The sequence below is a fragment of the Terriglobus roseus genome (genome assembly GCF_900102185.1).
Classification (GTDB): Bacteria; Acidobacteriota; Terriglobia; order Terriglobales; family Acidobacteriaceae; genus Terriglobus; species Terriglobus roseus_A.
Genome location: NZ_LT629690.1, coordinates 3,510,532 through 3,568,202 on the forward strand (window position 1 = coordinate 3,510,532; position 57,671 = coordinate 3,568,202).

Genomic DNA, 57,671 nt, shown 5'->3' on the forward strand with positions numbered 1-57,671 from the left:
GCAGATGCAACACGCAGCCCCGCCACCACAGGCACCTCACGGAGGCGGCGGAGGCGGCGATCATCGCCACTAAGCTGTCGTACTAAAGAAGGAAACTTATGAGGCCGCGCTGAAAGGTGCGGCCTCTTCTTATGCGGTGAACATCTGCCAGAGCAGCACGCAGTTCAGCCCGATGATGAGCATCGCCACCGTCCATCCCGCAACCGCTGTCGCACGGTTATTGCAGAACTCGCCCATCACACTCTTCTTGCCCGTCAGCATCAACAGCGGCACCAGCGCAAACGGAATGCCGAAGGACAACACCGCCTGCGATAGCAGCAACACCTTCAATTCATCCAACCCCATCGCAATCACCACAAGCGCAGGAATGATCGTAATCAGGCGACGCAGATAGATAGGAAACTTAACATGCAGGAATCCCTCAATCACCACCTGCCCCGCCAACACACCGATGGTGGACGAGGACAAACCACTGCACAGCAGCGCCACCGCAAATGCGACCTGCGCCATCGGCCCCAGCAGCGGTCCAAGCGTCTGGTGCGCGCCTTCCAGCTTGCTGATAGCGCCTTCGCCCACACCACCCAACGCCGCAGCCGCCATGATCAACATCGCTGAATTGATCAGCCACGCACCATTCATCGCAAAAATGATGTCGATGCGTTCAAAGCGCAGATAACGCCGACGGAAGTCTCGCAAACGACCTGCTGCCTGCGCACGATTGGCACCACCGCTAACGCCATGCTCCACAAATGTCGTCAGGCGCGGCTGCATCAGTGACGAATGCAGATAGATCACATGCGGCATCACCGTCGCTCCCAGCATGGCCACGGCAATGTACAACGTCTCGTGATTCAGGTGCGGCACAAGCGTTCCACGCACCGCCTGCGACCAATCCGGATGCACCAGGAAGATCTCAATCGCGTAGCAGAAACCAATCGCACTGACCAACGCAATGATCACGCCCTCAAAATGCCGAAAGCCACGCTGTTTCAGAGCGAGCAACAGAAACACAAACACCGTGGTCGCCAACGCAGCAAGAAACATCACTGTGGTGCGGCTCATGCCATGCGCCAGGAAGTAAGGCCCCACCAACAGATAAAAACCAAGCGCCGCGCCAAGGAACTCGGCCAGATCCGTAGCAATCGCGCTGATCTCCGCGCCAACCCACAACAGCCACACCACAGGCTTTGAGAAATGTTCGCGGCAACACTCCGGCAGCGTATGCCCCGTCGCAATACCCAGCTTTGCCGACAGGTATTGCACCAGCATGGCCATCGCATTCGACCACAGCAAAACCCACAGCAGCGTGTAGCCATACTTGGCTCCGCCTACGATGTTCGAAGCAAAATTGCCGGGATCGATATAAGCCACAGATGCCACAAACGCCGGACCAAAGAAGGTCCAAAGCTCGCGCAGTGTGATGCGCGGCTCGGCTTTCTCTTCCGGAATGGCGATCTTTAGGCTCACCTAAATAAAGCATAGCAGTTTCTCCACCCACCTTCCACGCAAATCCCGCGAGATACTAGAGACCATGAAGGTTCTGGTGATTGGCGCAGGCGGCCGTGAACATGCCATCTGCTGGGCGCTGCGGAAGTCCGCGCGTGTAAACGAACTGGTGTGCGCACCGGGCAACGCAGGCATTGAAACCATTGCAAAATGCCTACCCGTAAAGCAGGACGATGTGGCCGATATGCTCCGCGTCACCGACGCTGTGCAACCCGATGTAGTCGTGATCGGCCCGGAAGTCCCCCTCGCCGCAGGTATTGTGGACGCGCTCCATGAACGCGGCATCCGCGTCTTCGGACCCACGCAGGCCGCCGCACAGCTAGAAAGCAGCAAGGCCTTTACGAAGGACTTTCTCCAGCGCCACAACATCCCTACTGCCCGTTACGTCACAGTCCATACCTTGGAAGAAGCGCAGACGGCCCTGCCAGAGTTCTCGCTCCCCGTGGTCCTGAAGGCCGACGGCCTAGCCGCAGGCAAGGGCGTCATCATCGCCACCACTTCCGCCGAAGCCGACGCCGCCGTCCAGGAACTGCTCCCCATGAACGGCTCGCTCGTCATCGAGGAATTCCTCACCGGCGACGAACTGAGCGTCTTCGCCCTCTGCGACGGCACACACGCCACCATCATTGCCGCCGCGCAGGATCACAAACGCATCGGCGAAGGCGACACCGGCCCCAACACCGGCGGCATGGGTGCCTACTCCACAGACCTGCTGCTGCCCGACGACCTCAAAACCTGGGTGCTGGAAAACGTCGCTCAGCCCACCGTCGACGGCATGAAGTTAGAGGGATACCCCTTCCGCGGTATCCTCTTCATTGGCCTCATGATGACGCCGAACGGCCCTAAAGTCCTTGAATTCAACACCCGCTGGGGCGATCCGGAGACAGAAGCCATCCTCCTGCGCCTTGAAACTGACTTCCTCGACCTCGTCGATGCTTCCATTGACGGAACGGCGGACAAGCTGGACATCCGCCTAAAGCCGGGCGCAGCCATCAGCGTTATCCTCGCCAGCGCAGGCTACCCCGCAAGTGCAGAAAAGGGCGTGGTCATTCACGGGCTGGACGTCCCCCCGCCAGCTAGTGTGGAAGTCTTCCACGCCGGCACCGCCCGCAATGAAGCAGGGGAAGTTGTCACTGCAGGCGGCCGTGTTCTGGCCATCGCAGCTGAGGCCGAAAACCTACGCCGCGCCGCCGGAAAGGCCTATGACGCCGTCTCCGCCATCTCTTTTAAGGGTATGCAAATGCGCCGCGACATCGGCTGGCGCGCCCTCAACAGGGAATAACTGACGATCTTAAAGAGCTGTTCATAAACGGAGTGAGGGAGAGCCGAAATATCAGCTCTCCCTCCCTCCGTTTCGTATCACGCACGTTCGTTAACCCTCTGGCCGTTTCTGGCGCTTGCCCTCGCGAGCTTGATTTCATTGACCCACACCCTTTTCGAGTCCTATACTTAAAGCAAGCTCTGGCGCTTTGGGGATTTGCGCGGGCTACCTTGGACAATTCGCTCTTGCGGTTTCAACCAGCGGCGCCCGCGCGCCGTCTGCTAACACATCGAAACACGTTTCAGCGCACTGCCGGTAGTGGCCCCCTTTTGAATCCTTAAGGCACTGCGGAGCGTCAATAGCTGGGTGGCTGCCCGATGCCATCCCCCGCTAAATTCTGAAACTGAGAGCAAACCTCTGAGCACCGAACTGGAAACCATGCCGACCGAAACCACCACTCCTGACAACCAGCACGAAGCCCCCGAAACCGTAGGCGCAAACCACCTGGTTACGCCCGCACCGGAAACCACCACCGCTGACGACGACATCGATTACGATGCAGCCGATTTTGCTGCTGCGCTCGAAAGCTTTGACCGTGAGCAGGCCGAAGAGAAGGCCGCTGCCTCTTCCGCCATGGAAGAGGACAAGGTCATCACCGGCACCGTGGTGAAGATCACCGACAAGCACGTTGTTGTCGACATCGGACTCAAGTCCGAGGGTCTGATTCCGAAGGAGCAGGTTCTGGATCACACCGGCGAGCCGAAGCTGGCCGTGGGCGATGCAGTGGAAGTTGTGGTTGAGCGTGAAGAGTCAGAGGGCGGATACCTCGTCTCCTACGAGAAGGCTCAGCGTCACCGCCTGTGGGATCAGCTCGAGAAGGCTGCTGCAGACAAGACCCCTGTGACCGGTACGGTTCTGTCCCGCGTTAAGGGTGGCCTCACCGTTGACATCGGCGTGAAGGCATTCCTCCCCGGTTCGCAGGTGGAGATTCGCCCCGTTCGCAACCTGGACACCTACCTGGGCCAGCAGCTCGACGTTCGCGTCATCAAGCTGAACAAGAAGCGCGGCAACGTAGTTATCTCCCGAAAGGAAATCCTTGAGGAAGAGCAGAACGCCAAGAAGTCCGTCACGCTGGAGACCCTCGAAGAGGGAACCGTGCTGACCGGCGTTGTGAAGAACCTGACCGACTACGGCGCATTCGTTGAGCTGGGCGGCCTTGACGGCCTGCTCCACATCACCGACATGAGCTGGGGTCGCCTCACCCACCCGCGCGATCTCGTGCAGGTTGGCGACGAGATCCAGGTGAAGGTCCTCAAGTTCGACAAGGATAAGCACCGCGTTTCGCTCGGATTCAAGCAGCTCACGCCTGATCCGTGGCTCGACGCAACCGAGCGTTACCCCATCGGTGCACAGGTAAAGGGCCGCGTTCTGTCCGTGACCGACTACGGCGCATTCGTTGAGCTGGAGCAGGGCATCGAAGGCCTGGTCCACGTCTCGGAGATGACCTGGTCCAAGCGCATGAAGCACCCCTCGAAGATGGTTAAGCCCGGCGATGAAGTCGACACCATCATCCTCCAGGTAAACCCGAACGATCGCCGCATCTCGCTTGGCATGAAGCAGCTGCAGGACAATCCGTGGGAGCAGTTGGAGAACAAGTACCCCACCGGTGCAACGGTTGAAGGTCGCGTCCGCAACCTGACCGACTTCGGTGCATTCATCGAGATCGAAGACGGCATCGACGGCCTGGTTCACGTTTCGAACCTCAGCTGGACGAAGCGCATCAAGCATCCTTCGGAAGTTCTGAAGAAGGGCGAGAAGGTTAAGGCAGTTGTTCTCGGTGTTGAGCCGGAGAACCGTCGCCTCAGCCTCGGCGTGAAGCAGCTCGAGCCCGATGTATGGGATACCTTCTTCGCTCAGCACCGTGTTGGCGATGTGGTCAAGGGCAAGGTTCTTCGCACCGCACAGTTCGGCGCATTCGTTGAGATCGCCGAGGGTGTTGAAGGTCTGTGCCACGTCTCCGAAGCAGTTGACGAGACCGGCAAGCAGGCGGAACTTCAGGTTGGTTCTGAGCACGAGTTCAAGATCGTGAAGATGAGCCCCGAAGAGAAGAAGGTTGGCCTCAGCCTCCGTGGTATCGGCGAAGAAGCCAGCCGCGAAGAGGTGGAGAGCTACAAGACTCCTTCCTCCAGCTCCTCCAGCAGCTCGTCCTCCAGCACCACGCTGGGCGACCTCATCAACTGGAAGCGCTCCGAGCGCGAGTAACTCTCGCCTCACGCAACATCAGAAGGGCCACCCGCAAGGGTGGCCCTTCTGCTTTACGATCAAGCGCAATCAACGAACAGAAAGCGAGCAATGAATAGGAAGCGCTTGCTTCTACTTCCCTTTTTCTTTCTCGTCGGAAGTGTCGGGAGTGTTCATCTTCTCAGAGGCGCGATGGAAGATCTCAATCTCTGCCGCGGCAAAGGCATCCGGCGGCACTCCGCCAATCGCGACAAAGCCCGGCTCTGCTCCAAACTGCTCCGCAATACGATTCCAAGCATGGAACGGCGACGTAGTAGCAAGAAGCACAAACTTACGCTTTGGCTCAGGCCGGCTGAAATACCAGATCCAGATCAGTTGAGCGATCCAACCCACCAGGATTTGCACGATGGCATAGGGCCGATACAGATAACGCTGCTTGAACAGCGATGGCGCCTGAATGGTTGTAACCAGCGAAGTGATCACCAGTCCAAAGCTCACACCGAACACACGGCTCTTTAAGGACAGGCCCATGGGACGGATCGCCAGGCAGACAAAGATCACCAGGCTCACGGTGAGGGTACCGCTGATGCGCTGCAGCTCCGTCACCAGCCCCACGATCACCTGGCCGCCTACGACGGAAGTTGCATGTGCAGCATCCAGGGCAAGGAAAGAGGAGATCGCGAAGATCCACCAATACACAATATTCCCAAGCTGCTGCAGGCCTTTCAGGGGCCGCATCGCTTCGCGCAACACGAAATACGTCATCAGCACAGCGAATATCGCTTGCAGTGCGAAGCAGGAATAGAAGGTATAGAAGTAAATGATGTAGGCCATCTTGGCGGTGATGGCGTGTTCCCTGCCATGCGCTCGAAGCCACTCCAGGGTAAAGAAAGGGATTGTCTGCCAGTTGCTGACAATCAGCATGGGCCAGTAGCTCTTCAGTTCACCCGCTCGAATCAGGAACATCAAAGCAACAACGCTCAGCGCAATCTCTATTGCGCTGAGCGTGTTGTAGAGCGGGAACGTGGACACCAGAATTCTCCTTGAGCAAGAGCATACCAAGGAGCAGCGTCTCAGCTGACCCGATAAAACTTAGTCGTAGATACCGCAGCCATTCGGATCTCCCGGGGGGCACGACGGCGGGGGGATAGACGCAGCAGTAGCAGTCGTCTTCTTCGTGGTTTTGGTCTGTGCGTTTGCAGATCCGGTTGAAGCAGCGCCCAGCATCAGCAGGAGCGACATCACGGCAGAGGTAACAACGGTCTTCTTCATTTAGGGTAGTCCTCCAAGACTCTTCCGGAATTTCCTCCCGGGCAAGACTTACCCTAAGTGACCGAAGACGGCGCGTCCATTCATTACGAAAACGTAGTAAGGCCTATAACAAACGCAGTTACTGAAGTCATTCAACGACAGGTCAAAAACCCATCAGAACGGAGAAATACCTGAAATTCGGAGAATCCCTGTGCACATAGAACTACCTCGTGGTGACCGGTGCACATCCGGCGGCACTCGCTGCGCTCTTTGTTTGGCGGGAGGCTACTGCTCTAATCGGCAGTCTCGTGCAAGTCTTGAAGTTAAGACAGGGAGATATTAAGAAGAACTTATCAAAAAGAACAGCGCTCCTCCACAAAAAGAGCGCTGTTTGGTATCAGATTTGAGAACTTCTTATGCTTCAAAGTACAAATACTTTCGCCACGCTGCATCTCCAGACCCCAACATTCGCATAATGTGTCGGGAAGTATGCAAAGAGAACGGCCTTGGCTCACGCATCAGCTTCATATCCTGCAGCTCATGTAATAGCTGGTTTCCTTTGCGACGGTTGCAATCATGGCAACACGCCACCAGGTTTTCCCATGTGGACGTGCCCCCACGCGAGCGCGGCAGAACATGGTCCAACGTCAGTTCGCTGGCAGTCAGAATGCAGCCGCAGTACTGACACGTGTTCCGATCGCGAAGAAGAATGTTCTTGCGCGATAGCGCGCGTGTCTGGTGCGGAATGCGACGATACTCCAGCAGACGAATCACAGACGGCATAGGCATGCGGATGCAGGCGGCATGCAGCGTGTGACCATGCTCCTCTTCCGTGCGTGCCACACCTTTCAGCACCAGCACCAGCGCACGACGCGCACCACAGATGTTGATGGGTTCATAGGAAGCGTTCAATACCAGCACCGGTGTCTGCAGCGTGGTTCCCCCACGACGCGGACGCGGATCCTCACCGGGTGGAGTAAGGGTGTGGCACTTAGCGAGCGACTTCTGCTTACGGGCTTTGGCGGAATGCATCTCGAGCACTGCTCCTTGCGAAGGGTGATATCGATCTGTTCGTGCGTGCCTGTCGTTCTTACGTCTCTCTTTGCACCGGCAACTAACTACTGAACCGGATGCGGGTAAATCGGGTTTCCAAAATGCTTGTGCGACGAATACTCCGTGCCATGCGCCGGTGCGGTCCACAACACAGGGATCTGACTACCAGCACGAGCCAGCGTGACCACTCGCACACTCTCAGCTCCTGCGGCCAACAACACTTCCGTGCATTCCGTTACAGTGGCGCCGGTGGTATATACGTCATCCACCAGCAGGACTTGGCGTCCGCGAACGGAGCCTCGCACCTGAAACGCGCCGCGCACATTCTCGCGACGCTCTTCGGGTGACAAACGGTATTGCGACTCTTTGTGATGAACGCGCCTCAACCGGTGCGGGGCCAGCTCCATCTTCCAGAGCGGGCGTCGACGCTGCACAACACGCATTGCAGCATCCGCAAGCAGGAGACTTTGGTTGTATAAACGGCGGCGCCGGAACAACGGCACGGGAATCACCAGTAGCGATTCCGGCATACCCTCTGCCTGCTCCAGGATGGCTTCTGCCAGCAGGCCTCCCATGGGCAGAGCAAGCGAACGTACGTTTCCAAACTTGAACAGCCGAAGCGCATGTCGCATCAACTCGTAAGAACCAAAAGCTGTCGCGCGTGCGAAAGGCGGCGGGGTTTCGCTGCAATCAGCACAAAGAACGTCGTCGCTGAACTCCTGGTACGACGGCTCATATCCCAACGGCTCCGCACAGCGATAGCAGCGGCCACCCAGGCGGCCACTCGCAACGGATGCCATACACGCGTCGCACAGCGGAACCAGCCGTCCATCCGCCAGCGAACGAGCGCGGCAAAGACGGCATCGCCCAGGGGCGAGAAACGCGGCGGCAGAGTGGAGAGCGGAGCGGATCAGCGAGCGGGGCGAGACGAAATTCGTGGCGCAGGAAGTACTATCTGCTGCCATTGTCACTTCGAATTCAGGACCTGCGTACAACGTCTCGGAGAAGACGCACCTCGCTGGTATTGTCCCCTGCGAAGCCCTGGAATTGCCTGTAATTTCCGGCCCAGGACGGCATGGGGATGTATTTGATGGCAGTATATGCCGCTTCGCGCCTCCCGCGAAAGAGGCACGCCAACGAGAATCCGAAAAGATTCCACCGCCATCTACGGATCATGCCGCCGAAAACTTTTTTGTGGCGCACGCTCCATGAGAAGGAAGAACATAGTGCGTCAAATCTGCATCCAATCCACCTGCGACATCATCTTCCTCTCTACCCAGTCCGCGCACCCACTCAATCCCTTGCCTGAGGTCCCAAGCGAATGGCCACCACTGTTGTTTCAAAGGTCGTAAGTCCCGTGCAAGCCACGTTGCTACAACGCTTTCTGGCCGCACGCCAGGCGACGGAAGACGCCTGCCGCACGCTGACCGCCGAGGATCAGATGGTGCAATCCTGCTCGGAAGCCAGCCCAACGAAGTGGCATCAGGCGCACACAAGCTGGTTCTTTGAGACCTTTGTGCTCACGCCATTCCTCCGCGGCTACCAGCCATTCCATCCCGATTTCCATTGGCTCTTCAACAGCTACTACCGCAGCCTGGGCAATGAAATTCCAGAAAAAAAACTTCGCGCATCGTTCTCGCGCCCGTCTCTGGAAACCATCGTCGGCTTCCGTGCGCATGTAAATCGCCACGTCGAAGAACTGCTGCAGCAAGACAACGTACCCGACGACGCATTGCGCCGCATCGTCCTCGGCATCCAGCACGAACAGCAACATCTCGAACTGCTATTGACTGACATCAAGCACGCCTTCTTCACCAATCCCCTGCACCCCATCTATCGCGAAGCCCAGCAAACAGCAGACGCAGAAGCCACACCTTCACGCTGGGTCGAGTTTGAAGGCGGCATACAGCAGATCGGATATCCCCTCAACACGGCAGATCCGCTCGACTTCTGCTTTGACAATGAAACCCCGCAGCACCGCGTCTACCTGCAGCCTTACGCATTAGAAAACCGTCTCGTCACCTGCGGCGAATATCTCGCCTTCATGAACGACAACGCCTACACGCGCGCCGAACTCTGGCTCAGCGAAGGCCTCGACACCATTGAAAGTGAAGGCTGGGAGTCTCCCCTTTACTGGCAACGATGTACGGATGACAGCACAGGCTGGCGCATCTTCACCCTCGGCGGATGGCGTGGCCTGTCCACCATGCTGGCCACGCCGGTATGCCACGTAAGCCTGTTTGAAGCCGATGCCTACGCTCGCTGGCGTGGTTGTCGACTCCCAACCGAAGCGGAATGGGAATACGCAGCAAACGAAGCCGCCATGGAAACCACCGGTCTCTTGGAACAGGGCGGACTCCATCCCGTCGCCGCCACCTCTGACGGCCTCACGCAAATGCTGGGCTACACATGGGAGTGGACCGCCTCCGCATACACCGGCTATCCCGGTTACGCCCCACTTCCCGGCGCGCTCGGTGAATACAACGGCAAGTTCATGTCCAGCCAGATGGTGCTTCGCGGAGGCTCCGTCGCAACCCCTGCAAGCCACATCCGCACCGCCTATCGCAACTTCTTCACGCCGGGAACACGCTGGCAGTTTTCCGGCATCCGCCTGGCACGGGCTTTCTCACACAACGAATAGGATCATCGGTGAGCACAACTCTTTCCACTCCTGAGCTTTTCACGCCGCCCCTCGCCAACCCCGTGCAGGAAGCCGTTGCTACGGCAGTGCTTGAAGGCTTGTCCTCCACTCCAAAGTGGCTGCCCGCCTGGTTGTTCTACGACGCAGAAGGCTCGCGTCTGTTTGAACGCATCACCACGCTGCCGGAGTACTACCCCACACGCACCGAACGCGCCATCTTCGCAGGCTATGCGGATGGCATCATCGACACCGCCATCCGCACATGGCAAAAGACGCATCCCGGTCGCACCGGTCGCCTCCGCATTATCGAACTCGGCGCAGGAACCGCAACCAAAACAGGCATCCTGCTTGACGCCGCAGTGCGTCGCCAAGGCCAGACGGAATATCTACCCATCGACGTATCCGAGTCGGCGATGGCAGAAGCATGCGCTTCCATGGAACGCGTTCAAAGCGGAGTTACCGTATCGCCACAGGTAGCCAACTACGTCACGGATGCGCTGGAAATCCCGCAGCATAACGGCCCAACCATGGCGCTCTACATCGGCAGCAGCATCGGCAACTTCGATCCGGAGGAAGCAGCAACCATCCTCTGCAATCTGCGCAGACAGTTGCAACCGGGCGATACGCTGTTGCTCGGCACAGATATGGTCAAGGATCGTCGCAAGCTTGAAGCGGCATACAACGATCACGATGGCGTGACAGAAGCCTTCAACCTGAATCTGCTGCGCCGCATTAATCGCGACCTTCGCTCCAACTTTGACCTCGCGCGCTATCGCCACGTGGCTCTGTGGAACGAAGATCAGTCACGCATTGAAATGCACCTGCAATCGCTACGCGAACAGACGGTTCGTATTCCTGCGCTGAATGCATCCTTCCACTTCGCAAAGGGCGAAACCATCCACACCGAGAACAGCTATAAGTTCACCAGCAAATCCATCGCATCGCTGCTGCGCAGTGCAAGCTACGAACCCGTTGAGCAGTGGACAGACGAACAACATTGGTTCGCCGTCACACTGGCGACAACGGAATAAGAATGGGCTGCCTCGAAAGGCAGCCCAAAACATTTGCAGCAAACATCTCTTAGTTCACTAAAGCTGTCACCAAATCCATCACGTCTGCAATGATGCGCGTGGTTGGGTTATAGGCGACCATGTAGCCGTCATAGTAGCCATACTGATACCCCGGAGGCGGTGGTGGCATCCCTCTCCAGTACGAAGACGGCACCGGACGAATCGAGTAGTTGCGCGGGATCGTGTATCCCGGCACAAACGGCGGACGCTTGCGATTGCGATAACGCATAGCATCCGAGCGATAGTGCTGCGCCATTTGATTGCGATAGTGCTGATCAAACTGGAAGTTAGGCCGTCCCGGACCACCTTGCGGAGGACGCTGCGGCGGGCGTTGATTGTTCTGCGGTGGACGCTGCGGTCCCGGCTGCGGTGGTCGCTGATTATTTTGAGGAGGACGCTGGTTATTCTGCGGTGGCCGTTGTCCGTTTTGCGGTGGACGCTGATTTCCTTGCTGTGGCGGCCGTTGTCCATTCTGCGGCGGCCGTTGTCCATTCTGCGGCGGACGCTGGTCTCCATTCTGCGGAGGACGTTGGCCGTTCTGCGGTGGACGCTGCTGACCATTCCCCGGTCCCTGCTGTCCCGGCGGAGGACCACCCTGTCCCGGCTGCGCGTTCACGTAGCCCGGACTCACAACAACTGCGGCTGCAAGCGCAACTGCAGGCAGAAAACGCTTTCGATCAAATGGCATGATTCGCTCCCGATCTCTGGTTGGATGCCATGAAACGGTAAACAGTGCCTGACGATTCTATCTGCCCATCGCACGGGTTTACTCTGAAGCGGCATGCGTTTCTCATCTCTTCACACACTCGTCGCGTGCAGCCTGCTTCTATTGGCTGCGGCCCACGCACAGCAATCGCCCGTTGCTGCAGTCGATCCCTTCATCGGCACCGGCCCTGAGGGTCACACCTTCCCCGGAGCAGCAGTGCCCTTCGGCATGGTGCAGCTCTCACCCGACACACAAATCCGCCCCTTCAAACAAAGCTACAAATGGGCCGCCGGATATCGCTATGAAGACACCACCATCCTCGGCTTCTCGCACACACATTTCTCCGGCGCGGGCCACTCTGACTTGGGCGACGTTCTTCTGCAACCCATCAGCGGCGATGTAAACCTCGAACCCGGCGATGCAGACCACCCCGGCTATCGCTCAAAGTTCAATCACGCGTCTGAAAAAGCATCGCCCGGCTACTACGGTGTAACGCTGGAAGACTACGGCATCAAAGCCGAACTCACCGCGACCACGCGCGTCGGCGTACATCGTTATAGCTACCCCGCCAACAAGTCCGAGCACATTCTCCTCGACCTGCGCTCCAGCATCTATAACTACCCCGGCAAAGTTCTGTGGTCGCGCCTGCGCGTTCGCAACGACGGCACCATCACCGGCATGCGCGAAACCCGCGGTTGGGCACCCGGACGCCAGCTTTACTTCGCAATCCGTTTCTCACAGCCGCTCACCGCGCATCATCTCTACAACCGCGAATCGCAGCCCATTCTCTACAACGGCTTCAAAACACCCGGTAACACACCGGAAGACACGCAAAGCATGGAAGGCCGTGGACTCATCGGCGTCTTTGACTTTGCCTCCTCTCCCAAGCCTTTAGTTGTGAAGGTAGCCATCTCGCCCACCAGCGAAGACGAAGCCATCGCCAACATGGACGCGGAAGTCCCCGCATTCGATTTCGACGCAGCCCGTAAAGCAGCCACCGCACAGTGGGAAAAGGCACTCAGCGCAGTCGAAATCACTGCGAACGCCGACACACGCAAGAGCCTCTACACCGCGCTGTATCACACACTGCTCTCGCCCTCTGTCAGTATGGACGTCGACGGCAGCTATCGCGGCCCCGACAATCAGGTCCACAAAGCAAACGGCTTTAACTTCGTAAGCAGCCTCTCGCTGTGGGACACCTATCGCGCAGAACAACCGCTGATGACGCTCCTGCAACCCGCATCGCGCACTGCCGATCTCGCGCAGTCCATGCTCGCCTCGCAAAAGGAAAGCCCCTTCGGCATCCTTCCCGTCTGGCAGTTCCAGGGTATTGAAACATGGTGCATGATCGGCTATCACGCAGTGCCCGTCCTCGCCGACGCCATCGCCAAAGACATCCCCGGCTTCGACAAGAACGCCGCACTCGACGCCATGATTGCATCCGCAAAGTACGCGCCCTACGGCAACCTCGGCGCATACATGAAGCTCGGCTACGTCCCCGTCGACAACGATCAGGAAGCCGCATCGAAGACCGTCGAATACGCCTTCGACGACTGGACCATCGCAAAGACCGCAGAAAAACTGGGCCGCAAAGACATCGCCACCGAGTTCTACAAACGCGCACAATACTGGCGCAATAACTTCAATACCAAAGACGGCTTCGTAGAACCGCGCCTCGCCAACGGCAACTACCGCACGCCCTTCGACCCCACCAAGGCGGGCGCAAACAGCGGCTTCACTGAAGGCAATGCATGGCAATACTCTTGGTATCAGCCGCAGGATGAACTCGGCCTCATCAAGTTACTCGGCGGCCCCGATAAGTTAGTCGCAAAACTCGACGAAATGTTCGATCAGAAAGTCGATCCTGCCAAGTACGCTGACGTGGAAGACATCTCCGGCATGATCGGCCAGTACATCCACGGCAATGAACCAAGCCACCACCTGCCCTATCTCTACATGTACGCCGGTCAACCGTGGCGCACACAGGCACGCCTCAAACAGATCGTCGATTCGCAATACAAACCCGCACCCGACGGCCTCGTAGGCAACGACGACCTCGGTCAAATGTCCGCATGGCTATTCTTCACATCACTCGGCTTCTATCCCGTCGCGCCCACCAGCAATGAATACGTCATCGGCAAACCCTTCGTCGATCACGCAGCCATGCACCTTCCCAACGGCAAAACCTTCACCATCACCGCTGAAAACCTAAGCGATACAAACGCCTTCGTGCAAAACGTCACACTCAACGGCAAACCACTCGATCGCAGCTTCCTCACCCACGACGAGCTGATGAACGGCGGCGAACTTCACTTCGTCATGAGCACCAAAGAAAAAGCAGCATGGTCCATGAAGAACCACACCGCACCTTACTCCATGACAAAGTAAGAAACGACAAAACAAAAAGGCCGCGATGAAAACTCATCGCGGCCTTTGCGCATTTAGCGCGTTTATGACTTATTGCACTTAGAACATTGCCTTCAGTGCGAACTGGATCACGCGCGGCGTAAACGTGCTGGTGATAATGCCACCAGCGTTCGGCGCTGCGCCCTGTGTACCAGTCGGGCTCGAAGGCAGGTACAGGTTGGTGTGATTGAACACGTTGTACAACTCCGACCGGAACTCAACCTTCAGGCTCTCAATCGGCGTGACGAACTTCTTGCTCACGCTCATGTCCGTCTGATACAGCGCAGGCGAACGACCCGCATTACGCGACAGGTTGCCAAACGGCGACTGCAGCGTACCAGCCGCATTCGTGATCGAAGGCAACACAAGCGCGTTGTAGTTGATGTACTGGATATAGCCCGTTGTGGGCTGCTTCACACTGCGACCCTGCGTCAGAGGCACACCCGCCACACGGTTCGGACGATACAGGTTCACACCACGATAGCTTGCCGTGATCTGCGTTGAAGCAAGCTGTGCGGAGTTCGGCGAATACGTGATGTTGAATGGCGTACCACCCTGCGCCGTATTCACGCCGCTGATCTGCCAGTCGCCAAGAATGAAGTTCTCGACCGAGTTCATGTTGCCGCCGAACTTACGGCCACGACCAAACGGCAGCTCATACACCAGGCTGGTCACGTTAATCACAGGCGTGTTGTAGTCGCTCTGCGCATACTCGCGTGACAGGTTGCTCGCATCCTGCGGCGAAGGCGTGTTGCCTTCCAGCGATGCGCTCGCATTATCCAGTGAACGCGACCACGTAAAGCTGTTCAGCAACGTAAGACCGGCAACCATACGCTGCTCGTAACGAACCTGCAGCGCGTTGTAGTTGCTCATCGACTGGTTCAACGCTTCCGTAATGTCTGAGCTCCAGTTGCTGAACGGACGCGAATACAGCGGCGCAGCTGTCGTGCCACCCAGCACCGTACGCTGGTTGCCATTCAGAATGCCTTCCAACTTCACGCCGTGGTTGCCCACATACGCAACGTCCACAAGGGCGTTCTTAAACAGCTGACGCTGAATCGCCAGGTACCAGCTCTGCACGTAGCTATCGCGCGTGTTCTTCGGTCGCCACGTAATGTTGTCCGTCGCGGGATTGAAGTTCGTCGTCAATCCTGTCGGGAATCCCTGCTCCATCGTCGCGTAGCAAGTAGGCGTCGTTGCACCAATCGGCACCATGTTTGGTGGCAGCGGCGTCGTGCAGTGGTTCGTAGCGCTAGGGTTAATCTGCGTCACTGAAGCAAACTGCGCCTGCGGCGCGTTGATGGCGATGATGTCGCCCGAACCCGCACGCGTGTAGTGCACATAGCCAATGCCGAAGCCACCACGAATCGCCGTGTTCGGAGTTGCTGCATAAGCAAATCCAACGCGCGGTGCAAAGTCATTCAGATCAGGATTCACCAGCGTCTTGCCATACGTTCCGCCCAGGTTGCTCACCGGCGTAATGCCGTTGCCCGCAACCGCTCCCGGAGACAGCGTCAACACTGTCTGCGAAGTCGGATCCCAATTCGAAATGTAGTTATCCTTTTCCGAATAAGGCGAGCCGTACTCCCAACGCAGACCAAGGCTCAGCGTAAAGTTGTTCGCCACCTTCCAGTCATCCTGCGCATACACGCTCTGCATCGTCTGCCGCAGATGCGCCTCAAAGTAGTTCGACTGCGCAAAGCTGCTGGTCAAACCAAACAGGAAGTCTGCAAAGTAGGTATCCGCAATCTTAGCGCTGGACTGTGCCACCGGAGCGTTCGTAGCCGATGAGCAAGTGTTTGAGGTTCCCGGAATCACCGTGCCTGCCGGGCATGCGCTGTATCCGCCACCAAATGCAAACTGGCCATACAGTGGGTTGTTATCCAGTACGCCCATCCAGATCTTTTCCCACTCATAGCCAAACTTCAATGAGTGCGATCCCTTCACCCACGTGTAGTTGATCTTTGGATCAAGCAACGACGGGTTCTGGAACTGGGGGTTTGTTGTCTGACGTCCAAAGCCGGTGAAGCCGCCAGAGATACCAATCGCAGGCAGACCGCCCGCAATGTTCGCCGCTGTAGGCAGGCCAGGAATGTTGAAGTTCTGCGAACCAATGCTCAGAGGCGTCTTGCCAGCCTTCGTCTTCGAAATACCAAGACGAACGTCCAGCACGCGGTTCGGTCCAAAGATACCCGTGTAACCAAGCGCAATCTGCTGATTCAGGATGCGCTGCGGTCCGGACGACTGTCCATCCAATGGCTCAGGAATGGTGGGATTGTTCGTGCCCGTTTCCTTACGCTGACTTACGCGAACAAAGTAGCGCGACGACGCATTCGGCGCATAGTCCAGGCGCAGATCACCCTTGTCGCCATAGTCCTTGAACGGAACCAGCACAGCATAATTCGCGGCAGCCTGTCCGGTCGTTGGAGAACCCGAAACCGGCAACCCGGAAATGCCCTTGAACGCATTCGCAATCTGCACTGCAAGCGGATTCATCGCACCGGTTGGAATCGGCGTGCCTGCGGGATACACCACGGAAGGGTTCAACGGATTACGAACCGGCGTCACAAAGATACCGTTCAGTTCGTTCTGTGTCGGCAGTGTCAACACGAACAACGGCTTCGTGATCGAGCGCAGACCCTCGTAATCCAGGAAGAAGAAGAACTTGTCCTTGAAGATCGGTCCGCCAATGTTGCCGCCAAACTGGTTACGGTTCGTCGTCGGCTTACGGAACGGCACATTGCCTGTCGGCGGCTTGAAGAAGCCAGCAGCATTCAGGCTCGTATTGCGAAGAAAGTCATACAGCAAACCGTGGAACTGGTTGCCACCTGACTGCGATGCCACGTTGATCGTCGCGCCAGAACCGCGACCATACTCCGCGCTCTGGTTGTTCGTCACCACGCTGAACTGCGCAACACTGTCCGGCGGCACTGAGATGATCTGGTTATCAAAGCCCTGGTTTGATTCGCCGTAAGCGTTGTTATCCATACCATCGAGCAGGAAGTTATTCTGCACGGAACGCTGGCCGTTCACGTTGTACGCGCCCAGACGAACCAGCGCGTTTCCGTTGCTCGACGTAGTAGCTGCACTCGGCGCCTGGCGCACACCCGTCACCAGCCCCATAAAGTCGGAGTAGTTACGGCTCACCAATGGCAGCGCGGCTGTCTGGTAGTTCGTGATCGTCTGATCGCGTTGCGTGGACTCTGTCTCCACCTGCACCGCAACGTCCGTCACCTGGATCACCGTCTCGTCGCCGCCCACCTTCAGGCTCAGGTCGATGCGCTGACGATTACCCACTGCAACTGCAATCTTCTCAGCCACAGCCTTTGAGAAGCCCGGCGCAGTCGCCGTAATGGTGTACACGCCAACACGAATCTGCGGCACATCGTAGTTGCCATCCGCATCCGTCTTTACATGGCTGGTAATGCCCGTAGCCGTATTGACCACGGTAACGTCAGCATTCGGAACCGCAGCGCCAGAAGCATCACGAATCGTGCCCAGCAAGCTACCGTTTTCATACTGCGCGAGAGAGACAACAGGCGCGGACACACACACGGCCGCAAGGACCAGCGAGGAGACTACACGATTACGCATATAACCCTCAACTTAGGTGGGAACCGTAAAAGGACAGCGAAACCACGGTCAATACAACGTTACAAACCGGAACCAATTTACGCCCTGCCGTTACTTAGCCACACTTACTTGTTTTCAATCGCTGTTGGTTGCGGCCCGGTAAAGTCAGAGCAGCAAGGCTTCCGGCGCGGCGAAAACTCCATATACTCCAGCCGACTGAGATCTGGGTCGTACAGATTCAGCTGCATTTTTCCATCCAGCCCAATCTGCGTCTTGCTGCACACAGCATCGGTGCAGCCGTTGGCCTTCAGCTTCGCCACCACCGTGTCCATGTTCTCTGTGCCGAGCGAGAAGTGATCCTGAACACCCACAGACTTCAAACTGGCTTCCGCCGGAATGTGCAGCATGTACTCAATCCAGTCCGTACCATCCGGAACCTGCGAGCTCACCCAATCATCACGGCCGTCTGTGCGCCCGCCATGCCAATACGGTTTGAAGCCAAGAAGCTCGCGATAAAACGCGTCCTCAGCCGCCTTGTCCCGTACAACATGGCCCACATGGATAATCCGAGAAGACGTCGCATTTGCAGAAGGCGCAGCCTTTGCCACGGCGCGATTCGATCCCGTCTGTACGAAGTACACCAGGTATCCATCCGGATCGTGCACCGCAAACATGCCATCTTTCAACGGCTCCGCAATCGCAACATGATGCTCCGTCAGGTAACGCTGCAACGCCTTCGCATCCCGCGTGGTGAATCCAATCGCGGCCATGCGCGAGTGTAACGACGGGTCCGTCAGCGGCACCCACTCCACCCACTGCGACGCATTCACCGGATAAACAGAGCGTGCTCCCTCTGACATCTTCTTCAGGCCGACCGTGTCGCCATAAAAGTGTTGCGACGCAGCGGGGTCCGAAGCATAGAACCGCGCAAAAGCAATGCCGGTAATCGCTGGACGCTTCTGCTGCGCACAGGCAGACAGCAGAAATGCCCAAACCATACCGGCAAATACAGCCACAAACACGCGTGTCTTCATATCGCCAGCCAATGTAGGCCCAACAAAACGCGCTGTCAAAACAAAACGGTTACTGTACGCGCAATGGCGCAGGGACAAAGTCGCTGCTCAGCGTCTTCGGATTCTCCGTCAGATAGAACGTCTGAATCTTCGGATACTGTTCCTCAATCAGCTGCAGCGTGCGGAAATCAAAGCTCTGCACCGCTGCGCGACCTTCCATGTGCTCCTTCGCAATGGTCCCGGCAAGCGCATCCACAAAAGCCTGCGGCGGCTTCGTGTGGTTCTCCATGCCCTTCGGTACCGGACGCCCCTGGCTGCTCATGGTCACATCAGGAACAATCTTCGTCTCAATGTTGAAGTGCACAGTGCGAGCATTCGCCGCACGCTCCTTCGCATGCGGATCACTCTTCCCTGCACCCGTCGTGTAGTACTCCACATAGAACTTCACAAAGCGGAATAACTGCGGCACATTCGTCGGCGCATAGATCGAAGGCATACCATCCTTCGTCGCAAACGCTACCGTCACCGGCGACAGTGAAGCATCATTCTTCTGCGCATCGCCAAAATGAATCTTGTCGCAGATCAGCGTCTTCGCCGCATCGGTAGAAGAGATATCGCGAAGATAGATGCGGTTCTCCATCGTGTACGTGGAACCATCCACCTTGCGGCAGGCCTGCGGGTTGTAGAACTGGTCATGCCAGATGGTCGAAATACCATCCGTAGAAACACCCGTATCCGTTTCCAATTCGGTCGCTAGCTGATCCAGTCCGCTCTCAAAACTCGGCAAAGTATTTTCCGGACGCAGCCCACGTCCACCACGATGCGCACTTACAACAAAGCGTTTCAGCGTTTCGTTATTCGGATTCGCCGCGCGCTCTTCCTTCAACACCTGCTGCAAAAGATCCGGACGATCGCTGATCAATCCATCCACACCCGTACGAATCACCGCGCGCATCTGCTCCGGATCATTCGTCGTCCACGGCACCACATGAACTCCCATCGCCTGCAACTGCTTCACCGGCACCAGCGGCATATCCGCAGGAGAACCCGTCATCCGCACCACAGTGTGGTCATTGGGCGACAGCAGCGGAGTGCGCGCGCCATGCTGCTTCGCATGAGCAGCAGCCTTCGTCATCAGCGTGATAAACGGATTCTGCATATCAGAAGTAGATGCGGCCTGCTGTGCAACAAGCGGCGCAGAGGCGAAAAGAAAAACAGCAGCAGTAAGCAATCGAATGTTCATAGCAAATCCACCATGGAGCATACAGATGAAGAGAAGGTAAATCACCCTGCGCACAGTCAGAAGCAATCGAAGCAACTACTCAGGCATGCCGCCCCCAACCAGCTTCGCGTCCCATCCCGCACACTCTGCACCAGCACGATAGGTCGTCTCGAAAAACGCCAGCAAATCGCCGCTCGGATCTGCTGACTGACGCAAATCGTCATAGTCCAACAGGAACTCACCCATAGCTGCATCCCATCGAGCACTCGCTGGACTAACACTTACGTTTTCAATTCCTACAGGCTGCGGATACGTGAAGGAATAGAACGCCGCCTTGGGATACGCCGCGCTGCCAGACCACCACCCCACCTCAACTAACTCTCGGTCATTGCATTTCTTCGGATGTAGTCAGCTTTAGGACCCGCGGAAGCAGGCTTGCCGTTATAGCGAACATCGCGAATATCGAGCGTCCCCCACATCAAACCAATGGGCTGTGTCTTGCCTTTGAACCGCCCTTGGAAAATCTTCATCACACGTTGCGTGCTCAAAAGAATCCGCCACCAACTCGTAACCAGCGAAGCCTCATACGGGCGCTGCTCTTTGTCCTGATCGAACGGAATCGTATTGGGCACTTCCTGCGGCTTCAAGTTAATGGAAACCTCAACGCTTGCCTTACGAAGCAGATCGAAGAGTTGCGCCGTAAACTGAGCCACCGACATAGACCGCAATGGAAGCTGACCGACAAAGCCCCAACTTGTCAGGCACACCACCTCATGCGACAGCAGATCAACATTGATCTCATAAGCGCCGTCACCATACGGGATAGGCCCAGTCGTCAAACCTTGCGCAGACAACCACAGAGGCAACTCTGCCCACTGCGGTTGAAATGGCTCGCTCAACTTCAACTTGCCCACGACCTGCAGGCACATATGAAGAAGATGCTGCGTCGCCGCGAAATCGGAATAAGGAAGCTCGGGCCAGGGGTCGAGAGAACCATTCTTCGTAACCGACATTGCATACCTCCAAGGGAGCTTCGACGGTTGATGATCGATAAAGAATCCTTCGCACCATGGCACGGCAGGCGCAGTATCTGCTGATACTACGCCCACCCGAACTACTGCAGACGAAACGCGTAGACCATGTCCCCCGCACCAGCCAGTACATACTGATGCCCATCCAGCATGTACGTCTCCGGTGCATTGCTCACAGCAATACGCGTATGCCACAACTGCTTACCCGTCGCCGATTCATACGCCACCAGGTTGCCGTGTTGATCGCCACTGAATAGAAGATGCCCAGCAGTAGCCATCACACCAATCAACGAACCACCACCCACTCCCGGATAGCGATGCTTCCACGCCGGCTTGCCCGTCTTGTAATCCATGCCAATGAGATAAGTTCCCAGCGTGCCAAGCCCAACCTCATCCTTGCCACCCAATCCCATCGCACCGCGCGGGTCCGTCGTGGCCAGGTAATACATGGCATAACTCTCGTTCGCATTCACATAGAACAAGCCCGTCTGCGGACTATACGCAGGAGGAGGCCAATTCACAACGCCGCCATTCGCAGGCGAAACCAGCGCGCCACCATAGTCAAAGTCCTTCGCCGGAATGCGCACAGGAGCACCGTTCTTATCCAGCGCATCCTCTGCCCAGTTTGGCGAATCCACCAACTTGCTCGTCAACAGATGCTCGCCCGTCGTGCGATCCAGCACAAAGAAGTAGCCGTTGCGCGCCGCGGTCATCACCATCTTGCGCGGCTTGCCCTTCCACATGCCATCCACCAACACCTGCGTCTGTGCCGAATCAAAGTCATGCGTGTCATGCGGCGACGTCTGGTAGTGCCAGGCCATCTTGCCCGTATCGACATTGATCGCAACGGTCGCACACGTATAAAGATTCGATCCCGGCCCACGCATCTGCGATGTATAAGCAGCCGTAGGATTACCCGTGCCAAGAATGTAGAGATGCGTCTCCGGATCATACGATCCGTTCACCCAGACATTGCCGCCACCATGCGAAGCCGCATCCACGTTGCGCCAGGTCTCAATGCCCGGATCATCCTTCTTCATCGGCACAGCAAACCACTTCCACTCCACATCGCCCGTCTGCGGATTGAAGCTCTGCAACATACCCGGCTCGTCTAAGTCGTTGCCCGTACCCACCAACAGATGATCGCCAATCACCACCGGCGCCATCGTTGAGAAGTACTGCAGATCAAACGACGCAATCTCCTTGTGCCAGATCTCCTTGCCTGTCTTCGCATCAATCGCAATCAGATAATCGTCAGGTGTCTCCAGGAACAAACGATCATGCCACATCGCCACGCCACGATTACCAATGTGGGTGCCGCCGCGCGTTTTCCATAAGAAGTGCCAAAGCACATGCCCATCCATGGCATCCATCGCCCACACGTTATCCGGTGTGCTGACGAACAGATATCCATCCACCTGCAGGATCGAACCCTTGATCGTACCCATCGGCGCAACAGCAGTTCCCACACCACCAACATTCGTTGGAATAGCAGCACCAGCTCCAAAGCCACCACCGCCACCGCCAGCAGGACCACCTTCGCCGCCAGTCAAACGCTGCGCCCACGCCAGCGTCAGTCCCTTCACGTTCAGCGAGTTGATCTCAGTCAACGGGCTATACCGACGCCCACTGTAATCGCCTGAATATGTAGGCCAACTATCCGGCTTGGGTTTGAGTATGTCTTTCGGGTCAAGCCACTGCGCATGCACTGCCGTGGTCACCATCGTCATCGCCGCGCACAGAGCAGCGGCACATTGAATCTTGCGAAGAATACGCATGTGGCTGTCCTTTACTTCAGCGACTCGAGGTACGCCGTGATGTCGTGGATTTCTTTATCGGTAATGGTGCGGAACATCGCGCGATGCGCCTTCAGCGGATCATGAATCTCCACCTTTGGCACGCCGTTGTTCAACGTGAAGCGATGCGTCACACCGTCGTCCGTGATGACCTCTGCATAGAAGTCATCCAGCACGCCCAGTCGTCCCGTCACCTTCTTACCGCTGACCAGCGTCACCGTCGCCGTTGTCGGCGGCACATGAAGCTGCGGAGGAGGCGGTCCACCGCCGCCTCGTCTTCCAAACGCCACCACACCGGGCAACATCCACGCCTGCTGCATGCTGCGCGGGTCCTCATACTTCGCGGCAAATCCCTTCAGATCACCATCCACAGAATGACAGGAGCCGCATAGCCGAGTGAACGTCGCCTTGCCCTCGTCTGCCTTGCCCACCACAATGTTGATCTTCTCGGTCGAGCGCATATTGCCACCCGTCTTCAGGCTGTGCAACCACGCCGCAATATCCACCACGCTGCTGTCAGGGATATCAATCTTCGGCATGCCCTGTTCTGCACGCGCACCGTGCACAATCGGCATAATCTTTTCGCCTGCGGCATCCTGCAGCACAACTTCGCTGCGCAACAGGTTCGGTCCCACCGATCCGCCACCGGCATCGGACCCATGACAGAAAGCGCAGTTCACACTGAACGCCGTCTTGCCGCGATCCAAAACTTCCTTCGGTGCTGCGGGCCGATCCGGGTAAGCCACAATGCCAAACGGTGGGGCCTGCTGCGCCGCAGCGGCATGAGTCTGATCCGCCGCCTGCGCCTGCGCACCTACATTCGGCCCGGCTGCTGCACCGCCTGTAGGACGTTCCGACCCGCCGGGACGACCTCCCCGTGGTTGCTGTTGTTGCGCATGCACCGTCATTGACGGTCGCACCGCATACCCCAACACCAGAATCCCCACTCCAACAAAGGCGCTCGATACAGCACCCTTGCAAAGACGTCTCAAAGGAAACCGCATAAAACCTGCTTTCAGGTCTTTCTGTTTATGCGCACTGTTTGTAGCATCTTCTTCCTACAGAAGAAAAGCCCGCCAACCTGGACGCATAAAGCACGGCTCCGTCGATATCACTCCCATCCCAGCACGCCCATAAACAGGTAGTCCATAGGCCATCCGGGCGCAATCCCCGCCTGCCGAACCAGCATCGCGGACTGCGCATAATGCCGTATCCCGTGCAGCAGCGTGTGGTTCAATACCGTCCTGCGCGACGCCAGCAGCACTCCCATGCTCCGCGTCTGAAAGCGGATCACCGCATGCCAGTCAAAGGCCGCATCCTGTAGAAGGTTGGTAACGCGCTCCATCATGCCGCTGTGTGCAAGACGAAATCCTTCCACCGTCACAGGCACTTCGTCATAACCCGTTTCCTGCTCGCCCATCAAACGCTGCGCGTAACGCAACTCCACCACGGCAATGTGGTGCAACAGCCCCGCAACGTTGGAAACACCGTAGACGTCACAGGAAACAGCCAGCACCTCAGGATGTCTTTCCGCCAGTTCCATCCACTTGCTGAACGTCGTATCGCTCCACGCCAGCAACTCCTCGCCACTCAAGCCCGCTGCCATAGCATCTCCTCGATACTTCCCTGTTGAAACAGGCTACAACCAGACAAGAAGTACTCAGGGCAAACGAAACGCATACAACGTATCGCCACCAGCTTCCAGAACATACTGCTTGCCGTTCAACACAAACGTCTCCGGCGCATTCGACGCACCAATATGCTGATGCCACAACTGCCGCCCCGTCGCAGAGTTATAGGCGATAAGGTTGCCATGAATATCCGGCGCAAAGAGTAAGTGCCCCGCTGTCGTCATCACACCCGCAGCAAGCGCACCAGTAACTCCGGGATAACGATGTTTCCACTTCGGCTTACCCGTCGTGTAATCAATCGCCATCAACCATCCGCCGTTCGATGGCAGATTCATCAACTGCTCGCCACCTAATCCCATCGCTCCGCGCGGATCGGTCGTCGCCAGGTAATACATCTCCCACGTCTCAGAGGTATTCACATAGAACAATCCCGTCTGCGGACTATAAGCAGGCGGCTGCCAGTTCACAATGCCTTGCGTCGAAGGCGACACCAGCGCACCGGCATAATCAAAGTCTTTAGCAGGAATCCGCACCGGAGCACCCTTCGCATCCAGCGTCTCCTCAGCCCAGTTCGTAGAAGCAAACATCTTCGAAGTTAGTAAGTGCTCACCCGTCACGCGATCCAACACAAAGAAATAACCATTGCGTGCCATCGTCATCACTAACTTGCGCGGCTTACCCTGCCACGTTCCATCCACCAGCACCTGCGTCTGTGCCGAGTCATAATCATGCGTGTCATGCGGAGAAGTCTGGTAATACCAGGCCAACTTACCCGTATCCACATTCACCGCAACCGTCGAGCATGTATACAAGTTCGCGCCCGGCCCACGCAGTTGCGACGTAAACGCCGCACTCGGATTCCCCGTGCCAAAGATATACAGGTGCGTCTCCGGATCATACGATCCGTTCACCCACACATTGCCGCCACCATGCGAAGCCGCATCCACACTGGCCCATGTCTCCAACCCCGCATCGCCCTTCTTCATAGGCGTGGCGTACCAGGTCCACTCCACATCACCTGTCTGCGGATCAAAGCTCTGCAACATCCCCGGCTCATCCAGGTCATTGCCCGTACCCACTAATAAGTGGTCGCCCAAAACATGCGGAGCCATCGTGGAGAAATACTGCAAATCAAACGAAGCAATTTCCTTGTGCCAAATCTCTTCGCCCGTCTTCGCATTCAGCGCAACAAGATAGTTATCCGGCGTCTCAAAGAACACGCGATCGCGCCAAACACCCACTCCACGATTCCCAATGTGCGTACCACCGCGCGTCTTCCACTGATAATGCCAATTCACCTTGCCCGTAGCAGCATCCATCGACCACACATTGTCAGGAGTAGTGACAAACAAAACGCCATCCACCTGCACAATCGATCCCGACACACGCCCCAACGGCGCAACGGTAGTCCCAACACCACCGCTATGCGTCACCTCGCTCGGCAACTTCTGCGACCAAGCCTGCACCAACCCCTTCACGTTCCCGGTGTTGATCTGCGCAATCGGACTAAACCGTTGCCCCGTGTAATCACCCGAGTAAGTAGGCCAGGCCTTCACATCGCGCTGCAGAATCGAAGAAGGATCAAGCGACTGCGCACCAGCAGCACTTACACACACTGCCATCATCGCTGCATAGAAATAGCGCATCATCGCAACGACTCCAGATAAGCCGTGATGTTATGAATCTCCGTATCCGTCAAAGTAGGCAACATCTCCCGATGCGCCTTCAGCGGATCGTGTAACACCACACGCGGCACACCGTTATCCAGCGGCACGGTATGCGCAACACCATCCGCAGTCGTAATCACCACAGAGAAGTCGTCATAAGCACCCAACTTCCCAGTAATCTTCCTGCCCTTGGAAACAACCGTAGCCGTCACCGGAGGCACATGCAGCTCCGGCATCCCGGGCCCTTTAATCACTCCCGGCGAAATCCACGTCTGCTGCATCTGCATCGGTTGCGCAAACTTCGCGGCAAACCCCTTCAGATCGCCATTCACCGAATGACAAGTCCCACACCGACGATCAAACGCCGCCTTCCCCGCCGCAGCATTGCCCGTCACAATGTTGATCTCTTCCGTCGGCGTCATATTCCCGCCAGTCTTCAAGCTGTGCAGCCACGCCGCAATATCCGCGACAGTCAGATCCGGCAGATCAATCTTCGGCATCCCCTGCGCCAAACGCGCACCATGCACAATCGGCAGAATCAACTCGCCATGCACATCCCGCAGCACCACCTCGCTGCGCAGCAGATTCGGCCCCACCGACCCGCCCGCCGCATCCGCCCCATGGCAAAACGAGCAATTGACGCTATACGCTGCCTTACCGCGATCCAGCACTTCCTTCGGCTGCTCCGGCCGATCCGGATACGCCACCACACCAAACGGAGCCGCCTGGTGCGTCGCCTCCGTATGCGACACAGCACCCTGCTGCGCCCGCGCGCCAACACACAGCAGCGACGCAACCACAGCACAACGCAACATAATTCGAATCACAACAGACTTTGACGCTTCCATTTTGGGGTGAACTGTTTGTAGCATCTTCGTCATACCGCAGAAAAGCAGCACCCATAAGCGACACCGATAAGCGCGCACCACCGCAGCCAAGCCACGGCCTGCGCTTTACGTTTTCTCGCACCACGGAAGGAATCCGCATGCTTCGCGCCACGTCTCTCGCCCGCACCGCCGTTCTGCTCATGCCCATCGCCGCTCTCGCGCAGACCATGCAGCTCCGCCCGCACAGCATGTACGAGCCTCCCGCCGCAGCCGCTGCAAAGTCCCTCGCCGACTCCACCGCCGGTGTACCGCAGGACGAGCTCACCACCGGCGAAAAAACCAACTGGGAGAAGACCGGCCTCTACGACGAAACCGTCGCCATGATGCGTCTCTACGAGAAGCGCAGCAAGTTCATCAAGGTCATCCCCTTCGGCACCACGCCCGAAGGCCGCACCATGTACGCCGCCATCATCAGCAAAGACAAGGCCTTCACACCCGAAGCCGCACACAAGACCGACAAGGCCGTGATCCTCATCCAGAGCGGCATCCACTCCGGCGAAATCGAAGGCAAAGACACAGCCATGATGCTCATGCGCGACATGGCCGTCACCAACCATCCCAAGCAGGCCGCATGGCTCGACAAAGCCATCTTCGTCGTCATCCCCCTCTACGAGATCGACGGCCACGAAGACCGCAGCCCCTACAACCGCGCCAACCAGAACGGCCCTGACATCACCGGCACACGCCCGCAGGAACAGCAGCTCAACCTCAACCGCGACTACATCAAGGCCGACGCCCCCGAAACACGCAACTTCCTCAAGCTCTACAACACATGGCTGCCTGACTTCATGTTCGACAACCACGTCACCGACGGCGCCGACTACCAGTACGACGTCACCTGGGACATGACGCACCACGACGACATCGGCCCCGGCTCACGCGACTGGGTCAACTCCCGCTTCATCCCGCAGCTCAACAAACGCATGGAAGCCGACGGCCATCTCGTCTCGCCCTACGGCGCTCTCCGTGGCGACGGCATGGGCTTCGCCGGTGGCGGCGGCAGCCCACTCGCTCCTCCCGCAGGTGGCGCACGCGGTAACGGCGGCGGTGGTGGTGGTGACGACCGCGCACGTCGCGCTGCCCCAGCCAGCACCAACGGTCAGCGAGACTTCAACGTCGAAGTCTTCTCCCCGCGCTACTCGCACTACTGGTCCGGCGCACGCAATCGCCCATGCCTATTGGTCGAAACGCACTCGCTCAAACTTCCCAAGACACGCGCATGGTCCAACTACGACATCATGGTCCACTCCATCGACATCGTCACCGAAGACCCGCAGGCCCTGCGCAAAGCCGTGCGTGACAGCGACGCAGCAGACGCAGCACTCGCCGGCAAGCGCGATCAGGAGATGTTCCTCGGCGGCAAAACCGCGGCCACCTCGCACCCCATCATGTACCACTCGCTCAAGCGCGGCACAGACGTAAGCCCCATCACCGGCAAACCCGTGCAACACTTCACTGCTGAGAAAGACGACTTCATGGTCAACATGCACGACGGCGTCGACACCACCGCCTCTGCACCCGTCCCCGCAGGCTTCCTCATCCCCATCGCATGGAAGTCCATCGCAGACGAACTTGCTCTGCAAGGCGTCGTCGTGGAGAAGACCACCAAGGACCTCAGCGACCAGACCTTTGAAACATGGCGATTCACCGACATCACCAAGCAGAACTTCCCCTTCGAAGGCCGCACGTTTACTGACTACAAACTGACGCCGGTCAAAGAGAAGATGCACATGCCCGCAGGCAGCTATTACATCCCCATGAACCAGCCGCGAGCCCGCATCATCATGGCTATGCTGCACCCCGCCGCACCCGACGCATTAGTGCGCTGGGGCTTCTTCGATAACATCTTCGAACGCATGGGCCGCATCGGCGCAGCCGAATACCTGAGCGTGCCCATCGCCACCAAAGAAGCCGCTGACCACCCCGAACTCTGGAAAGAATTCCAGTCCAAAGTAGACAGCGACCCAACCTTCGCCAACGACCCCGACGCCCGCCTCAAATGGTGGATCGAACGCAGCAACTACCAACCCTCAGCAGTAAACAAATACCCAATAGCCGAAGTCTGGACCAAGAACTGGTAAGGCGAGCGACTAATGTCCCGAATACCTATACCCGGCCAGAAACTTGGTCGGGTATCGCATTGTCAGTCTTCCATCACTTCCAACAAAGCACGTAGTTGATCAATATCAATCGTGATGTTATCGAATCGCGGAGAAATACCTTCCAACGTTCCGATGATGGTTCTATAGCGAATGTCCAATTCGCGGGCAATCACAGAGAAGTATGGTCGAGCCTCCATAGGATTCGAAAACTCCAACAGCTGTGTCGCCTCTGAAAAAATGATGTTAGCCAGTCCGGCCCCATGAAACCCCACAATGGAACGGGCAGATCGAAGCAGACGAACCTGTTCGATCCAAGGGTGGTCTTCTAAGTAGACCGTACTGTAGCCAAAAGTGGATAGCAGCGCCTGCACCTTAGCTTCAGTGGGGTCGGTCAGCCGTCGTTTCGCAGCGTGGGCACGGCTGATGTAGACCTTGGTTAGCCGCTGCTCTTCACTAGTCGACGCCGGAACTTTCGCGAGCAGACGATCGCGCAGCCGCAACAGCATCGTGCGATCAGGCTGACCCGATGGATCTTCAAGCTCCGCAACCCCAAAAGGAAATGGAGCCGTCGGGTAGATACAGTCCTCAACGTGGCACCAGTCGCCCTCACCCACCGTGACCACCTGACTATCCGGTGAGATACCTAGCAGTATCAGCAATTCCCTCTGAAAGCTGGCCAGTGGCGGCAGAATTAATGGATAGCGATCAAAGTCGGTACCGTCGTCAATCAGGTCAAGGATGCGGGGCACGCCCTCTAGCAGCCAATGGTAATAGCCACTGGTATAAGCCAGAAGGCAGACACCCCGGTCAAGATGGATCACTTGTTTCCGTGTCGCAATGCAGTAAGGGGCGCGCGAGCTCCAGGGCACGATGAAGTACGGATAACTCAGCAGGCGTCCGTCCTGAATCAGGCAGCTTACTTCGCCGCTTCCCACCGCCTCTACATGCAGACTTACGTCACGCAGCCTGTGCCGTGTCGTATTCACTGAGAAACGATGACCGCGAGCCGAATACGCAGGTAAAAACAAACCGCGTGTCTTGCCGTAAACCGAACCTCGAGCGGGCAACGAAGTGACCGCGTCAAGAGGTAAGGAAAAAGTCTGCGCCTTTGTGTATAGACCGAACAGCGAAGACTCTTTGCTCGAGGAACCCCTTGAGCCGGACATGCGGAACTTACGCCACTGGGTACGCAACGGTCCAAGCAGGGGCCGCGCAATCAAAGCAGCAAGGGAACGCATAAGACGCGGATAGGCAGCACGTAGGTCAGACTCCCCAACCCCATCGAAGACCGTGACCGGCCTACCGACGGCAATGGCGTACAAAATACAAACGAGCAGCTCGCCATGCGAAATGGTCGGCGTCATGAGCACAATTGAGCGCTGAGGCAAAAAGGTGCGACTCGCCGCTTTCAATTGACTAAGGTTTCTAACGAAGCTCCCTGGCCCAGTCACTGGCGAGAGCACAACGAGCTGATGGTTCCCTGGAGGCGGCTCAATCTCGCGGTGAGAAACGAAAAGGCCGATAACTTGCTCGTCCATCGGTAGAGCCACTTCAGCGGTGGGGTAAGATGGGGTGAAGATAAAAGTGGCGTTTTTCACCGTAAGTTGCCCGCGGAAGGGTTCTGAGATCGAGCAAGGTTGGACATGTTGAAGTGGTTGCAGCCTCTGGCTCGTAGTCTAAACCAGCTATCTCCAGGCCTACGGAAGGTGCTTGGCAATACCAGTTGGCTCATGATGGACCGCGTCGTTCGTTTGGGCCTTGGGTTGGTAGTAGGTGTATGGGTCGCTCGCTACCTGGGGCCCGAACAGTTCGGCACGTTGAACTTTGGAGTCTCCTTCGTAGCGTTGTTTGCCACCCTCACAACGCTGGGCTTGGAGATGATCGTCGTTCGTGAGGTGGTGCTTCGGCCCGAAGACACTCACGAAATTCTGGGCACCGCTCTTGCACTGCGAGCGACAGGATCGATTCTTGCGCCAGCGGTCGCAATTGGTGTTGTCAGCCTGCTACAGCCCAACGACGCAACAGCGCGCCTGATCGTCAGCATTCTGTCCATCGGAATGGTTTTCCTGAGCTTGGACACGATCGACTCTTTTTTCCAGTCGCAGGTAAAGTCAAAGCTGACAGTTATCTCCAAGAACTCCGCATTTCTCGTGGCAACGGCCGCACGGGTCGTGCTAATCCGCGCGCATGCCCCTCTGTGGACATTCGCTGCAGCCTTGGTAGGCGAGCAGATACTTGGCGCGATAGGTATGGCAATTGCCTACCGTAAAACGTATGGCACGTTCAGACAATGGCGCTACCGCAATAGCCGAGCAGCCAAGCTGCTTCAACAAAGCTGGCCTGTCATCCTTTCGGGCATGGCCATCATGGTCTACATGCGGATCGATATGGTCATGCTCAAAACCATGCGAGGCGGCGTGGATGCTGGAATCTACGCCGCTGCGACACGTGTCTCCGAGGTCTGGTATTTCATACCCTCGGCGATCGTCTCGTCGGTGTGGCCAGCAGTACTTCGAGCAAAAGACAACCCGCCGCTCTACTATCAGCGGCTCGGACGCCTGTTCTCAACGGTCTCGCTGCTGGCACTTTCAATAGGTGGCCTGGTTTTGCTGGTCGCAAAACCAATCATCCTGTTTCTGTACTCGGACGCCTACCGGGCTGCAGCACCGGTACTCTCGGTTCACATCTGGGCATCCGTCTTCGTCTTCCTGGGAGTAGCACAGGCACCTTGGGATTTCGCGGAAGACGCTCTTAAGCTGGGCTTCTATCGCACCTTCTCCGGAGGAGTCAGCAACGTACTTCTGAACCTGTATCTGCTGCCGCGCTACGGTGCCATGGGAGCAGCAATCGCCACAGTGATCAGTTATGCGCTCTCCTCGGTCTTCGGGAACCTGTTCAGCGCAAAAACACGACCGATCTTCTATATGCAGGCGCGATCCATCATCCTCGCTGACTTTTGGATGAAACCCAAAGTCAGCGATACTGCGGCTTCTTAAAAAGACCAGATATCGGTATCTCCGAACCTACCGCCAGAAATATCTGGGAGCTATGGGTAGATGGCCTGCGTGACTTACGTTTTCACGAAAATTCCTGTCAAGCCCCCTGAATCACTTAAACCACTCATTCCAATACAAATACAGTTGGCATGTTTTCCTGGCAGCCTCTCTACAATAGAAACAGGGACGGATTCGCAATCGCTGGCTGGGTGAATCGTCACACTTAACCTCTTTAGAAAGACGATTTTGCCCCTAACCCCAATCGGCAGACGATTTTACAGACACTCGCGCCGTAACTCCAATAGAAAGACGATTTTGCAAAAACAGGGGGGAGGGGTACCCACCGACCGGGGAAGTCAGCTACTCAAACCCAGCGTCTGCACATCCTGATCCAGTTCACCAAGAAAAGGATCTTCAGAAGCCGAGTGACTAGGCAAACCACGCAGCCAACGCTGAACCGCATGGAACACAAACACCACAACGCAAGTCTCCATCAGGCGAACCGGCGAATAGCGAACCCATCGCTCCAGAATCACCGCCAGCGACATGCAAAGCGGCACGCCGAACAGGAACACGGCAATCGTCATCGGTAAGCTGCTGCGACCCGGAAGACGAGGCCGTGTAAACGGAACGTGCGACTGACCGTAGAAGAAGATATCCGTCAGCAGCAACGCATAGATCAGTCCAAAAACACCCTGCAAAGCCAGGTCGCGAGCGCTCCATCCAAACAGCGCAAGCACCACAACAACGCCAGCCAACACAACCGCAGCAACACTGAACACAAGTACCTTCGTCGTGGTCACAACGCGTTGCGTATTCAGCGGCGCAAGCCGAAAGATCCACCGCGCAGCAAGGTCCGTTGGCAACAGGAAAGCCACACGCAAACCCGCAATCGCCCAGAACAGTAGCAACGGCACAGCGCCTTGCACACCAGTTCGCCAAAGCGACACATGAAGATGCCCCGCAACTGAACTGACCGACACGGCAAACGCAATACTCAACGCCAATCCCGCGCCACAGTAAGCAGCCAGAAGCACGTGATACTGACTCAACCGCGACAGTGTCTGCCGGATGAAGTGGAACACAGCCCGCTGATCCGCACTCCGCAACACCGTGCGATGCGCAACCCGCATCCACACACCATCGCGCAACCGCCGACCATTCACACCCTCCAGCGCAGCCCGACGCCGCTTGGCCCACGCCAACGGATACGTCAACACAACCGCCGCACACAACCAGGGCAAACAGTACACAGCCCGCAAAGCCAGCACATGGGCAAAGCCAGTCGCTGCACCACTGCCCAACAGCACTTCATACACCGACTCAAACCACAGCGGCGGAAACCACCCCGCACCCCAAACCGAGCCACCCAACAACTCCCGCAACCGCCCATCGATTGTTCCCACCCTAAGAAACACAAGCAGAAACGCAGCCACCAACATCACTTGGCACGCAGCCGCGACGTAACGAAACCACCGTTCAGGCGTCACAGCAATCACCACTGCCTCGAACGCAAGCACAGCCAGACTCGCTGCAATCCCCGCTGACATCACCGCGGTCCCGTGGGCAAGCATGGCCCAGAGAACACGCATACCCGCAAGCGCAGGCAGCAGCAGCGTCCCGAACACACTTCCCGCAACGACGAACATCAGCAGGAACAATGCGACAGCCTGTAGCTTCGCCAGGAACAGCACACGAGGCTTTAGCGGCAACGGCAACAGGATCAGGAAGTCGATACGTTCCGGAAACAGCTTGTCCCACTGCAGCGCAGTAATGCAGCCCATGGAGCAGAACGCATACACAACGAACAGGGAGTGTATACCGGCTGCGTTCCATGCCGTCGTGGGAACCGCAAGCATCGCGTTCCAGAACGCCGCCATCAACATCGGCACTGCCACCCCAGACAGCGCCCGAACCACTGGCGTGTCCGAAGTATCCCCCTCCCCCACATTCTCCGTCTGAAAGAACCGCCAGAAGAAATGCCGGGATAACGCTTGAATCGGCGTTGGAGCGCGATGTTCACGCATGCATCAACCTCACCAAATCCTCTGCTGCAGTGACAGTGTCCGTCTGCTGCACCATCTGCGCGAAGACACGCTCCAGCGTTGGCAGAGCTGTAAGCTGCGTCAGCTCCTGCGGCGCAGCATTCGCCAGCACCTTGCCACCAGCAAGGATGATGACCTGATCGCAAACCTGCTCAACCACCTCAAGCACATGCGAGATGTAAAGCACTGCTTTCCCCTCGCGCTTCAGCACCAGCAACAGGTCCTTGAACAACCTGGCAGTCACAGCGTCGAGGCCGCTTAGCGGCTCATCGAAGATGATCAGCTCTGGGTTGTGCATCAACGCCGCGCTCAGCAACACTCTCTGCTTCATGCCCTTGCTGTAGTCGGTGATGGGCGACTCTGCGGCGTGCTCCAACCCAAACAGACTCAACATGCCGCGCGCCCTCCGCGCAATCGCATCCTCTGACATCGCCCGCAATCGCCCCACCAATTGCAGGTATTCCAACCCGCTCAGGTGCGTATAAACCTGCGCCTCCTCCGGCACATATCCCAACCGCGCGCGGTACTCAGGCAGGTAGTCATAGATGCTCCGCCCCCGAAACAGCACCTGCCCATGGGTCGGTTCAATCATCCCGGTGATCACCTTGACTGTGGTCGACTTCCCGGCGCCATTCGGTCCCAGATACCCCAGCACCGTCCCCGCCTCCAGCCTGAAGCTGACGTCATCCACAGCCGGTATCCCTCGGTAGCGTTTTGTTACTTGTCGTAGTTCAAGCATTGGCAGTACCCTATGTAGCATTCTTCTTACATTGACGATTTACCGTAGTCAAGTAGATTTCTACATAGATACTTCGGAGGCTCAGTCCCGTGCCCGATCCCGCCCGCCTCTCCCACACAGCCGCCCTCATCCTGAAAGCCCTCAAGGAAGGCCTGGCCTACGGCTTCGACATCATGGAAGTCACAGGTTTGCCCAGCGGTACGGTCTACCCGGCGCTGCGACGCATGGAAGCCATGGAACTGATTGAGGGTTCGTGGGAAAGCGAGCAAAAGGCCCTGCGTGAAGATCGTCCAGCGCGCCGGTATTACAAAATTTCTCGCGCTGGCAATCAGGCGCTTGCAGAAGCAGAAAAGAAGTACCCTTTGATTGCGCAGTTCGCACGCCCAAAGGTGGCCAAGGCATGAGCCCGCACGACCAGATGCATCGCCTTCATCGCATGCTTCGCATTGCAGGTGCCATCGTGCCGAAAGGCCGGCGAAGCACGTGGCACGCAGAATGGGTCGCTGAGATCAGCTACGTTTACTTAGACGACCCAGCCGCAGCGGATAGCCTTGCGCAAGGGCTTCTGCCCGACGCGATTAGCCTCCGCAAGCTTGATTTGCAACATCGCTGGGAAAGCATCGACTGGCGATCCCCCGCGGTCTGCATCAAATTTCTCACCGGCTGCCTCGCCGTGTTGTTCGCCATCAACTTCCTTCAGCCACACGTTCGTCATTTACTTTCTTCGATCTGGGGAGTGTGGACGTTCGGCACCTTCGTCACGCTTGCCATCTTCGCGGTCCCGTCAACGGTCGTTGTCTCCGGTTATGGAGCATGCGAAGCCTACCGCGGCGACGCCGCCTCAGCATGGCAGCGCTTCGCTCGGTGGCGCTTCCTCATCACAAAGTTTGTATTGGCTGCTCTCTGCGGTTACTTCCTTGCGGTCCAGGTGATATTGCTGCTTCCACCCGTTCTGAAACCGCTGGAGGGAGGCTTGGCCATCGCATGCGGCCTGATATTCAATGCCTTTACCATGACATGGGTCTTCACTGATCAGCGGCAGCGCTGTCCAACCTGCATGCGTTCATTACGCCACCCGGCACACATGGGCGTTCCTTCCTGGAGCCTTCTCCATGCCAACGCGACAGAGGAGATGTGCGATCAAGGACACGGCTTGTTACACCAACCGGAGTGGAGAACGAGTTGGTTCGAAAACGCGCGGTGGGTGCAGTTGGATCGTACGTGGCGTGAACTCTTCCGCGATTGAGAATCCTCTGCGCTGAGTCACGCGGAACAAGCTCAATTTCAAATCGAACTCATCGATGTGGTGGGGCGACTTGCATCGGCGGAGTCGTATTGCGATCACGAAGCCATTGCACGGAGACGCCCTGCGCAGCCGTCGCTGCACCGGGTGGCAACCGATCCAGATCAGGCATATAAGCCTCTACACCGGCTTGCGCTGTGGTGCGCATGGTGCCATAAACAAGCTGCGTCTGGTAATTCGCCAGGTCCAGGTCAAACCACTCATCGTTCGCTGCATCGACAAGCGTCAGGTCAGCCTGCCGCATGGTGAGCTTTCCAAACGAAACTGTTCCACCAGAAAGCCGCAGAAAGTTATGCCACTGCGCCAACTGCTCTTCGCTCTCCGTAACGCCGCCATAGATCACTCGAGCGCGGTCGTTCAGCAATTGCACTGAAGTGATGTGGCCGTGAATATGCGGGGGCGGCAGCAGCGTCTGGGTGTCCAGATAAATGTCGTCACCGGAAACCTGCATGCCCGGAACGTTCGTCTTTGGCATCAGGTCATCCAGCTTCACATGGAACAGGCCGAAGAGTCCTTTCATCGGCACCTTCAACACGTTCACCTTTTTCACATGGAGCTTCAGTCGCCCATCGGGGAGTGGAGTCAGTTCCGCATCCAGACGAACCGGCACAGAAACGCCCTTGTGGGCCGTTCCACTGATCTGGACTTCCCCATCGCGGTTCTCCACTTTCATGTTCTTCAATGGCGGATCGCCACGCTGGCCGGAGTTCAGAAACTCCGCAGTGTCAGAAAGTTTGGCATCCACCATGCCCTTTTCGATCTCCAGCACAAACGACGATGGCACATCGAAATCTGGCGCGCGATTCCGTTCCGTGCGCATCATGCGTCCGTGAATCCATCGGACATAGACGCGAAAGTGAGGTCCCTGGTTCAGCAGGAGGTTGTGCGCCCACAGGCTTGTCTGCTGGTTATCGGGAGTTGTGGGATCCGCTTCAATCGGCTCTGGGACAACCTGCGTCTCCGTGACGGTACGCGTCGTCTTGTGTCCCAGCCAAAAGGCGAGTGCCAACAAGACCAGACCACCTGCAACTACGAACACCCGCCACCGTCGAAGATCCATTGCAGCGATGGATGCAGAAATCCGCAACTTCGCCGTATGAATCACTCGTATGCACTAAGCGATGGGCAATCCAAGCGCACCACGCAAACGCTCCCACGTGACGCTGAGCGATTCTGGCAATACGCGCGTCTCCGCAGTGGCAGTCATGAAGTTGCTGTCGCCAAACCAACGAGGCAGTACATGCAGATGAAGATGCTCCGCAACGCCCGCACCAGCCGCTTCGCCGAGATTCATGCCCAGATTGATACCGTCCGGGCGGTATGTCGCACGTAGGGCTGTCTCCATCCGTTGCGCCAGTGACATCATCTCAGTGGCTGCGTCTGATGGAAGCTTCGCCAGTGAATCGAGGTGTTGATACGGCACCACCATCACGTGACCTGATGTGTACGGGAACGCATTCAGACAAATGAAGTTGTGCTCTGCCTGAAGGAGAACGCCAGCAGCTTTCTCCGCTTGTGTGGCGGGCATAACGCCCTCGCGAATGGCCCACTGCACTGAGCCGATCATGTTCAGGAAAACGGAGCGATGATCTTCCGGATAGCCATTCAACTCCGTGGGAACGCCCTGCCGCTGCTTCCTCTTTTCACCGGTGATGTACGCGTAACGCCATGGGGTCCAAAGCCTGTCCATCATCGCAGTATAGCCAGCGGTGCCGTGTCATCTTTCCACGACGTGCAAGATACCCGGAATCGATGATTTGCATCCCATGCTGCACAGGGTTCGTCCGCCAGTGGCCATCTTTCGCATCATCACGTACTTAATCCATGCGATGGCTGCAGCCATTGCCTCACTGGCTGTTGCCATCCTGTCTCATCTGTTGCCGGTTCTGCTGATTGCAGCAGCAACGGTGGTCGCCATCGCGGTCCTGTGTACTTCCTGCGGCATCCGCGGATTTGCATTTCTGCGGCGCCGCAAACAGGACGAATAGCGTTTACGCTATCGCGGCCCCTGCCCAGCGCCAAACCGATAGGCAACACCAGCTGATGCTTGTACACTCCACACCGATCCACTAGGTATGACCGGTGTATTCCAGTGCTGGGCCTGGACCTCTGCCTTCAATGAAATCTGCCGCATGACATCGAACTCCGCACCACCGCCGAAATCGTAGATATTCGTCGCGGTTTGCGTATAGTTAAGCGGGATCGGGGTATAGACGTTGTAACCACCATCCTGATAATTCATCTGGCCGCGACCGAAGAGACCATCCGCATATGGACGAATTAGTTTTCCGGTCACGTAGGAAACCCGCGCACCGCCAAGAATAGACCTCTCCCCCACGATGTGACCGCTATCGAGCGGATAACTGCCGCGCACTTCTGCGCCCAGCATGAAATTGCCGAAGGAAAGAAAGTCCAGATCTCCGCCAGCTGTAAGCGTCAGGTTCTTGCCACCGTTGCGATGCGTGGCGCTCCCAAAGCTGCCAACACCCGTATACGTGCCACCAGCCATAACGAATGCGGATGCCGCCATCTTGCGAATTGCCGTGGGTTGATTGGCTTGCGCCAGCGCCTGGGAGTTAGAGCCAATCAGGAACAGAGCCGATAGAAAAACGAAAGCAGGCTTCACAGAATGTATTATCGCCCTTTTCATAAGAGAAACTTCACCGTTAGAAGCCGTCCTTTAAAGACACGATGCCTATTTCTTAACGGCTTACGGCATTTGACGACATAATTGCGATCCCAGGTACGGATGCAACTTCTGCATCGCATTTTCCATCCCATTGATGGTGGGCCTTACGGCTCCCCCAGAAAGACAATCGGGAGAATTTTATGATCGGGACTCAACGTTCCTGGCGCACCGATGCAGGAATCCGACCCGGCTCCACTCGCCGGCGGATGGATTCCCCCGAGATGGCCGCCTCCCTTCCGGGACGGCGCACTGCCATCGCGATGTCTGAACCCGAAGATGCTCAATTAACAGGTATGACGCGCTCTCTGGATCGTCGTCTGCTGGCTCTTAACCTTAAGCCCGTCGCCTCTGCTTCCTCTCAGCCTGCTCAGACTCTGAAGGTCGCATAGACGGAACCGAATCCTCCCCCAGGTACACAAAAGCCCCGCATGCCGGGGCTTTTTCGTGTCTAAAACTTCAACCGGCTATAGAGATCAATGATCCTGGCTGGGCCGTAGGCTCAATGGCGTGCCACGGTGCATACCCATTTCATCCGGCCCGGACACACGCGTCGCTTCCAGATTCAAAACGTGCCACTGTCCGTTCGGCGCGCGACCATAAACCTTTGTATAGCGGAAGACAGCATTCACTGGATGGCTGTCCAACTGGCCAAGTACGCGCACCTGGGAAACCACTACCGCAGCGGCCGGCTGCATCCGCACCTTGATGTCCATAACGTCAATGGTGGTAAACGCATTGATACCGGAACTTACACGTTGCAGATACTGCTGCTTATCGGAAAGTGTGCCATTCGCGGAGATGGCGAGAAAATCGTCTGCCATCAACTTCTCCAACACTGCTGTATCCGCTTTCGTCAGCGCATGCAGCCAGTTCTGCTCCAGCAATTCAATCTGGTGCGACTCCGCGCGACGATTTTCCTTCTTCTGTCTTGGCGGCTTGTCCGCGTAGGCAGACAACACGACGCTGCCGCACAGGAGCAGGCACAAAACCGCGGCGACCGTGCGGGTGGAACGAAACGGGATGTGCATGCGGCAGTGCATTGAGAATCGCATCCTACTCGGAGGATTCCGCTTTCGTCAAAACAGTTGCACGGAACTGCGTGGAACAGCGGCTGACCAGCAAATTTGGCCAGCCGTTTTCCAAATTTCACAGGTGAGTGCGTATCGTCATCCTGCCGCAAATCCAGCGCCAAGTCCAATGCTTTTTGCATGAACCTGGCGCGATCCGCTGTGTGACTTAGACGATTTCCTGAAGCGTCTCCACCGCACGTTCCCGCATCTTGCGATACAGACCGTTCGTGGCCCACTGATCAAAGTGTCCCGACGAACGATGTGCCTCGAGAGCCTCTGCATCCTGATACTGCTCGTAGATCACGATGACATCAGGCTCAGCTTCGACGGAGTGCGCCACATAGCTGACGCAACCCGGTTCCTGGCGCGATGCCGCTCCCAGGTTCTGCAAAATGGAGCGGATTTCCGCGCGATCTTCCGGCGCAAAACGCATGCGAACGGTAAACGAGATCACAGACCCGCCTCCACATTCGTTGCCACGTCAAACTCGGGCACAGAGAAGGTCTCGTTACGATCCGGACCAGTGCTAACCATGCCAATGCGAGCGCCGCTGTTCTCTTCCAGGAAGCGCAGGTACTTCTGCGCATTCGCCGGCAGCGACTCAAAGTTCTTCGCACCCACTGTCGACGTCTGCCAGCCCGGCAGGTTCTTGTACACAGGTTCGATGTGCGCATAGCTGCGAACATCCGCCGGGATAACGTCCGTCTCCACACCGTCAATGCGGTAGTGCGTGCAGACCGGAATCTCCTTCAGTGAGTCCAGAACGTCCAGCTTGGTCACAACCAGCCACTCCGTACCGTTCACCATGTTGCTGTAGCGCAGCAACGGCAGATCCAGCCATCCGCAACGACGCGGACGTCCTGTCGTTGCACCGTATTCCTGGCCACGCGCACGCAGTTCATCGCCCACTGCAGTGAAATCTTCTGTTGGGAACGGGCCTTCGCCCACGCGCGTGACATACGCTTTGGTCACACCAATCACGGTGCCGATCGTCGTCGGGCCAACACCGGTGCCAATCACTGCTCCGCCAGCCGTTGCGCTGGATGACGTCACAAACGGATACGTTCCGTGATCGATATCCAGCAGAGCGCCCTGTGCGCCCTCGAACATCACGCTCTCGCCATCCTTGATGGCCTTGTTCAGCAAAATCGCTGTGTCCGTAACGTACGGCGCAATCTGCTCCGCATATGCTGCGTACTCTTCGTAAATCTTCGCGGGGTTCAGCGGCTCCGTGCCAAACAGCGCATGCGCGATCTGGTTCTTCTCATTGCAGGCGTTCGTGATGTGAGTGCGCAGAAGCTGCGTGTTCAGAAGGTCCACAACACGCAGACCGTTGCGGTGCATCTTGTCTTCGTAAGCCGGTCCAATACCGCGCGACGTGGTGCCAATCTTCGTGCGTCCCGGCGCGTTCTCCGCAGCCAGTTCAATCATGCGGTGGTACGGCAGAATCACCTGCGCGCGGTTCGATACGAACAACTGTCCGTCCACCGGCAGGCCCTGCGCCTTCAGCATCTTGATCTCGTTCAGCAGCGCCGCCGGATCCACCACCACGCCATTGCCAATGATTCCCAAGCAGCCTTCGCGCAACACACCGCACGGAATCAGGTGCAGAACAAACTTCTTGCCGTCGATGATGACCGTGTGGCCCGCATTGTGGCCGCCTGCGTAACGCGCAACAACCTTGTAACGCTCGCTCAGGACGTCGACAATCTTGCCCTTACCTTCATCGCCCCATTGCGCGCCCAGAACTACTGCTGTCTTTTTCATAGCCATTTAAAAAAATCTCCACACACACGCACACACCACTAAAACCGGCCTGCAACAGCGCCGCCGAGGACTTCCGCGCAATGTCAATTGGATGCGTTCGACAGGCGAACGGGGACGAACTGCCGCCTGCCTCATTTTATACTGGGCGCCTGTACCAGAGGAGCTTAACTTGGAGACCCCCGAAAGCAGTTTTCACGCCTGGATTCTCACGGGCAACGCACTGAATCTTTTGCTCCGCGGTATTTCCGCGGATGCGTTCACTGATGCCGCCATGCGCGAGCACCTGGTGCGCCTCGATGAAGAGCTGAAAGATTTCCCGCCGGACGAGATGCTCGCCCGCCTTCACGCCTTGCCGAAAGAAGACAAAGTGTTGCTGACCGCCGCGTCAAAGCAGGCAATGGCAATTGCCGGAGAGAACGCTGAGATCATGCTGGGTATCGCGCGTCCAGAAGCTGAGGCCGTCCTGCGCCTGCTCGCGCATGAAACGTCTCACTAAAAACACCGCCGCAAACTGTTTGAAAACAGACACATTCATCGTCTGTAAATCCTACAGTTACATCCCTTGCACCGTGTTTTGTGCAAGCATTCGTTTTCTGGTGACCTTCCATTCGCACATTGTGCCCAAGCTGAGGGCAGACAGCGCCTCGGTGGGAGCACATCATGAAAGCGACGCACTCAACCATCTCGTGCCTCTGGAAGAACAAGGAAGCATCCGCTGCATACACCACGGGTGTCTCCCTTCACAGCCATACCAGCATGTCGGAGGAAAGCCTCTCCTTCATTCACGACATGAGCAAGGGTCTACCGCTGGTCAAAAAGCTGTTTGATCACTACACCGCAAAATGCCGCGACACCTATGGCTTGACGCTCGACTTTCAAAGCGCACACTGGCGCCCGCCGCTACGCCCTCTGATGGCGTATGACCTGGAAGAACGTCAGATCACCGATCTTGATCTCAAGCCGCTGGTATCCATCAGCGATCACGACAACATCGACGCGCCGCTGCAAATCCGCATGGTGCCGCACGCCCGCACCGTGCCCGTCTCCGTGGAATGGACAGCGCCGTGGGGACGCACCTGCTTCCACCTCGGCATTCACAACCTGCCCACCGCCGATGCACGCGCATGGATGGACCGCCTCGCCGCAGCCACCGCCAGCACCGACGAATCCGAAGTAGAGTCCATCCTCCGCGATCTACACGCCATCCCGCAGGTGCTTCTTGTCTTCAACCATCCTCTGTGGGACCTCTACACCGTGGGCAACGATGTTCACATGGCAGAGGTGCGCAGATTCCTCGCGACAGTAGGCGACTGCATGCACGCCATCGAGCTCAACGGCCTGCGCCACGCCAGCGAGAACCGCCAGGTAAGCACACTGGCCCGTTCCACCGGCCATCTGCTCATCAGCGGAGGCGACCGTCACGGTCTGGAACCGAACGCAAACATCAACCTGAGCTACGCGCAGAACTTCCATGAGTTCGTGCATGAGATTCGAGTGGAGCGTCGCAGCCACGTGCTGTTCATGCCGCAGTACGCGCAGCCCTGGAAGCGCCGCATCCTCGCCTCCACGCTCGACGCCGTAACGGACTATCCCGACTTCATGCCCGGCTGGCAGCGTTGGGATGAACGCGCCTTCCACAAAGACCGTGAAGGCGTCATGCGCCCGATGAGCGAACTCTGGGAGGGTGGTAAAGCACCGCTTCCGTTGTTGCTCGGCATCCGCGCTGTCCGGATGGCGCGGCACGGCACCGTCGCCCGTTCCATCGGCGTCGCGTTTCCTGGCAACAACGACTTCCGTGCGGATTACGAAGTCCTCTAAACCCTAGCCCTGCTTCAGTGCGACACAAGCAGATAAACGGCGATCGCACTTCCGATGATCGCCAGCAGTGCCGCGACGACAATCGCCGTACGTGACACTGCTGGCTTCCATGATCCTTCGCGCAATTGGCGGATGAGCTGCAGGTGCTGTGCAATGGACACCACCAGCACCACAACTCCCAGCAGAACCACCGCGACGCCCGCATAGACGGAAAGCCCCATCTGCGCATTGCCACGCATTTGCCGCAGAAATAAAGCAAACCGCGCCACCGCAAAGCCCACGCCCATCAGCGCGAGCCCGGTACGTATCCACGCTAGGAAGGTGCGTTCCGCTGCAAAGTAAATGCGCGGATCATCCTGCGGCAAATCTGCCATCAACAACGCTCCTGAAAGCGACGCTAGACGCGGCCCGCGAACTCCTTCGTCTCGGGCGCCACCTTGATCTTGTCGCCCTCTTTCACAAACGCGGGCACCTGCACCACCGCGCCGGTTTCCAGCGTCGCAGGCTTGTACGTAACGCCAGTAGCGGTATCGCCCTTGAAGCCCGGCTCCGTCTCTTTCACAACCAGTTCCACATGGATCGGCAACTGGAGACCAATGGGATTGCCTTCAAACTTTTCAATCTGAACCGCGGTGCCTTCCAGCAGCCAGTCCAGCGCATCGCCCAGCATTTCGTTGTTCAACTGCAGCGTCTCGAAGCTGGTCTGATCCAGGAAGTAAGCGCCATCGTTATCGCTATAGAGGAACGTGGCCTCGACATCTTCCAGATCGGGTTCCTTGAACTTTTCGTCGGCCTTGAAGGTCTTATCGAAAACCGCACGCGTCAGCAGGTTGCGCATCTTCAAGCGCACCAGCGTCTGCCCGCCACGCGCCGTCGGCGTGGAGATTTCCTTATCGAGGCAGTGATACGGCACGCCTTCCAACTCAAAATACATCTTGCGCTTAACGTCGATGGCCTCGATCAGTCCTGCCATGGTTCTCTTCTCCCAAATGCTTAAAAGCCACATCCAGCATAGCGGAAGCGAAGATGCGCCTGCTGGCGTCTAATGGTCTGGTATGCCAGAACTGCCTGAAGTCGAAACCGTTGCCAATGGCGTGAACGAGCGCGTACGGGGCGCACGCATCGACGCTGTCACCATTGGTCCGCACAAAGAACCACTAAAATCCACGCCATCACACATCGAAGAAACGCTCACTGGAGCGAAGATCGAGCACGTCCGCCGTGTAGGCAAAACCATCGTGATGGACGTGAAGCAGCGCAACAAAAAGCCTGCTCAGGCAACCATCCACCTCGGCATGACAGGCCGCCTGCTGGTCTCGCAGCGCGACGTCCCCGTGCCTCCGCACACCCATGTAAACATTCATCTGCACGACGGACGTGATCTCCGCTTCGTTGATCCACGCCGCTTCGGCCGCGTGGGTATCGTCGATGAAGGAACCACCTACGAAGGCCCCGGCAAAGAGCCGCTGACCATCTCTGCCGACGACTTCGCCGCCCTCTTCAAAAATCGCAAGATCGCCATCAAAGCCGCGCTGCTGAACCAGTCGCTTCTGCACGGCGTTGGCAACATCTATGCAGATGAAAGCCTCTTCCGCGCAGGCATCAGACCAACACGCCCGGCAGGCAAGATCAAACGCGCCGAACTCGACAAGCTACACGCATCGCTGCAAGCAGTACTGAAACACGCCATCAAACTCGGTGGTTCTTCCGTCAGCGACTACGTGGATGCCGACGGCGTCCGCGGCTTCTTCCAACTGGAACACCGCGTCTACAGCCGCACCGGCGAACCTTGCTTAGACTGCGGCAAGCCAATCGAGAAAATTGTCGTGGGTGGAAGATCAACGCACTTCTGCAAACACTGCCAGAAGTAGATCAAACAAACAGACGAATCCCAGCGACACCCGCAGCGCCCGCATCCAAGCACGCCTGCGTATTCGCCGCTGTCACGCCACCCAGCGCCAGCACCGGCACATTACCCGCGGCAGCGCATGCCTCACGCAACGCGTCCAACCCGACGCCCTCTGTAACCACTTCCCCGTCCACTCGTTTTTCAAACACCGGTGCAAACAGGATCAGGTCCGCAAACTCCGCAGCGCGACGCACATCACTGATCGTGTGACAGGAAGCACTCACCAGCAAGCCATGATGTGACTGCAGGTTCTGCGAAAACATTGTCGTAGACAGATGCACGCCATCTGCACCGGCCCACTGCGCCAACGCAGCCGTCCCATTCAGAAGCAACTTGGTTTCACCACCGCCATCGCGAATCGCCTGCATCAACGCCCGCGCCAGATCGGCCTGCGCTGCTTCTCCCAAGTCTTTTTCACGCATCTGGACATAGTCCACGCCTTCGCTCGACAGCCGGGCCACCTGCGTAATCAGCGCGTCCTCACGCGAACGTTCATCACCCGGAAACATTTGTCTGTCTGTAATCGCATATCGCAACATGACTTTCACGATACGTCTTATATGAGTCACCGCGCACGCTTTCCGAAGACATTCTTGCTTTCCGTGCATCCCACATAAGACAGACGTTTCGCAGGAGACTCAGGACATGCCCTTTCAGGATCAGGAAGCGCCGCGCCCGCAGCAGCACGAGCCCGAACAACAGGCGCAGGACACGCAGCCCAGCGAAAACCGCGCGGGCACCTCTGCGAAAGATCTGGAAATATCCTTCCGCAATCACATGACCCACACAGTGGGTCGGCCGCTTGAAAACAGCAGCATTCTCGACCAGTACCACGCGCTCGCTGCTGTCGTGCGCGACCGCATGATGGATCAATGGCTGGAAACCATTGAGAACTACAAGCAGCACAACGTCCGCGTGCTCGGCTATCTCAGCGCGGAATATCTCCTCGGTCCACATCTTGAAAATGCACTTCTGAATCTCGATCTGCGACCGCAGATGGAAGAAGCACTTAAAAACGTTGGGCTCGATCTGGCGACTATCGCCGCAGAGGAGCCGGAGCCTGGTCTGGGCAATGGTGGACTTGGACGCCTGGCCGCCTGTTTCATGGATTCACTCTCCACACTTGACGTCCCTGTTCTCGGCTACGGCTTGCGTTATGAATTCGGCATCTTCCGTCAGGAAATCGTCGATGGCTGGCAGGTAGAAAAATCAGACAAATGGTTGCAATACGGCAATCCATGGGAGATCGGCGCATCCACAAGTTACGAGGTCTGTTTCTTCGGCCACACGGAAACATACAACGATGACCAAGGATTACTGCGTCATCGCTGGGTGCCGGAGCACACGGTAAAAGGCATCCCGTATGACACACCCATCCCCGGCTATCAGACGCGTACCGTAAATCGCCTGCGTTTGTGGAAGGCAGCGGCCGTCGACAGCTTTGACCTGAGCATCTTCAACAGCGGCGACTACATGGGCGCAGTGCGTCAGAAGATGGAATCCGAAACCATCAGCAAAGTGTTGTACCCGCCCGACGAACAGATTCAGGGCAAACGCCTGCGACTGATGCAGCAATACTTCTTCACCTCCTGCTCACTGCAGGACATGTTGCGTCTCCATTGCATGCGTGGAGAAAAGCTCAGCACGTTCCATGAGAAGTGGACCATCCAGCTCAACGACACGCATCCTTCCATCGGCATTCCGGAACTGATGCGTCTCCTCATGGACAACCACAACTTCTCCTGGGACGACGCATGGAACGTCACACAGAAGACCTTCGGCTACACGAATCACACTCTTCTGCCAGAAGCGTTGGAACGCTGGCCTCTCGACCTTTTCGGTGGTCTACTGCCGCGTCATCTCGAAATCATTTATGAGATCAACGAACGCTTCCTCGATGACATGCGTTCGCGTTATCCCAATGACGACGCGCGCATGCGCCGCATGAGCATCATTGGAGAAGAAGGTGAACGCAGCGTGCAGATGGCAAAGCTTGCCGTCATCGGCAGCAAGGCCATCAACGGCGTTGCTGAGTTGCACACGCAACTTCTGGAACAGGACACGCTACACGACTACTACGAAACCTTCCCGGAAAGGTTCAGTAACAAGACCAATGGTGTAACGCCGCGCCGTTGGCTGATGCTTAGCAATCCGTGTCTGGTCGATCTCATTAACGAAACCATCGGAACGCGCTGGCACAAAGACCTCTACGGCCTGCGTGGACTCGAGCATTTCGCAGATGACAAGAACTTCCTGGCTCGCTGGCGACAGGCGCAGGAAGGCTGCAAATCAAGCCTCGCAAAATACATCTCACAGAACCTCAGCATCACAGTCGATCCCGCCTCCATGTTTGATGTGCACGTGAAACGCATTCACGAGTACAAGCGCCAACACCTGAAGGCATTGCACATCCTCTCGCTCTACTGCCAGATCAAGAACGGAACACTGAAGAACCCCACGCCCACCACGTACCTCTTCGGTGGCAAAGCCGCTCCCAGCTACGTCATGGCAAAACTCATGATCAAGCTGGTGTGCAGTGTTGCGGATCTTGTAAACAACGATCCCGCCACGCGCGACGTGATGAAGGTAGTTTTCTTACCCAACTATTCCGTATCGCTCGGCCAGCACATCTATCCCGCTGCTGACCTCTCGGAACAGATCTCCACCGCAGGCAAAGAAGCCAGTGGCACGGGCTGCATGAAGATGATGATGAACGGCGCCGTGACCATCGGCACGCTCGACGGAGCCAACATTGAAATTCGCAAGGAGTGCGGCGAAGAAAACTTCTTCCTCTTCGGACTCACGGCTCCACAGATCGCAGACACACTACATGCTGGCTACCAACCGCGTGCCTATTACGAACGCAGTCCCCTGCTGAAGGAAGTGATGGATGGCATCACATCGGGCCGCTTCTTCGGCGGCAACAGCGCTACCTTTGCTCCGCTGGTAGATAACCTTCTCAGTTGGGATCCATTCTTCGTACTCGCCGACTTCGATAGCTACGACACCGTTCACACGCAGGTAAGCGACGCCTATCGCGATACAAACGCCTGGGGCCGCATGTCACTGCTGAACACAGCACGCTCCGGCAAGTTCTCCTCGGACCGCACCATCCGCGAGTACTGCCGCGACATCTGGAAGCTGCCGGTAGGCTAGCGCTCAGCATCCACTGCTTGCTGCACCGTACGCCAGGAGGCAGCGCGCATTTTGCTGTGCTCGCTGCCGGTGGCTTGATCCCAATCTCCAAGCATCACCACCACCAGCTTTCGCTGCGGATCAATCAGTGTGGACTGACCAAAGATTCCCAGCGCCGCAAAGCTGCCGTCAGGCTGCGGCCACCAACCGTAGCCATATGCAGCGCCTCCAGCCTTCACCTGCGGCTTTGTAGCCTCTGCAAACCAGCCATCGGGAACTTGCGATCCGCCACCGTCCATCACCCACAATCCCAACCGCCCAAAGTCCCGCAGTGAAGCTGACAGCCCCGACCCGCCAAACTCTTCACCAGCCGGACCGGCATCATTCGCAATCCACGTAGCATCGTGCTCCATCCCGGCGTGGCTCCAGATGGCCGCCGACAACTGCTCAGCAAGCGTCTTCCCCGTCGCGCGACGCAACAACACCCCCAGCAGGTCTGTCTCGCCCGTGTTGTAGTGCCAGACGCTCCCCGGCGCGGCGGCACGCGTCAGTGTCCGCATGTATTCCACCGTCGCGTCTTTCCCCGGTGCCACAGCCGTCGTGTACAGGCGAACATTGTCGGCATCCGCCGAGGTGTAATTCTCATTCCACCGAACGCCGCTGGTCATGGTCATCAACTGCCGGACCGTCACGCCGTCATAGGCGCTGCCCTTCATCTCCGGCAGATAGACCGTCACGCCGTCGTCCAGCGAGCGCAACTTGCCCTGCCGGAGCGCCACCCCAACCAGCGTGTCCGTAACAGCCTTGGTCATGGAAAAACTGGTCCAATGCCCTGCAGCGGTCAATCCTAGACCGTAACGCTCATTCCGAACCCGGCCATCCTGCAAAATCAAAACCCCGGCCAGATGTTCCGCCTGCATCAGGTCGCCAATCTGAGCCTCCGGCAACAGCGGCTTGCCAATGGGAAGCAAACGCACGTTCCCACCCCGTGCCACCCGGTGGACAGGAAAAACACGGTCCATGTGCGCAAAGCGGTCGTCGCGCTGCTCCTGCGTCCAGGTCAGATCCGCCGCCAAACGCTGCCCAACAGACGCCTCTGGCTTCTTCTGTGCCAGCCCGCTACGGACCGTCAATAACTCAATCAAAATCAGAATGACAAGCGAAAATTGCACGAAAACCCCTGAGGAAGCCTGTGGGTGATCTGTGGAAAGCGTCCGGCGCACTCACAGAACTGTAACTTTTGCCACGGATTGGATGCAATCTAGGCAGTCCGCATAACCCGCTTATTAACTGTAGCTTCCACGCAAATTCTGGCGGACCGAAATGGTCGGAAAGGTTCAATAGCGAACAAGTGGCTTATCCTGCCGCGCGTCTTCCACAGTTTTTTCCACAGAAGGGGCGGCTCCAGAGGAGTAATCTACGGCACTTTTTCGACAACAGAAACGGGGAGCAGAACATGAAGTTCTGCTCCCCGTTTGGTAGATCGCTTTTGATTTACTTCGCGGGCGTCTTAGCAGCCGGACGCGGAGCAGCCGAGCGCGGTGTAGCCGCCGGTGCGGGACCTGCCGGAGCAGCAACGCCAGCCTGCGCGTTGTAGGCTTCGATCACAGCGCGGGTAACATCAGTCTTCTCGTTGGCCCACAGAACGTTGCTCTGCTGACCGCTGACATCCAGCAGCAGGGTGAAGCCATTGTCAGAAGCGTACTTCTGCATCACGGCGTTTACCTTGCCAGCCAGACGGCCATAGGCTTCCTGCAGATCGTTCTGGTAGGCAGCCTGTGCATCCTCACCGTCGCGCTGAAGCTGCTTCTGCTTCGCGTCGATGGTGCGCACACGGCTCTGACGATCATCGTCAGAAATGGTGGTCGCAGCCTGGAGCTGCTTCTGCAGGCTGTCTACTTCCGTCTGCTCACCCTGAATCTTGGTCTTCTGGGGTTCATACTTCTTGCCCAGAGCGGCAACTGCCTGCTGACCTTCGTTGGTGGCAAAGACAGCCTGTTCAAAGGCAATCAGGCCGACCTTCGCCGGAATGGCTTCGGGCTTCACTGCGGGTGCAGCTGCTGCCGGTGCGGGCGAGGCCTGTGCGAAAACAGCGGGAGACGACGCAAGAGTAATGAGGCCGACGGCGAGCGTCGCAAACTTCGAGACACGGTTCATGAGATCTGGTAAAGCTCCTTGGGACACCTGAAGGTCCGTCGAAGGCCCGACGCCGTGGAAGCGGTCGCCGTTAGCCCTTGCCGCGGTGGCCGTGGTTCCCGAAGACGCACCAAAACGGAGCGTCCGGGAGGTCGCGCGCAATGCACCGATTATATCCCGCACTGTTCCGTTGCGGTCAATCCGCCGGATTACGCCGCGGCCGTCGGCACCAGCGAAGCCGTTCGCCCAATCACCGCCGCGCCCGTCACCACCGTCTCTGGGTTATGCGGATGGATCTCCACGGAGAACGCCTGCAGGGGGCTCAACCGCACCATCTGCTGAATGTAGTGGTTCAGCAACTGCAGCTCCACAAAGCGCACGTTATACCCCGTCAGGTAGAACTTGCCCGCGCCACTCACATGGATCGAGCTCGCCGTCCCCGCCGCTAACGCCTTGTGCCACAGTTTCTTAAACTCAATGCAGCGCTGGTCGCCCTTGTCCGCCGCCTCGAAGACATCCTCCGGTTCCATATCCAGGAACCGCAGACGCATGGCCCTGTGGCCCATAATGCCTTCGATGTGGCCGCGCCCGCCGCATCCGCAATAGGTTTCGCGATCATCCAGCGTCACCACGGTATGGCCACCTTCTCCGACACCTTCTACCAGTGGATAGCGCCCAAAGCCGATACCGGTGCCGATCGTCCACACGCGAATCATGCTGTCCAGTTTGCCTTGCTGATGCGCCAGACCGGCAGCCACACCATCGGCATCGTTCACCGCCGTCACAGGAAGCTCGACTCCGTGCTCCTTCAGCAGATGGCAGATCTCCGCTTCAATGCGAGCGCCTTTCATCTGCGGAAGATTCGGCGAATCCTCCACCACTCCATGCCGCACCAGTCCGGGCAGCGCCACACCGATCCCTGCCAACGTCACATCCGGGTTGGCCTTGATGACGGCAAGAATCTGGTCACAAAGTGCCGCAATCAGATGTTCGCGCGGCATCTCCACCAGTGCGTCTTCATACAACTCATCTTCCGGGTAGGAATGAATGCGATCAATCGTCCCATCCCGCCTCAGCAAACCGGCGATGATGCGCTTAGAAAGAACAACTCCGATAGTGCATGTCTGACCGTTCATAACCGCAACCTTTGCTTTCCCGACAGCCGCTGGCCCCGAAGTGAACACGCGAGGGAGTCAGGGGTTAAAACAGCAGGTGCCGTGCCGGGGATTATCCGCTGATAAATAGATCAGACGCAAGCAAAAAGCAGTCGGATGCTCGTCATGTCACAGCATCCGGCTGCCTGAAGGTCTGCATCCCGTAAGACGTAACCGCTTACTTCGCTGCGGCGTTCTGCTGCTTGAGCCAGTTATAGAGCGGCGCAAAGTACTCCATCATCGGCCCGGCATCCAGGTGATCGCTGCCTGTCATCGTCTTCAATGTCTGCTGCCACGGCTGCGACTGCCCTGCCATCAACATCGTATTCAGCTTGTCGCCCGCAGCCTTCGATCCATAGAACGAGCACCGATTCAACGGCCCCTTATAACCACTGGCATCGCACATCGCCTTATAGAACTGGAACTGGTAAATCCGTGCCAGGAAATAACGCACATACGGAACGTTTGATGGAACGTGCATCTTCGCACCCGGATCAAAGTCTGCCTCGCTGCGTTCCACCGGCGGCGCCACGCCCTGATATTTCTCGCGCAACTGCCACCACGCTTTGTTGTAATCCGCAGGCTTGATCTCGCCGCTGAACACCTGCCAACGCCACGTATCCAACGCCAACGCAAACGGCAGGAACGCAATCTTATCCAGCGCCGTACGAAGCTGCAGTGGAATATCCGCTTCCGCAGGCGGCTCACTGTCCGTCAATCCAATCTTCTTCAGATACGACGGCGTAATGCTCAAAGCAATGGCATCACCAATGGCTTCATGAAAGCCATCGTTCGCACCGCTCCGAAAGATCATCGGCTGCTGGTTATACGCACGCTGATAGAAGTTATGTCCCAGCTCATGATGCACCGTGGTGAAGTAATCATCATTCACCTCAATGCACATCTTCACTCGCAGGTCCTCGACCTGATCCACATCCCACGCACTGGCATGACACACCACATCGCGGTCACGCGGATGCACAAACTGCGACCGCTCCCAGAACGTCTTCGGCAACGGCTGAAACCCAAGTGAGGTAAAGAAGCTCTCGCCATACTTCACCATGTCTTCTGCAGCCGCCAGCTTTTGCTTCTGCAGTTCGTCCGATCCTGCACCAGGCGAATCCGTGATCTTGAAAATGCGGTGATCCTTCTCAGCAATCTGCCGACTCAGCGCCGCCTCAAGATTCACCGGCTTAAACTGCGCCAGCTTCGGATCAGTCGGCGCAACAACGTCATAGATATTGCCCCACTCCTGCGCCCACGTATTGCCCAGCAACTGCGCGGGAATCATGCCATCTTTGCGATCCGCAGCAGCACCATACTTCGCAATCAACCGATGCCGCACATACGTGTGCAACTCACGATACAGCGGCTCAAGCTGCGCCCACGCACGATTCACCTCCGCAGAAAACTGCGCAGGAGTCATGTCGTAACCGGCACGCCACAAGTCACCAGTGTCCTTGTATCCCTGTTCCTTCGCACCAATGTTCTGCAGCTCAATGAAGCGTTCGTAATCCTTGCGCATGGGCGCGCCCACGCTATGCCACCCCACCCACACCTTCGTGAGTTCGTTCGCATCGCGCGTCTTCGCCATGAAGGTGTCCACATCATCCACGCCCATGCACTTGCCGGATGCATCGCAATACTTGCCCTTGCCATACGCACCCGTCAGCGACGCAGCCAGCCGAGTCTCCTCCGCCAGCAACTTCGGATCATGTGGCGCAGCAGGCGCACCCACCTGCAACAACATCATCTGCCGACGCATCTCCGTAGGCAGCGTCACCTTGTCAAAGCGATGACTCTCTTCAATCAAATCCAGCGACAGCTTCGAGCCCTGCTCATTCAGCAGCGCCGTCGTAGCTTCACTGTCCTCATTGATGTACGTCTCCGCCAACCACTCCGCATGGCTTCCGTCGGTAGCAGCTTTCAACAACGCAGCATTCGCACGATCCAGAAAAGCCTTCGCCTCTGCAACAGTCGGTGGCGCAGTAGAAGGCTTTTGAGCAACAGCGGAAACGACAAGCGAACAGGCTAAAAGTACGGAGGGAATACGCATGCCGGAAGTCTACTGCTTCGCAAAGCAGGAGTGGTAGTTTTGATGTGCCCATCGGCACTGCGAAATCGTATCTACAGAAAGAGGAGTGACCTATGTCCGTTCGTGTCTGGCATCAACTCACGCTTGCACTTGCGACGCTCCTTCCGCTTTCAACCTCGTTCGCACAACAACCTGCGCGACATTTCGAAATCACTGCCGTACGCGAAAACCGCAGCGGTTCGGAGCACGATAACGGCGTCAATATCAACGGCACCAAAATCTCCGCGACCAACCTTTCGTTGCGCATCATGATTCAGCAAGCCTATGGCGTCTTAGACTTCCAGATCATCAGCGGCCCCAACTGGCTCTCCACCGCGCGCTTTGACCTCCAGGCTGATACAGGCGACGGCCAGCCCATTTCCAACGCGGAATTCGGCCCGCTCCTGCAGCAACTCCTCGTAGATCGCTTCCACCTCACCGTGCATCACGAGACGCGCCCCATGAAGGAATACGCGCTTACCATCGCCAACGGTGGTCCCAGGCTGCAGGCGACAACAGGCCAGCCACAGAACTCCATGCAGGGCATCAATCAAAACGCCACGCAGGGCACTGCGAAGATGATCGGCACCGGCATCCCCATGTCGGCGCTTGCATACCGTATCGCACAGCAGCGTCCGTTCCGCGGCAATCTCGTCATCGACAAGACCGGCCTGACCGGCTTTTACGACATCACCCTGGAATGGGAAGCGGGTGACAACGCCGCTTCATCGCTCATCACATCGCTGCAACAGCAACTAGGTTTAAAACTCATCTACGAAAAGATGCCCGTCGACGTACTAGTGATCGACCATGCCGAAAAACCATCAGAGAACTGAGAGCTGCCTCTTATCTCTACACATGACAGAGGCCCGGCAAACGTCGCCGGGCCCTATTTCCTGGGAGAAGGAACTGCGTTCTATCTCTACGGAACCGCGTGTTTGAGGCGGTCAGAAATAGAACGACGACAGCAAAATCTTTTCCGCGATTACGCCTCTGCCTTACCGGCGAAACCGGCGACAGCACACGGAACCATCATCATGGCGATAAACGCGAAGGCAACAATCAGATCATGCATAACGTTTCTCACTTCCTGCGAGGGGCTGTCCTCTCGACAACATGAGAATCTCGCCTGACGCATACCCCGGGCCATTCACCAAAAGCAGCCTCCACCAATCCTCGGTGGCATGCGTCATAACACGCCATCGCGCAAGATGTACCACCTATGGGTGAGGGCTATCATCAAGGAGTCCATCGGCACTTCAAGTGCCCGCCACGATTCCCCCGAACGAGGCCTCACATTTTGCGATCTCTTCTTCTGGCCTGCGCTCTGCTGGCAACGTGTCTGTCGTCGCACGCACAAACCATCGATAGTGATCACGATGGCTTGTCCGACGCGTTGGAAACCGCGCTTCTCCAGCAATTTGCACCAACGCTCATGGTCAGCACCAACGACTGTTCGACACTACCCGCGCAGTTCAAACCGGACATTGCAACGCCGACTCCGGAAGCCGATAACGGCACGCTCTACGGCCAGGCCACCCCACGACGCGTACGCGGTCAGAACGCCATCGAGCTGCACTTCTACCATCTGTGGCGCAGAGATTGCGGCCGACTAGGCCACACACTGGACACGGAACACGTAGCAGCCCTTCTCATACCCGAAGGCAAGCAGCATGACGATCCGAAGTCATGGAAAGCGAAGTTCTGGTATGCCGCAGCACACGAAGACACAGTCTGCGACGCCAGCCAGATAACTCGCGCTTCCACCCTGCACGCAGAGCACGACGGCGCCATGATCTGGGTCTCCGACGGCAAGCACGCATCGTTCCTGAACGCAGAGCTCTGCAATCACGGCTGCGGCGGCGATGTATGCCGCAACAGCTATGAAGCCCCGCGCCTTCCCGTAGTGAATCTCGGCGAACCGGGCGCAGCGATGAACGGTGCCGTCTGGATGACCTCGACGCAATGGCCGCTGATGGACAAGGTAAGCCGAAGCGACTTCACCGACGCAAGACTCGAACGCCTATTGCGCTTGCCCACAACCGACGTCGCATGGGCCACCCCAGAGAAGCGCCCAGCACAGGGAGCCATCCTGGGTGGCAACGCGGCCATCGACGGCGCGCTCACAGGCGCTCGCTCCACAGACACAGCCATCGCCATCGCGGGCAGTCACACCGGCAGCGCTCTCGGCACGGCCACACACGCAACGGGGCACGCCCTCTCACGATCGCTGCACGCAGTCGGCAAAGCACTCGGCGCGTCCACAACCTCTCCAACAACCGAGAGCGCAACAGACGATCCAAAGAAGAAACAATAGAGCAGGAACGGTATCCTTACTCAATGAGTGAGACGCAATTCCGCCTGCGCCAGTGCGGCCCCGGCGATGAACAGATGCTGTCGCTGGTAGGCGGTGCCAGCTTTCTCGAGGCCTTCGCCGATGTCCTGGACGCCCCGGACATCCTCGCGCACTTTCACAAGAACCACTCGCCAGAGATGTACGAAAAGTACATGGCCATGCCCACCGGCCGTGTCACCGTCGCAGAAGTCCCACCGGGCAATGTGCCCGTGGGTTACATCATCTGCTGCGAGCCAGACTTCCCCATCGAAACACTTCCCAGCGACTACGAACTGCGTCGCATCTATCTGCTGCATCGCTTTCAGGGTCTCGGCATTGGCAAAGCGTTGATGGATCGCGCCATCGAGTACACCCGCGAACTCGGGCGCAAGCGCCTCATCCTCGGCGTCTACGGCAAGAACCACGCAGCCATCCGCTTCTACGAAAAAGCAGGCTTCACGCAGATTGGCGAACGCTTCTTCACAGTAGGCAGCACCACCCACCACGACGCCGTCATGGCTCGCGAAGTGTGATGAATGACTAAGCCGTTCCCACAACGGAACGGCTGCTCTCACACTTGCCTCAGCAGCCCACAAGAACGCTATCGATTCCCTCAGCGGTGTAGTACAAGGTTGCAGTCAGCCCAATACATGGGCCACTGCCTTTTTCTGATGTCATCTTGAAATTCCTTCACTCCCATGACGGGAGCTTACTGCTGCTCTTCTCCCGGATTTCATTTCATTTGCCTTGTGATCTGCGGAGAAAACCATGCTCAAGAAACACATCCTTATGGCCGCCACCGCGTGCGGCTTCCTCATCCTGACCGGTTGCAAGACCGACACACCAAACTCTGCGCAGCCCGTCGTCAAAGCAGCGCTGCCTGCGGTTGCAGTGCCAGCACAGGCTGGCTCTGTTCAAGGCAAGTCAGAAAATTCCGACGCCTTCATCTGGGAGTTGTTCACGCAATTCACAGCACCAGCGTCCCCCGGCAGCGCCTCGCCCGTTGAGTTTGAAACCTGGGCCTCGGATGCCGACACGTTCACATCGCATCCGCACTGGCCCACCACCCACGAGCCTTTGCACTTCCACAAGAGCGTTCTGCAACTGGCCAAGATGGGCGAGGCAACGCTGGTACCGCACGCCATCTCTGCGGCCTTCATCGACGTCCCTTGCGGAGGCAATCCACCTACTCCGCCTCCCGGCGCAGGCGGAGGCGGCTTCCCCAACACGGGCACACCAACCCCCTGCATCGCAGAACAGGTGTCGCGCAATCGCACCAACTACAACGACATCGTGAACAACAACCTCAACACGCAAGCCGGACGAGCAGCAGCATACAAAGCAGGCAAGGACGTTGAGATGGAACCGAACGCCATGGCAATCAAAGGCGACTGGGTTCCTCTCCCCACACTGCTCCAGTGGCTTCCATCGTTGGGGAGCCTCG

Annotated in this window: 50 protein-coding genes and 1 pseudogene (2 of these 51 only partly in view); 20 read left to right on the forward strand and 31 right to left on the reverse strand. The window is 57.4% G+C overall.

Annotation, left to right across the window (positions count from 1 at the left end; translation table 11 throughout):
- Positions 1 to 73 carry the 3' portion of a YXWGXW repeat-containing protein gene (locus tag BLT38_RS20990; RefSeq protein WP_083345863.1) on the forward strand. It extends 1,922 nt beyond the left edge of the window, so the window shows 73 of its 1,995 coding nt (coding positions 1,923-1,995); its start codon lies beyond the left edge, outside the window; the stop codon is at positions 71 to 73.
- Between the two features lie 56 nt (positions 74 to 129).
- Here the strand turns inward: BLT38_RS20990 and BLT38_RS14755 are convergent, their stop codons facing one another.
- On the reverse strand, positions 130 to 1,467 hold the full coding sequence (locus BLT38_RS14755; protein WP_083345864.1) for an Nramp family divalent metal transporter: 1,338 nt from the start codon (positions 1,465 to 1,467) through the stop codon (positions 130 to 132).
- A 64-nt stretch (positions 1,468 to 1,531) separates the two neighbouring features.
- Here BLT38_RS14755 and purD point away from each other — a divergent pair, with 64 nt between their 5' ends.
- Together purD and BLT38_RS14765 are read left to right on the forward strand one after the other, a co-directional pair.
- Positions 1,532 to 2,788 carry a phosphoribosylamine--glycine ligase gene (gene purD, locus BLT38_RS14760; RefSeq protein ID WP_083345865.1) on the forward strand — a complete coding sequence of 419 codons (1,257 nt, stop codon included), beginning with the start codon at positions 1,532 to 1,534 and terminating at the stop codon, positions 2,786 to 2,788.
- A gap of 417 nt (positions 2,789 to 3,205) precedes the next feature.
- Positions 3,206 to 5,029: a 30S ribosomal protein S1 gene (locus BLT38_RS14765; RefSeq protein ID WP_083345866.1), complete on the forward strand. Its 1,824-nt coding sequence runs from the start codon at positions 3,206 to 3,208 to the stop codon at positions 5,027 to 5,029.
- A gap of 111 nt (positions 5,030 to 5,140) precedes the next feature.
- On the opposite strand, the gene BLT38_RS14770 is transcribed toward BLT38_RS14765, so the two are convergent.
- The 4 genes from BLT38_RS14770 to BLT38_RS14785 all read right to left on the reverse strand — a co-directional run bounded on the left by BLT38_RS14770 (position 5,141) and on the right by BLT38_RS14785 (position 8,112).
- Positions 5,141 to 6,040 carry a hypothetical protein gene (locus BLT38_RS14770; RefSeq protein WP_083345867.1) on the reverse strand — a complete coding sequence of 300 codons (900 nt, stop codon included), beginning with the start codon at positions 6,038 to 6,040 and terminating at the stop codon, positions 5,141 to 5,143.
- 60 nt (positions 6,041 to 6,100) lie between these two features.
- Positions 6,101 to 6,280: a hypothetical protein gene (locus BLT38_RS14775; RefSeq protein ID WP_083345868.1), complete on the reverse strand. Its 180-nt coding sequence runs from the start codon at positions 6,278 to 6,280 to the stop codon at positions 6,101 to 6,103.
- Between the two features lie 393 nt (positions 6,281 to 6,673).
- A complete protein-coding gene (locus tag BLT38_RS14780; protein ID WP_052200553.1) occupies positions 6,674 to 7,291 on the reverse strand; it encodes an HNH endonuclease in 618 nt (205 codons plus the stop codon).
- 86 nt (positions 7,292 to 7,377) lie between these two features.
- The gene (locus BLT38_RS14785) at positions 7,378 to 8,112 is read right to left on the reverse strand and encodes a ComF family protein (protein ID WP_172838289.1); all 735 of its coding nucleotides are present in this window, start codon (positions 8,110 to 8,112) and stop codon (positions 7,378 to 7,380) included.
- Positions 8,113 to 8,633: 521 nt separating this feature from the next.
- Here BLT38_RS14785 and egtB point away from each other — a divergent pair.
- Entirely contained in the window at positions 8,634 to 9,953 is a 1,320-nt protein-coding gene (gene egtB, locus BLT38_RS14790) for an ergothioneine biosynthesis protein EgtB (RefSeq protein ID WP_083345870.1), read from the forward strand.
- Between the two features lie 8 nt (positions 9,954 to 9,961).
- Positions 9,962 to 10,984 (forward strand): L-histidine N(alpha)-methyltransferase, encoded by a 1,023-nt coding sequence (gene egtD, locus BLT38_RS14795; protein ID WP_083345871.1) that lies wholly within the window; start codon positions 9,962 to 9,964, stop codon positions 10,982 to 10,984.
- 49 nt (positions 10,985 to 11,033) lie between these two features.
- Here egtD and BLT38_RS20800 read toward each other — a convergent pair whose 3' ends face one another.
- Positions 11,034 to 11,711: a hypothetical protein gene (locus tag BLT38_RS20800; protein ID WP_197674891.1), complete on the reverse strand. Its 678-nt coding sequence runs from the start codon at positions 11,709 to 11,711 to the stop codon at positions 11,034 to 11,036.
- Positions 11,712 to 11,804: 93 nt separating this feature from the next.
- On the opposite strand from BLT38_RS20800, the gene BLT38_RS14805 reads away from it, so the two are divergent.
- Positions 11,805 to 14,117 carry a GH92 family glycosyl hydrolase gene (locus BLT38_RS14805; RefSeq protein WP_083345872.1) on the forward strand — a complete coding sequence of 771 codons (2,313 nt, stop codon included), beginning with the start codon at positions 11,805 to 11,807 and terminating at the stop codon, positions 14,115 to 14,117.
- A gap of 78 nt (positions 14,118 to 14,195) precedes the next feature.
- Here the strand turns inward: BLT38_RS14805 and BLT38_RS14810 are convergent, their stop codons facing one another.
- The 9 genes and pseudogenes from BLT38_RS14810 to BLT38_RS14855 all read right to left on the reverse strand — a co-directional run bounded on the left by BLT38_RS14810 (position 14,196) and on the right by BLT38_RS14855 (position 26,883).
- On the reverse strand, positions 14,196 to 17,729 hold the full coding sequence (locus BLT38_RS14810; protein WP_083345873.1) for a TonB-dependent receptor: 3,534 nt from the start codon (positions 17,727 to 17,729) through the stop codon (positions 14,196 to 14,198).
- Positions 17,730 to 17,833: 104 nt separating this feature from the next.
- Complete coding sequence (locus BLT38_RS14815; protein ID WP_083345874.1) at positions 17,834 to 18,742, reverse strand: VOC family protein; 909 nt, start codon at positions 18,740 to 18,742, stop codon at positions 17,834 to 17,836.
- 49 nt (positions 18,743 to 18,791) lie between these two features.
- Complete coding sequence (locus BLT38_RS14820) at positions 18,792 to 19,964, reverse strand: glycerophosphodiester phosphodiesterase family protein (protein WP_231966533.1); 1,173 nt, start codon at positions 19,962 to 19,964, stop codon at positions 18,792 to 18,794.
- A 75-nt stretch (positions 19,965 to 20,039) separates the two neighbouring features.
- Positions 20,040 to 20,956, reverse strand: a pseudogene (locus tag BLT38_RS14830) (DUF5996 family protein).
- A gap of 101 nt (positions 20,957 to 21,057) precedes the next feature.
- A complete protein-coding gene (locus BLT38_RS14835; RefSeq protein WP_083345878.1) occupies positions 21,058 to 22,752 on the reverse strand; it encodes an acido-empty-quinoprotein group A in 1,695 nt (564 codons plus the stop codon).
- Positions 22,753 to 22,763: 11 nt separating this feature from the next.
- Entirely contained in the window at positions 22,764 to 23,774 is a 1,011-nt protein-coding gene (locus BLT38_RS14840; RefSeq protein ID WP_083345879.1) for a c-type cytochrome, read from the reverse strand.
- Positions 23,775 to 23,881: 107 nt separating this feature from the next.
- Complete coding sequence (locus tag BLT38_RS14845) at positions 23,882 to 24,376, reverse strand: DinB family protein (RefSeq protein ID WP_083345880.1); 495 nt, start codon at positions 24,374 to 24,376, stop codon at positions 23,882 to 23,884.
- Positions 24,377 to 24,430: 54 nt separating this feature from the next.
- Positions 24,431 to 26,050, reverse strand: a complete 1,620-nt coding sequence (locus BLT38_RS14850; RefSeq protein ID WP_083345881.1) for an acido-empty-quinoprotein group A — start codon at positions 26,048 to 26,050, stop codon at positions 24,431 to 24,433.
- A complete protein-coding gene (locus tag BLT38_RS14855) occupies positions 26,047 to 26,883 on the reverse strand; it encodes a c-type cytochrome (protein WP_231966534.1) in 837 nt (278 codons plus the stop codon). The genes BLT38_RS14850 and BLT38_RS14855 overlap by 4 nt, the downstream gene beginning before the upstream one ends.
- Positions 26,884 to 27,053: 170 nt before the next feature.
- On the opposite strand from BLT38_RS14855, the gene BLT38_RS14860 reads away from it, so the two are divergent.
- The gene (locus BLT38_RS14860; RefSeq protein ID WP_083345883.1) at positions 27,054 to 29,036 is read left to right on the forward strand and encodes a M14 family zinc carboxypeptidase; all 1,983 of its coding nucleotides are present in this window, start codon (positions 27,054 to 27,056) and stop codon (positions 29,034 to 29,036) included.
- 62 nt (positions 29,037 to 29,098) lie between these two features.
- On the opposite strand, the gene BLT38_RS14865 is transcribed toward BLT38_RS14860, so the two are convergent.
- Positions 29,099 to 30,421 (reverse strand): glycosyltransferase family 61 protein, encoded by a 1,323-nt coding sequence (locus BLT38_RS14865; RefSeq protein ID WP_172838290.1) that lies wholly within the window; start codon positions 30,419 to 30,421, stop codon positions 29,099 to 29,101.
- A 279-nt stretch (positions 30,422 to 30,700) separates the two neighbouring features.
- Here BLT38_RS14865 and BLT38_RS14870 point away from each other — a divergent pair, with 279 nt between their 5' ends.
- Positions 30,701 to 32,053 (forward strand): flippase, encoded by a 1,353-nt coding sequence (locus tag BLT38_RS14870; protein ID WP_083345885.1) that lies wholly within the window; start codon positions 30,701 to 30,703, stop codon positions 32,051 to 32,053.
- 356 nt (positions 32,054 to 32,409) lie between these two features.
- Here BLT38_RS14870 and BLT38_RS14875 read toward each other — a convergent pair whose 3' ends face one another.
- Entirely contained in the window at positions 32,410 to 34,080 is a 1,671-nt protein-coding gene (locus BLT38_RS14875) for a hypothetical protein (RefSeq protein WP_083345886.1), read from the reverse strand.
- Positions 34,073 to 34,789 (reverse strand): ABC transporter ATP-binding protein, encoded by a 717-nt coding sequence (locus BLT38_RS14880; RefSeq protein WP_231966535.1) that lies wholly within the window; start codon positions 34,787 to 34,789, stop codon positions 34,073 to 34,075. Before BLT38_RS14880 ends, BLT38_RS14875 begins: the two co-directional genes overlap by 8 nt.
- A gap of 137 nt (positions 34,790 to 34,926) precedes the next feature.
- Here BLT38_RS14880 and BLT38_RS14885 point away from each other — a divergent pair, with 137 nt between their 5' ends.
- Together BLT38_RS14885 and BLT38_RS14890 are read left to right on the forward strand one after the other, a co-directional pair.
- A complete protein-coding gene (locus BLT38_RS14885; RefSeq protein ID WP_047490396.1) occupies positions 34,927 to 35,241 on the forward strand; it encodes a PadR family transcriptional regulator in 315 nt (104 codons plus the stop codon).
- On the forward strand, positions 35,238 to 36,083 hold the full coding sequence (locus BLT38_RS14890) for a hypothetical protein (RefSeq protein ID WP_083345888.1): 846 nt from the start codon (positions 35,238 to 35,240) through the stop codon (positions 36,081 to 36,083). Before BLT38_RS14885 ends, BLT38_RS14890 begins: the two co-directional genes overlap by 4 nt.
- Before the next feature lie 49 nt (positions 36,084 to 36,132).
- Here the strand turns inward: BLT38_RS14890 and BLT38_RS14895 are convergent, their stop codons facing one another.
- The gene (locus BLT38_RS14895; RefSeq protein WP_083345889.1) at positions 36,133 to 37,200 is read right to left on the reverse strand and encodes a hypothetical protein; all 1,068 of its coding nucleotides are present in this window, start codon (positions 37,198 to 37,200) and stop codon (positions 36,133 to 36,135) included.
- A gap of 54 nt (positions 37,201 to 37,254) precedes the next feature.
- On the reverse strand, positions 37,255 to 37,830 hold the full coding sequence (locus BLT38_RS14900) for an HIT family protein (RefSeq protein ID WP_083347119.1): 576 nt from the start codon (positions 37,828 to 37,830) through the stop codon (positions 37,255 to 37,257).
- A gap of 76 nt (positions 37,831 to 37,906) precedes the next feature.
- Here BLT38_RS14900 and BLT38_RS14905 point away from each other — a divergent pair, with 76 nt between their 5' ends.
- The gene (locus BLT38_RS14905; protein ID WP_083345890.1) at positions 37,907 to 38,128 is read left to right on the forward strand and encodes a hypothetical protein; all 222 of its coding nucleotides are present in this window, start codon (positions 37,907 to 37,909) and stop codon (positions 38,126 to 38,128) included.
- Between the two features lie 8 nt (positions 38,129 to 38,136).
- Here the strand turns inward: BLT38_RS14905 and BLT38_RS14910 are convergent, their stop codons facing one another.
- The gene (locus BLT38_RS14910; protein WP_083345891.1) at positions 38,137 to 38,766 is read right to left on the reverse strand and encodes a hypothetical protein; all 630 of its coding nucleotides are present in this window, start codon (positions 38,764 to 38,766) and stop codon (positions 38,137 to 38,139) included.
- A 284-nt stretch (positions 38,767 to 39,050) separates the two neighbouring features.
- Here BLT38_RS14910 and BLT38_RS20550 point away from each other — a divergent pair, with 284 nt between their 5' ends.
- Positions 39,051 to 39,218, forward strand: coding sequence for a hypothetical protein (locus BLT38_RS20550; RefSeq protein ID WP_156785150.1), 168 nt, complete (start codon positions 39,051 to 39,053; stop codon positions 39,216 to 39,218).
- Between the two features lie 84 nt (positions 39,219 to 39,302).
- Here the strand turns inward: BLT38_RS20550 and BLT38_RS14915 are convergent, their stop codons facing one another.
- From BLT38_RS14915 to BLT38_RS14925, 3 genes are all read right to left on the reverse strand, one after another.
- A complete protein-coding gene (locus BLT38_RS14915; RefSeq protein ID WP_172838292.1) occupies positions 39,303 to 39,869 on the reverse strand; it encodes a nuclear transport factor 2 family protein in 567 nt (188 codons plus the stop codon).
- Between the two features lie 196 nt (positions 39,870 to 40,065).
- Positions 40,066 to 40,353: a putative quinol monooxygenase gene (locus BLT38_RS14920; RefSeq protein ID WP_083345893.1), complete on the reverse strand. Its 288-nt coding sequence runs from the start codon at positions 40,351 to 40,353 to the stop codon at positions 40,066 to 40,068.
- Positions 40,350 to 41,666 carry an adenylosuccinate synthase gene (locus BLT38_RS14925; RefSeq protein ID WP_419865777.1) on the reverse strand — a complete coding sequence of 439 codons (1,317 nt, stop codon included), beginning with the start codon at positions 41,664 to 41,666 and terminating at the stop codon, positions 40,350 to 40,352. Before BLT38_RS14925 ends, BLT38_RS14920 begins: the two co-directional genes overlap by 4 nt.
- 169 nt (positions 41,667 to 41,835) lie before the next feature.
- Here BLT38_RS14925 and BLT38_RS14930 point away from each other — a divergent pair, with 169 nt between their 5' ends.
- Together BLT38_RS14930 and BLT38_RS14935 are read left to right on the forward strand one after the other, a co-directional pair.
- Positions 41,836 to 42,162 carry a hypothetical protein gene (locus tag BLT38_RS14930; RefSeq protein WP_083345894.1) on the forward strand — a complete coding sequence of 109 codons (327 nt, stop codon included), beginning with the start codon at positions 41,836 to 41,838 and terminating at the stop codon, positions 42,160 to 42,162.
- A gap of 164 nt (positions 42,163 to 42,326) precedes the next feature.
- Complete coding sequence (locus BLT38_RS14935; protein ID WP_083345895.1) at positions 42,327 to 43,484, forward strand: hypothetical protein; 1,158 nt, start codon at positions 42,327 to 42,329, stop codon at positions 43,482 to 43,484.
- Positions 43,485 to 43,498: 14 nt separating this feature from the next.
- Here the strand turns inward: BLT38_RS14935 and BLT38_RS14940 are convergent, their stop codons facing one another.
- Both BLT38_RS14940 and efp read right to left on the reverse strand, forming a co-directional pair.
- Positions 43,499 to 43,858, reverse strand: coding sequence for a YidH family protein (locus BLT38_RS14940; protein WP_083345896.1), 360 nt, complete (start codon positions 43,856 to 43,858; stop codon positions 43,499 to 43,501).
- A gap of 23 nt (positions 43,859 to 43,881) precedes the next feature.
- The gene (efp, locus tag BLT38_RS14945) at positions 43,882 to 44,457 is read right to left on the reverse strand and encodes an elongation factor P (RefSeq protein WP_083345897.1); all 576 of its coding nucleotides are present in this window, start codon (positions 44,455 to 44,457) and stop codon (positions 43,882 to 43,884) included.
- 82 nt (positions 44,458 to 44,539) lie between these two features.
- Between efp and mutM the strand changes: the two genes are divergently transcribed.
- Positions 44,540 to 45,355, forward strand: a complete 816-nt coding sequence (mutM, locus tag BLT38_RS14950; RefSeq protein WP_083345898.1) for a bifunctional DNA-formamidopyrimidine glycosylase/DNA-(apurinic or apyrimidinic site) lyase — start codon at positions 44,540 to 44,542, stop codon at positions 45,353 to 45,355.
- Between the two features lies 1 nt (position 45,356).
- Here the strand turns inward: mutM and BLT38_RS14955 are convergent, their stop codons facing one another.
- A complete protein-coding gene (locus BLT38_RS14955) occupies positions 45,357 to 45,932 on the reverse strand; it encodes a thiamine phosphate synthase (protein ID WP_231966892.1) in 576 nt (191 codons plus the stop codon).
- A 106-nt stretch (positions 45,933 to 46,038) separates the two neighbouring features.
- Between BLT38_RS14955 and BLT38_RS14960 the strand changes: the two genes are divergently transcribed.
- Entirely contained in the window at positions 46,039 to 48,549 is a 2,511-nt protein-coding gene (locus BLT38_RS14960; RefSeq protein WP_083345900.1) for a glycogen/starch/alpha-glucan phosphorylase, read from the forward strand.
- Here BLT38_RS14960 and BLT38_RS14965 read toward each other — a convergent pair.
- The 4 genes from BLT38_RS14965 to BLT38_RS14980 all read right to left on the reverse strand — a co-directional run bounded on the left by BLT38_RS14965 (position 48,546) and on the right by BLT38_RS14980 (position 53,874).
- A complete protein-coding gene (locus tag BLT38_RS14965) occupies positions 48,546 to 49,700 on the reverse strand; it encodes a serine hydrolase domain-containing protein (RefSeq protein WP_083345901.1) in 1,155 nt (384 codons plus the stop codon). The genes BLT38_RS14960 and BLT38_RS14965 overlap by 4 nt on opposite strands.
- A 322-nt stretch (positions 49,701 to 50,022) precedes the next feature.
- Positions 50,023 to 50,685, reverse strand: coding sequence for an OmpH family outer membrane protein (locus BLT38_RS14970; RefSeq protein WP_083345902.1), 663 nt, complete (start codon positions 50,683 to 50,685; stop codon positions 50,023 to 50,025).
- A gap of 188 nt (positions 50,686 to 50,873) precedes the next feature.
- Positions 50,874 to 51,800 (reverse strand): ROK family protein, encoded by a 927-nt coding sequence (locus tag BLT38_RS14975; RefSeq protein ID WP_083345903.1) that lies wholly within the window; start codon positions 51,798 to 51,800, stop codon positions 50,874 to 50,876.
- Positions 51,801 to 51,996: 196 nt separating this feature from the next.
- Entirely contained in the window at positions 51,997 to 53,874 is a 1,878-nt protein-coding gene (locus BLT38_RS14980; RefSeq protein WP_083345904.1) for a M2 family metallopeptidase, read from the reverse strand.
- Positions 53,875 to 53,966: 92 nt separating this feature from the next.
- On the opposite strand from BLT38_RS14980, the gene BLT38_RS14985 reads away from it, so the two are divergent.
- From BLT38_RS14985 to BLT38_RS15000, 4 genes are all read left to right on the forward strand, one after another.
- A complete protein-coding gene (locus BLT38_RS14985) occupies positions 53,967 to 54,728 on the forward strand; it encodes a TIGR03435 family protein (RefSeq protein ID WP_083345905.1) in 762 nt (253 codons plus the stop codon).
- A gap of 464 nt (positions 54,729 to 55,192) precedes the next feature.
- On the forward strand, positions 55,193 to 56,209 hold the full coding sequence (locus BLT38_RS14990) for a hypothetical protein (protein WP_231966536.1): 1,017 nt from the start codon (positions 55,193 to 55,195) through the stop codon (positions 56,207 to 56,209).
- A 23-nt stretch (positions 56,210 to 56,232) separates the two neighbouring features.
- Positions 56,233 to 56,760 carry a GNAT family N-acetyltransferase gene (locus tag BLT38_RS14995; protein ID WP_083345906.1) on the forward strand — a complete coding sequence of 176 codons (528 nt, stop codon included), beginning with the start codon at positions 56,233 to 56,235 and terminating at the stop codon, positions 56,758 to 56,760.
- 235 nt (positions 56,761 to 56,995) lie between these two features.
- Positions 56,996 to 57,671, forward strand: partial view of a hypothetical protein gene (locus BLT38_RS15000; protein WP_083345907.1) — the 5' portion only. It continues 569 nt past the right edge of the window; 676 of the gene's 1,245 nt are visible here — the first part of the coding sequence; it begins with the start codon at positions 56,996 to 56,998; its stop codon lies beyond the right edge, outside the window.

Coding starts and splice junctions, on each gene's coding strand:
- purD (WP_083345865.1), top strand. CDS start 1,532: ATGAAGGTTCTGGTGATTGGCGCAGGCGGCCGTGAACATGCCATCTGC.
- BLT38_RS14765 (WP_083345866.1), top strand. CDS start 3,206: ATGCCGACCGAAACCACCACTCCTGACAACCAGCACGAAGCCCCCGAA.
- BLT38_RS14775 (WP_083345868.1), bottom strand. CDS start 6,280: ATGAAGAAGACCGTTGTTACCTCTGCCGTGATGTCGCTCCTGCTGATG.
- BLT38_RS14780 (WP_052200553.1), bottom strand. CDS start 7,291: ATGCATTCCGCCAAAGCCCGTAAGCAGAAGTCGCTCGCTAAGTGCCAC.
- BLT38_RS14785 (WP_172838289.1), bottom strand. CDS start 8,112: ATGGCATCCGTTGCGAGTGGCCGCCTGGGTGGCCGCTGCTATCGCTGT.
- egtB (WP_083345870.1), top strand. CDS start 8,634: ATGGCCACCACTGTTGTTTCAAAGGTCGTAAGTCCCGTGCAAGCCACG.
- BLT38_RS20800 (WP_197674891.1), bottom strand. CDS start 11,711: ATGCCATTTGATCGAAAGCGTTTTCTGCCTGCAGTTGCGCTTGCAGCC.
- BLT38_RS14805 (WP_083345872.1), top strand. CDS start 11,805: ATGCGTTTCTCATCTCTTCACACACTCGTCGCGTGCAGCCTGCTTCTA.
- BLT38_RS14810 (WP_083345873.1), bottom strand. CDS start 17,729: ATGCGTAATCGTGTAGTCTCCTCGCTGGTCCTTGCGGCCGTGTGTGTG.
- BLT38_RS14815 (WP_083345874.1), bottom strand. CDS start 18,742: ATGAAGACACGCGTGTTTGTGGCTGTATTTGCCGGTATGGTTTGGGCA.
- BLT38_RS14820 (WP_231966533.1), bottom strand. CDS start 19,964: ATGAACATTCGATTGCTTACTGCTGCTGTTTTTCTTTTCGCCTCTGCG.
- BLT38_RS14835 (WP_083345878.1), bottom strand. CDS start 22,752: ATGCGTATTCTTCGCAAGATTCAATGTGCCGCTGCTCTGTGCGCGGCG.
- BLT38_RS14840 (WP_083345879.1), bottom strand. CDS start 23,774: ATGCGGTTTCCTTTGAGACGTCTTTGCAAGGGTGCTGTATCGAGCGCC.
- BLT38_RS14845 (WP_083345880.1), bottom strand. CDS start 24,376: ATGGCAGCGGGCTTGAGTGGCGAGGAGTTGCTGGCGTGGAGCGATACG.
- BLT38_RS14850 (WP_083345881.1), bottom strand. CDS start 26,050: ATGATGCGCTATTTCTATGCAGCGATGATGGCAGTGTGTGTAAGTGCT.
- BLT38_RS14855 (WP_231966534.1), bottom strand. CDS start 26,883: ATGTTGCGTTGTGCTGTGGTTGCGTCGCTGCTGTGTGTTGGCGCGCGG.
- BLT38_RS14860 (WP_083345883.1), top strand. CDS start 27,054: ATGCTTCGCGCCACGTCTCTCGCCCGCACCGCCGTTCTGCTCATGCCC.
- BLT38_RS14865 (WP_172838290.1), bottom strand. CDS start 30,421: ATGACGCCGACCATTTCGCATGGCGAGCTGCTCGTTTGTATTTTGTAC.
- BLT38_RS14870 (WP_083345885.1), top strand. CDS start 30,701: ATGTTGAAGTGGTTGCAGCCTCTGGCTCGTAGTCTAAACCAGCTATCT.
- BLT38_RS14875 (WP_083345886.1), bottom strand. CDS start 34,080: ATGCGTGAACATCGCGCTCCAACGCCGATTCAAGCGTTATCCCGGCAT.
- BLT38_RS14890 (WP_083345888.1), top strand. CDS start 35,238: ATGAGCCCGCACGACCAGATGCATCGCCTTCATCGCATGCTTCGCATT.
- BLT38_RS14895 (WP_083345889.1), bottom strand. CDS start 37,200: ATGGATCTTCGACGGTGGCGGGTGTTCGTAGTTGCAGGTGGTCTGGTC.
- BLT38_RS14900 (WP_083347119.1), bottom strand. CDS start 37,830: ATGGACAGGCTTTGGACCCCATGGCGTTACGCGTACATCACCGGTGAA.
- BLT38_RS14905 (WP_083345890.1), top strand. CDS start 37,907: ATGCTGCACAGGGTTCGTCCGCCAGTGGCCATCTTTCGCATCATCACG.
- BLT38_RS20550 (WP_156785150.1), top strand. CDS start 39,051: ATGGCCGCCTCCCTTCCGGGACGGCGCACTGCCATCGCGATGTCTGAA.
- BLT38_RS14915 (WP_172838292.1), bottom strand. CDS start 39,869: ATGCACTGCCGCATGCACATCCCGTTTCGTTCCACCCGCACGGTCGCC.
- BLT38_RS14925 (WP_419865777.1), bottom strand. CDS start 41,666: ATGAAAAAGACAGCAGTAGTTCTGGGCGCGCAATGGGGCGATGAAGGT.
- BLT38_RS14935 (WP_083345895.1), top strand. CDS start 42,327: ATGAAAGCGACGCACTCAACCATCTCGTGCCTCTGGAAGAACAAGGAA.
- BLT38_RS14940 (WP_083345896.1), bottom strand. CDS start 43,858: ATGGCAGATTTGCCGCAGGATGATCCGCGCATTTACTTTGCAGCGGAA.
- efp (WP_083345897.1), bottom strand. CDS start 44,457: ATGGCAGGACTGATCGAGGCCATCGACGTTAAGCGCAAGATGTATTTT.
- mutM (WP_083345898.1), top strand. CDS start 44,540: ATGCCAGAACTGCCTGAAGTCGAAACCGTTGCCAATGGCGTGAACGAG.
- BLT38_RS14955 (WP_231966892.1), bottom strand. CDS start 45,932: ATGTTGCGATATGCGATTACAGACAGACAAATGTTTCCGGGTGATGAA.
- BLT38_RS14960 (WP_083345900.1), top strand. CDS start 46,039: ATGCCCTTTCAGGATCAGGAAGCGCCGCGCCCGCAGCAGCACGAGCCC.
- BLT38_RS14970 (WP_083345902.1), bottom strand. CDS start 50,685: ATGAACCGTGTCTCGAAGTTTGCGACGCTCGCCGTCGGCCTCATTACT.
- BLT38_RS14975 (WP_083345903.1), bottom strand. CDS start 51,800: ATGAACGGTCAGACATGCACTATCGGAGTTGTTCTTTCTAAGCGCATC.
- BLT38_RS14980 (WP_083345904.1), bottom strand. CDS start 53,874: ATGCGTATTCCCTCCGTACTTTTAGCCTGTTCGCTTGTCGTTTCCGCT.
- BLT38_RS14985 (WP_083345905.1), top strand. CDS start 53,967: ATGTCCGTTCGTGTCTGGCATCAACTCACGCTTGCACTTGCGACGCTC.
- BLT38_RS14995 (WP_083345906.1), top strand. CDS start 56,233: ATGAGTGAGACGCAATTCCGCCTGCGCCAGTGCGGCCCCGGCGATGAA.